General features: G+C 61.7%; 44 protein-coding genes and 3 tRNA genes. 28 read left to right on the top strand and 19 right to left on the bottom strand.

All coding sequences use genetic code 11. The features are described from left to right. A partial coding sequence (locus tag QYE47_RS22155; RefSeq protein ID WP_144180057.1) for an IS3 family transposase occupies positions 1 to 91 on the top strand: 91 nt, incomplete at its 5' end. 132 nt (positions 92 to 223) lie between these two features. Here the strand turns inward: QYE47_RS22155 and QYE47_RS22150 are convergent. Next, a complete protein-coding gene (locus QYE47_RS22150) occupies positions 224 to 697 on the bottom strand; it encodes a Dps family protein (protein WP_003254783.1) in 474 nt (157 codons plus the stop codon). Positions 698 to 978: 281 nt separating this feature from the next. On the opposite strand from QYE47_RS22150, the gene QYE47_RS22145 reads away from it, so the two are divergent. Continuing rightward, complete coding sequence (locus QYE47_RS22145) at positions 979 to 1,572, top strand: cold-shock protein (protein ID WP_014589994.1); 594 nt, start codon at positions 979 to 981, stop codon at positions 1,570 to 1,572. Between the two features lie 121 nt (positions 1,573 to 1,693). Here the strand turns inward: QYE47_RS22145 and QYE47_RS22140 are convergent, their stop codons facing one another. Next, positions 1,694 to 1,900, bottom strand: coding sequence for a SlyX family protein (locus QYE47_RS22140; protein ID WP_012051473.1), 207 nt, complete (start codon positions 1,898 to 1,900; stop codon positions 1,694 to 1,696). A 1-nt stretch (position 1,901) separates the two neighbouring features. Continuing rightward, the gene (locus QYE47_RS22135) at positions 1,902 to 2,321 is read right to left on the bottom strand and encodes an HIT domain-containing protein (protein WP_014589992.1); all 420 of its coding nucleotides are present in this window, start codon (positions 2,319 to 2,321) and stop codon (positions 1,902 to 1,904) included. A 691-nt stretch (positions 2,322 to 3,012) separates the two neighbouring features. On the opposite strand from QYE47_RS22135, the gene QYE47_RS22130 reads away from it, so the two are divergent. The 3 genes from QYE47_RS22130 to QYE47_RS22120 all read left to right on the top strand — a co-directional run bounded on the left by QYE47_RS22130 (position 3,013) and on the right by QYE47_RS22120 (position 7,146). Continuing rightward, positions 3,013 to 4,296 carry an OprD family porin gene (locus QYE47_RS22130; RefSeq protein WP_019438836.1) on the top strand — a complete coding sequence of 428 codons (1,284 nt, stop codon included), beginning with the start codon at positions 3,013 to 3,015 and terminating at the stop codon, positions 4,294 to 4,296. 160 nt (positions 4,297 to 4,456) lie between these two features. Then, on the top strand, positions 4,457 to 6,172 hold the full coding sequence (locus tag QYE47_RS22125) for a proline--tRNA ligase (protein WP_014589990.1): 1,716 nt from the start codon (positions 4,457 to 4,459) through the stop codon (positions 6,170 to 6,172). 20 nt (positions 6,173 to 6,192) lie between these two features. After that, positions 6,193 to 7,146, top strand: a complete 954-nt coding sequence (locus tag QYE47_RS22120) for a hypothetical protein (protein ID WP_014589989.1) — start codon at positions 6,193 to 6,195, stop codon at positions 7,144 to 7,146. A gap of 26 nt (positions 7,147 to 7,172) precedes the next feature. Here QYE47_RS22120 and dinB read toward each other — a convergent pair whose 3' ends face one another. Beyond that, positions 7,173 to 8,231, bottom strand: coding sequence for a DNA polymerase IV (gene dinB / locus QYE47_RS22115; RefSeq protein ID WP_162470265.1), 1,059 nt, complete (start codon positions 8,229 to 8,231; stop codon positions 7,173 to 7,175). Positions 8,232 to 8,452: 221 nt separating this feature from the next. Here dinB and QYE47_RS22110 point away from each other — a divergent pair. The 5 genes from QYE47_RS22110 (at position 8,453) to QYE47_RS22090 (ending at position 13,146) form a co-directional block, all read left to right on the top strand. Then, a tRNA-Met gene (locus QYE47_RS22110) sits at positions 8,453 to 8,529 on the top strand. A gap of 134 nt (positions 8,530 to 8,663) precedes the next feature. After that, a tRNA-Met gene (locus tag QYE47_RS22105) sits at positions 8,664 to 8,740 on the top strand. Between the two features lie 134 nt (positions 8,741 to 8,874). Then, positions 8,875 to 8,951 (top strand) — tRNA-Met (locus QYE47_RS22100). Between the two features lie 260 nt (positions 8,952 to 9,211). After that, positions 9,212 to 11,854 (top strand): bifunctional lysylphosphatidylglycerol flippase/synthetase MprF, encoded by a 2,643-nt coding sequence (gene mprF / locus QYE47_RS22095; protein ID WP_041166858.1) that lies wholly within the window; start codon positions 9,212 to 9,214, stop codon positions 11,852 to 11,854. Next, on the top strand, positions 11,854 to 13,146 hold the full coding sequence (locus QYE47_RS22090) for a virulence factor family protein (protein WP_014589986.1): 1,293 nt from the start codon (positions 11,854 to 11,856) through the stop codon (positions 13,144 to 13,146). The genes mprF and QYE47_RS22090 overlap by 1 nt, the downstream gene beginning before the upstream one ends. A gap of 48 nt (positions 13,147 to 13,194) precedes the next feature. On the opposite strand, the gene QYE47_RS22085 is transcribed toward QYE47_RS22090, so the two are convergent. After that, entirely contained in the window at positions 13,195 to 15,105 is a 1,911-nt protein-coding gene (locus QYE47_RS22085) for a potassium transporter Kup (protein WP_019438840.1), read from the bottom strand. Between the two features lie 235 nt (positions 15,106 to 15,340). Between QYE47_RS22085 and rimO the strand changes: the two genes are divergently transcribed. The 5 genes from rimO to tsaA all read left to right on the top strand — a co-directional run bounded on the left by rimO (position 15,341) and on the right by tsaA (position 19,325). Continuing rightward, positions 15,341 to 16,672 carry a 30S ribosomal protein S12 methylthiotransferase RimO gene (gene rimO / locus QYE47_RS22080; RefSeq protein WP_004576169.1) on the top strand — a complete coding sequence of 444 codons (1,332 nt, stop codon included), beginning with the start codon at positions 15,341 to 15,343 and terminating at the stop codon, positions 16,670 to 16,672. 157 nt (positions 16,673 to 16,829) lie between these two features. Beyond that, on the top strand, positions 16,830 to 17,285 hold the full coding sequence (locus tag QYE47_RS22075; protein ID WP_014589984.1) for a GNAT family N-acetyltransferase: 456 nt from the start codon (positions 16,830 to 16,832) through the stop codon (positions 17,283 to 17,285). Between the two features lie 119 nt (positions 17,286 to 17,404). Beyond that, entirely contained in the window at positions 17,405 to 18,115 is a 711-nt protein-coding gene (locus QYE47_RS22070) for an rRNA pseudouridine synthase (protein WP_010952344.1), read from the top strand. A gap of 49 nt (positions 18,116 to 18,164) precedes the next feature. Beyond that, positions 18,165 to 18,626: a DUF1456 family protein gene (locus QYE47_RS22065; protein ID WP_010952343.1), complete on the top strand. Its 462-nt coding sequence runs from the start codon at positions 18,165 to 18,167 to the stop codon at positions 18,624 to 18,626. A 6-nt stretch (positions 18,627 to 18,632) separates the two neighbouring features. After that, positions 18,633 to 19,325: a tRNA (N6-threonylcarbamoyladenosine(37)-N6)-methyltransferase TrmO gene (gene tsaA / locus QYE47_RS22060; RefSeq protein WP_070383548.1), complete on the top strand. Its 693-nt coding sequence runs from the start codon at positions 18,633 to 18,635 to the stop codon at positions 19,323 to 19,325. Between the two features lie 196 nt (positions 19,326 to 19,521). On the opposite strand, the gene QYE47_RS22055 is transcribed toward tsaA, so the two are convergent. The 4 genes from QYE47_RS22055 to QYE47_RS22040 all read right to left on the bottom strand — a co-directional run bounded on the left by QYE47_RS22055 (position 19,522) and on the right by QYE47_RS22040 (position 24,016). Next, entirely contained in the window at positions 19,522 to 20,844 is a 1,323-nt protein-coding gene (locus QYE47_RS22055) for a dicarboxylate/amino acid:cation symporter (RefSeq protein WP_010952341.1), read from the bottom strand. Positions 20,845 to 21,195: 351 nt separating this feature from the next. Continuing rightward, the gene (locus QYE47_RS22050) at positions 21,196 to 22,542 is read right to left on the bottom strand and encodes an ATP-binding protein (protein WP_014589982.1); all 1,347 of its coding nucleotides are present in this window, start codon (positions 22,540 to 22,542) and stop codon (positions 21,196 to 21,198) included. Further along, positions 22,539 to 23,216, bottom strand: a complete 678-nt coding sequence (locus tag QYE47_RS22045) for a response regulator (protein ID WP_004576835.1) — start codon at positions 23,214 to 23,216, stop codon at positions 22,539 to 22,541. Before QYE47_RS22045 ends, QYE47_RS22050 begins: the two co-directional genes overlap by 4 nt. Before the next feature lie 194 nt (positions 23,217 to 23,410). After that, positions 23,411 to 24,016: an outer membrane beta-barrel protein gene (locus QYE47_RS22040; protein WP_010952338.1), complete on the bottom strand. Its 606-nt coding sequence runs from the start codon at positions 24,014 to 24,016 to the stop codon at positions 23,411 to 23,413. A gap of 129 nt (positions 24,017 to 24,145) precedes the next feature. Between QYE47_RS22040 and QYE47_RS22035 the strand changes: the two genes are divergently transcribed. Then, a complete protein-coding gene (locus QYE47_RS22035; RefSeq protein ID WP_020189834.1) occupies positions 24,146 to 24,937 on the top strand; it encodes a dienelactone hydrolase family protein in 792 nt (263 codons plus the stop codon). Between the two features lie 245 nt (positions 24,938 to 25,182). After that, positions 25,183 to 25,884, top strand: a complete 702-nt coding sequence (locus tag QYE47_RS22030; RefSeq protein ID WP_070383547.1) for a 4'-phosphopantetheinyl transferase — start codon at positions 25,183 to 25,185, stop codon at positions 25,882 to 25,884. Between the two features lie 3 nt (positions 25,885 to 25,887). Here the strand turns inward: QYE47_RS22030 and QYE47_RS22025 are convergent, their stop codons facing one another. Together QYE47_RS22025 and QYE47_RS22020 are read right to left on the bottom strand one after the other, a co-directional pair. After that, positions 25,888 to 27,495 (bottom strand): ATP-binding protein, encoded by a 1,608-nt coding sequence (locus tag QYE47_RS22025; protein WP_070383546.1) that lies wholly within the window; start codon positions 27,493 to 27,495, stop codon positions 25,888 to 25,890. Further along, the gene (locus QYE47_RS22020; protein ID WP_019438844.1) at positions 27,492 to 28,190 is read right to left on the bottom strand and encodes a response regulator transcription factor; all 699 of its coding nucleotides are present in this window, start codon (positions 28,188 to 28,190) and stop codon (positions 27,492 to 27,494) included. Before QYE47_RS22020 ends, QYE47_RS22025 begins: the two co-directional genes overlap by 4 nt. Before the next feature lie 750 nt (positions 28,191 to 28,940). Between QYE47_RS22020 and QYE47_RS22015 the strand changes: the two genes are divergently transcribed. The 11 genes from QYE47_RS22015 to QYE47_RS21965 all read left to right on the top strand — a co-directional run bounded on the left by QYE47_RS22015 (position 28,941) and on the right by QYE47_RS21965 (position 42,533). Next, a complete protein-coding gene (locus tag QYE47_RS22015) occupies positions 28,941 to 31,820 on the top strand; it encodes a ribonucleoside-diphosphate reductase subunit alpha (protein WP_014589975.1) in 2,880 nt (959 codons plus the stop codon). A 139-nt stretch (positions 31,821 to 31,959) separates the two neighbouring features. Beyond that, positions 31,960 to 32,091: a hypothetical protein gene (locus QYE47_RS22010; protein ID WP_003254821.1), complete on the top strand. Its 132-nt coding sequence runs from the start codon at positions 31,960 to 31,962 to the stop codon at positions 32,089 to 32,091. A 441-nt stretch (positions 32,092 to 32,532) separates the two neighbouring features. Next, the gene (locus QYE47_RS22005) at positions 32,533 to 33,783 is read left to right on the top strand and encodes a ribonucleotide-diphosphate reductase subunit beta (RefSeq protein WP_003254823.1); all 1,251 of its coding nucleotides are present in this window, start codon (positions 32,533 to 32,535) and stop codon (positions 33,781 to 33,783) included. Between the two features lie 764 nt (positions 33,784 to 34,547). Further along, positions 34,548 to 35,786: an OprD family porin gene (locus QYE47_RS22000; protein ID WP_070383545.1), complete on the top strand. Its 1,239-nt coding sequence runs from the start codon at positions 34,548 to 34,550 to the stop codon at positions 35,784 to 35,786. A 253-nt stretch (positions 35,787 to 36,039) separates the two neighbouring features. Continuing rightward, a complete protein-coding gene (locus QYE47_RS21995) occupies positions 36,040 to 36,846 on the top strand; it encodes an NAD(P)-dependent oxidoreductase (protein ID WP_014589973.1) in 807 nt (268 codons plus the stop codon). A 22-nt stretch (positions 36,847 to 36,868) separates the two neighbouring features. Continuing rightward, positions 36,869 to 37,750 (top strand): SMP-30/gluconolactonase/LRE family protein, encoded by an 882-nt coding sequence (locus tag QYE47_RS21990; protein ID WP_014589972.1) that lies wholly within the window; start codon positions 36,869 to 36,871, stop codon positions 37,748 to 37,750. 64 nt (positions 37,751 to 37,814) lie between these two features. Continuing rightward, positions 37,815 to 38,786: a TRAP transporter substrate-binding protein gene (locus QYE47_RS21985; protein ID WP_014589971.1), complete on the top strand. Its 972-nt coding sequence runs from the start codon at positions 37,815 to 37,817 to the stop codon at positions 38,784 to 38,786. 66 nt (positions 38,787 to 38,852) lie between these two features. Next, positions 38,853 to 39,380 (top strand): TRAP transporter small permease, encoded by a 528-nt coding sequence (locus QYE47_RS21980; RefSeq protein ID WP_003254832.1) that lies wholly within the window; start codon positions 38,853 to 38,855, stop codon positions 39,378 to 39,380. Then, positions 39,381 to 40,661 carry a TRAP transporter large permease gene (locus QYE47_RS21975; protein WP_014589970.1) on the top strand — a complete coding sequence of 427 codons (1,281 nt, stop codon included), beginning with the start codon at positions 39,381 to 39,383 and terminating at the stop codon, positions 40,659 to 40,661. Positions 40,662 to 40,715: 54 nt separating this feature from the next. Further along, the gene (locus tag QYE47_RS21970) at positions 40,716 to 41,639 is read left to right on the top strand and encodes an EamA family transporter (RefSeq protein ID WP_070383544.1); all 924 of its coding nucleotides are present in this window, start codon (positions 40,716 to 40,718) and stop codon (positions 41,637 to 41,639) included. Between the two features lie 24 nt (positions 41,640 to 41,663). Continuing rightward, positions 41,664 to 42,533, top strand: a complete 870-nt coding sequence (locus tag QYE47_RS21965; RefSeq protein WP_019438847.1) for an aldose 1-epimerase — start codon at positions 41,664 to 41,666, stop codon at positions 42,531 to 42,533. A 72-nt stretch (positions 42,534 to 42,605) separates the two neighbouring features. On the opposite strand, the gene QYE47_RS21960 is transcribed toward QYE47_RS21965, so the two are convergent. From QYE47_RS21960 to QYE47_RS21925, 8 genes are all read right to left on the bottom strand, one after another. Next, positions 42,606 to 43,502, bottom strand: a complete 897-nt coding sequence (locus tag QYE47_RS21960) for a LysR family transcriptional regulator (protein WP_014589967.1) — start codon at positions 43,500 to 43,502, stop codon at positions 42,606 to 42,608. Positions 43,503 to 43,610: 108 nt separating this feature from the next. Further along, on the bottom strand, positions 43,611 to 45,647 hold the full coding sequence (locus tag QYE47_RS21955; protein WP_053868183.1) for a pyridoxamine 5'-phosphate oxidase family protein: 2,037 nt from the start codon (positions 45,645 to 45,647) through the stop codon (positions 43,611 to 43,613). Between the two features lie 27 nt (positions 45,648 to 45,674). Then, positions 45,675 to 46,304 (bottom strand): glutathione S-transferase family protein, encoded by a 630-nt coding sequence (locus QYE47_RS21950; RefSeq protein ID WP_014589965.1) that lies wholly within the window; start codon positions 46,302 to 46,304, stop codon positions 45,675 to 45,677. 173 nt (positions 46,305 to 46,477) lie between these two features. Then, positions 46,478 to 47,029 carry a UPF0149 family protein gene (locus QYE47_RS21945; RefSeq protein ID WP_070383543.1) on the bottom strand — a complete coding sequence of 184 codons (552 nt, stop codon included), beginning with the start codon at positions 47,027 to 47,029 and terminating at the stop codon, positions 46,478 to 46,480. 91 nt (positions 47,030 to 47,120) lie between these two features. Further along, on the bottom strand, positions 47,121 to 48,110 hold the full coding sequence (locus QYE47_RS21940) for an asparaginase (protein WP_070383542.1): 990 nt from the start codon (positions 48,108 to 48,110) through the stop codon (positions 47,121 to 47,123). Continuing rightward, positions 48,107 to 49,261, bottom strand: a complete 1,155-nt coding sequence (locus tag QYE47_RS21935) for a hypothetical protein (protein ID WP_070383541.1) — start codon at positions 49,259 to 49,261, stop codon at positions 48,107 to 48,109. Before QYE47_RS21935 ends, QYE47_RS21940 begins: the two co-directional genes overlap by 4 nt. A gap of 10 nt (positions 49,262 to 49,271) precedes the next feature. Further along, positions 49,272 to 50,168, bottom strand: a complete 897-nt coding sequence (locus tag QYE47_RS21930) for a nitrilase family protein (RefSeq protein ID WP_019438852.1) — start codon at positions 50,166 to 50,168, stop codon at positions 49,272 to 49,274. Between the two features lie 145 nt (positions 50,169 to 50,313). Then, positions 50,314 to 52,248 carry an FAD-dependent oxidoreductase gene (locus tag QYE47_RS21925; protein WP_014589960.1) on the bottom strand — a complete coding sequence of 645 codons (1,935 nt, stop codon included), beginning with the start codon at positions 52,246 to 52,248 and terminating at the stop codon, positions 50,314 to 50,316. Between the last annotated feature and the right edge of the window lie 212 nt (positions 52,249 to 52,460).

Here is a 52,460-nt window from a genome sequence, read left to right as displayed (position 1 = left end):
TGAGTACATTCACTACTACAACCATGATCGCATCAAGCTGAGACTCAATGGCCTGAGCCCTGTGGAATACAGGGCTCGGGCTGTAGCTTAGAACTGTCCAACTTTTGGGGGGCAGTCCAGCCTGTGGGAGCAGACAATGCGGTGAATGGCACCGGCTGCGCCGGTGTTCGCCGGCGTGCCCGCTCCCACAGGGGTTGCGCAAGCTTTCCGTCTTGAGCAACGGTTACTTGCCGTCGAGCAGTACCCGCAGCATCCAGGCGGTTTTCTCGTGTACCTGCATGCGCTGCGTCAGCAGGTCGGCGGTCGGCTCGTCACTGACCTTGTCCACCACAGGGAAAATGCTGCGCGCAGTGCGTACCACGGCCTCCTGCCCCTGAACCAACTGGCGGATCATCTCGTCTGCCGGGGGGACGCCTTCCTCCTCCTTGATCGACGAGTGCCGTGCATAGAATGCATACGAACCCGGTGCAGGGAAGCCCAAGGCACGGATGCGCTCGGCGATCGAATCGACTGCCAGCGCCAGTTCGTTGTACTGCTCTTCGAACATCAGGTGCAAGGTGCGGAACGACGGGCCGGTGACGTTCCAGTGAAAGTTATGGGTTTTCAGATACAGCACGTAGGTATCCGACAACAGGCGGGACAGCCCATCGACGATGGACTTGCGATCTTCTTCACTGATACCGATATCGATTGCCATGAAGCTCCCCTTTCCATAAGGCTTGAGACTCAAGCGGTCGCCGACCACTGTAGCAACACTTGTCGCATGCCGCATGTGACATGGCGCAATACATCGCCCACTGGGCGGCCTGCGGTTTGAGTAGGCTGCGGCTTTACTGTTAAATAGGCACTGTGCCACCCGTGCGGATTGTCATTGCCGGGTGCATAGGCTGGCCTGCCACGTGTTCGCGCCCTATATCTCATGCGCACCGTGCTGCCAGCTCTTCCTGTGATCGGCCTTATCAACAGTGAGCCAACCCCATGTTCAAGATCGTCCATCTGGTGACGGGCGTGGCAGCTTTGCTGCTATCGCTCATACCCAGCCTGAAAACCGATGCGACACCCTTCCTGCAACAACCCGACGCGGTCTACCTGGCCCTGCTCGGCCTGCTCAACCTTGTGCTGGCCCCGGTCGTGCCGCTGTATCATCGCGGCGCGCGACAACAACTGCAGCACCTGGCCTGCGCCCTGCTGGTAGTCGCCGTCGTGCTGCAGACCCTGACGCTACTGGCCCGCCCCGAAATGGGCAACCTGGCAGCCCTGGTGTGTGCGGCGCTGGCCGTGGCCGTGCATCTGGCCGTGGGCTTTGCCCGCAGCCCGCGCAAGGCACGCGGCACTCAACACGTGACACAAGATGCTGGCAACCGTGATACCGGCACCGTCAAATGGTTCAACACATCGAAAGGCTTTGGTTTCATCTCCCGAGACTCGGGCGATGACATCTTCGTGCACTTTCGGGCCATCCGCGGTGAGGGCCACCGCATTCTGGTCGAAGGCCAGCGCGTGGAGTTTTCGGTGATGCACCGCGACAAGGGCCTGCAGGCCGAAGACGTGGTTGCAGTAAACCGCCGTTGACCAACGGCTGACCGGCCGACGCTATCAACGGCAAACCAGCGTCCACAAGGGCCGTGCTGCCCCTGAAGGCAGCATCATACCTGTGGGGGCTGGCTTGCCGGCGATAGCAGCCTGGAACAACTCAATAATGAGGAGGCGGGGCCTCTTCCCCTTCGCTGCCATACTGGCCAACCATCTCTTCATGACGCTTGATCAGCTCGGCCATCTGCAATTGCAGCCGCTCGATCACCCGCGCTTGCTCCACCACCACGTCATTCAGCGCCTGGATAGCGTCATCCTGAAACGCCTGACGGGTTTCCAGTTCGACCATCCGCATTTCCAGTGTCATCTCAGGCCTCTTGGTATCCAGCAAGTTGTAGCCCGCGCAGGCGCTGGCGAACAGCTTGCAGTTGATCATCGGTGTAGCCCACAGGCGCACACTTGCCCCATACCGGTGCCGGCCATGCGGCGTCGTCGCGCTGGCGCACAATCACATGCATGTGCAACTGGCTGACCACGTTGCCCAACGTAGCCACGTTCATCTTGTCGGCCCCATAGCTGGCCTTCAACGCCTCTGCCAACAAGGTGGTTTCCTGCCACAACTGCTGTTGCTCTGCCACATCCAGCTCGAACAGCTCACTGATACCAGCGCGCTTGGGCACCAGAATGAACCATGGGTAATTGGCATCCTTGCTCAGCAGCAACTGGCACAGCGGAAACTCTCCCAACACCAGCGAATCCTGCTGCAAACGCGAATCGAGGACGAACACGGCATATCTCCTTCAGGCAATACCATCCCGCTTCAGGCGGAAAACAGGCCAGCAAGGATACCTTGCACACTCCCGGTAACACAGCGCTACTTTTCGCACCAAAATGAGGCCACCTGCCCGCCCTCCCCACACTGACCACCCCACAAACGATGCTGGATGAACAAGTTGCGGTAACACTTTGACTCTAAAGGCAAGTTTTTAATTTCTAATGATTCTCGATCGCATAAATCACACAAGCAGCCTTCGTCCCGCATTTACGGGACTTTCCGACCCTCGGTAGCAGGTTTTGTGAAAATTTCATGAACTGTTGCGAATTTTGAGCACGCTTGTTGCATTCCCTTCACGCCAAGTCGGCACGACATCTGCAGTAGCAGGTGTACGCGACAAATAACAACAGCGACATGGGTTACCAGGGAGTTTCCTCAACCGGAATCGGCGGTTACAGATTCGTTACGGTGCCAGGAACAGCGCTGAGGTTATACGGCCCCTGAACCGGGGCGTGATTTGCGACATGGAAATACTTAAAAGCGACACGGTGAAAAAGTTCCGCAAAGAGTGCTTATAGCCATATCGCCAACAACAGTCTGCGTGCTATACATTTTCGCCGACATAAAAAGAAAGAGCTGCCCCATATAACTAAAAGACTTGGACGCAGCGGTACTCTTCCTAAAAACCAAAGGAGCAAATCACGATGCGCGTGATGAAGTGGAGCATGATCGCCCTGGCCGTTTCGGCAGGGACCTCGCAGTTGGCAATGGCCTCGGCACAGGACGAGTCCAAAGGTTTCATCGAAGACAGCAAGCTGAGCGTCAAGACCCGCATGCTGTACTTTAGCCGTGACTTCCGTAACAACGCGCCTGGCTCCCAGAGCCGCGTTGAAGAAACCGGCCTTGGCTTCCTCGGCACCTTCGAATCGGGCTTCACCCAAGGCACCGTAGGCTTCGGTGTCGACGCCATCGGCATGCTGGGCCTCAAGCTGGACAGCGGCAAAGGCCGCGCCGGCACCGGCCTGTTCCCGACAGGTGCCGACGGTCGCTCGCAAGACGACTACTCCGAAGGCGGCGGCGCAGTGAAAATGCGCATTTCCAACACCGTGCTCAAGTTCGGCGACCAGTTCACCGCCCTGCCAGTACTGGCTACCGACGACAGCCGACTGCTGCCGGAAGTGGCTGAAGGCGGCCTGATCACCAGCAACGAAATCGATGGCCTGACCCTGCATGCCGGTCACTTCACCGCACTCAACGCCCAGGCTCAGACCTACCACGACAGCCTGAACCTGACTGAAGCCAACGTCTTTGGTGGCACCTACGCCATTACCGACAGCCTCAGCACCAGCGTCTACTACTCGCGTATCGAAGATCACTTCCGCAAGTGGTACGGCAACATCAACTGGGCGCTGCCGATCAGCGACAAGCAAGGCCTGGTGTTCGACTTCAACATCTATGACACCAAGTCGATTGGCAACAACCTGACCGGCGCCTACGTCAGCAAGTCCGACGGCACCAATGAGCTGGACAACATCGCAGCCAGCCTGTCGGCCGCTTACAACGTTGGCGCCCACACCTTCACCCTGGCCTACCAGAAAGTCAGCGGCGACGGTGATTACGCTTACGGCGTGGACGGTGGCGGCACCGTCTTCCTGGCCAACTCCGTTGCCCGTTCCGACTTCAACGCCGAAGACGAAAAATCCTGGCAAGCGCGCTACGACCTGAACTTCGCCGAGTTCGGTGTACCTGGCCTGACCTTCATGACCCGCTACGTTAGCGGTACCGGTGCCACCACCCGCACCACCGACAGCGGCAAGGAATGGGAACGCGACATCGACGTCAAGTACGTGATGCAGAGCGGCCCGGCCAAGGACCTGAGCTTCCGCGTACGTCAGGCCACCTACCGTTCGGGCGATGGCGTGTACTACGGTTCCCCATCGATCGACGAACTGCGCCTGATCGTGGAGTACCCGCTGAGCATCCTGTAAGCCTGGCTTGCAGTGCCCCGCACCTGAAAAAGCCCGGCAATCACGCCGGGCTTTTTCTTGGCTGACAAGTGTCACGCCCTGGGGCATCCTGTACGCCTTCGTTTCCCCCCCGTACAATACGGGGCTATTTCAACGTCTTAGGCAATCGACACGGCTAACCATGCGCACCAGTCAATATTTGCTCGCCACCCAGAAAGAAACCCCTGCCGACGCAGTGGTCATCAGCCATCAGCTCATGCTGCGTGCCGGCATGATCCGCAAACTGGCCTCCGGCCTGTACACCTGGCTGCCGATGGGCTTGCGGGTAATGCGCAAGGTCGAAGCCGTGGTGCGTGAGGAAATGAACGCCGCCGGCGCCCTGGAAGTGCTGATGCCGAGCATCCAGCCCGCCGAGCTGTGGCAGGAATCCGGTCGCTGGGAACAATACGGCCCTGAGCTGCTGCGCCTGAAAGACCGCCACCAGCGTGACTTCTGCGTCGGCCCTACCCACGAAGAAGTGATCACCGACCTGGCCCGTAACGAGCTGTCCAGCTATAAACAGCTGCCGCTCAACCTGTACCAGATCCAGACCAAGTTCCGTGACGAGATCCGCCCGCGCTTCGGCCTGATGCGTGGCCGCGAGTTCATCATGAAGGACGCCTACTCGTTCCATGCCGACCAGGCTTCCCTGCAGGAAACCTATGATCGCATGCACCAGGCGTACACCAATGTGTTCACCCGCCTGGGCCTGGACTTCCGCCCAGTGCAGGCCGATACCGGCTCGATCGGTGGCAGCTACTCGCACGAGTTCCACGTGCTGGCCGAGTCTGGCGAAGATGACGTGATCTTCAGCGACAGCTCCGACTACGCCGCCAACATCGAGAAGGCCGAAGCCATCCCGCGTGAAACCGTGCGCCCTGCCCCTACCGAGGAGCTGCGCCTGGTCGACACCCCGAATGCCAAGACCATCGCCCAGTTGGTGGAAAACCACGGCCTGCCGATCGAAAAGACCGTCAAGACCCTGATCGTACGCGGTGCCGAAGAGGGCAAGCTGATTGCCCTGATCGTCCGTGGCGACCACGAACTGAACGAAATCAAGGCTACCAAGCTGGAACAGGTTGCCGACCCGCTGGTCATGGCCACCGAAGCCGAACTGCGCGACGCCATTGGCGCCGGCGCCGGCTCGCTCGGCCCGCTCAACCTGCCACTGGAAATCATCATCGACCGCTCGGTTGCCCTGATGAGCGACTTCGGCATTGGCGCCAACATCGACGACAAGCACTACTTCGGTGTGAACTGGGAGCGCGACCTGCCGGTTCCACAAGTCGCCGACCTGCGTAACGTGGTCGAGGGCGACCCGAGCCCTGACGGCCAGGGCACCCTGGTTATCAAGCGCGGCATCGAAGTGGGCCACATCTTCCAGCTGGGTACCAAGTACAGCGAGGCGCTGAAGTGCCAGGTGCTGGGCGAGAACGGCAAGCCGGTCGTGCTGTCGATGGGTTGCTACGGCATTGGCGTGTCCCGTGTGGTTGCAGCTGCCATCGAGCAGAGCTATGACGACAAGGGCATCATCTGGAACGACGCCCTGGCGCCATTCCAGATTGCCCTTGTCCCACTGCGCTACGAAACCGACGTGGTCCGCGAAGCAACCGACAAGCTGTATGCCGAACTGACTGCCGCCGGCTATGAAGTGCTGCTGGACGACCGCGACAAGAAGACCAGCCCAGGCATCAAGTTTGCCGACATGGAGCTGATCGGTATCCCGCACCGCATCGTCGTCAGCGATCGCGGCCTGGCCGAAGGCAACCTGGAGTACAAGCACCGCACCGAGCAGGACGCCCAGGCGTTGCCGCTCAATGAAGTGCTGACCTTCCTGCAGGCCCGCGTTCGCCGCTGATAACCAATGCACGAGTGATCATGTACAAGCGAAGTACCTTTACCCTTGGGGGCGCCGCACTGTGCGGCGCCCTGCTCGTCAGCGGCTGCGCCAACCAGATGTCCCAGCGCAGCGACCATGAGGAGCGCGTCGAGCGCAAACTGCTCGAGCACACCCTGCAGATCGATGTCGGCGAGCCGAAGGTGATGGAGCTTCCGCAGCGACGTGTGCGCGTGCATGAGCAAAAGCGCTTCGAAGTCACCGAATTCGAAGTGACCCGTCGCTATGACCGCTACACGCCTTACCAACCCTGGCGGGAGATCTATGAGATCCCGCTGGGTGCAGTGGCCGTGGTGGCGGGAGTCGGCGCCAATGTGGTCAACGTCTTCGCCTTGGGTAACCTGCCGCAAAGTATCACCCACGACTGGCTCAGCTATGGCGTGGATGGGCTCAACCCGTTCATGAACGTGCCATCCAACGGCCGCGCCCAGCAGAACCTGGCCGGGATCAGCGAAGTGCAGAAAGGCAAGCGCGAGGAATCCATCAGCCTGCCCTGGAGCGAGCGCCTGGTCGAGGTCAAGGCCGGCAAGATGACCCACGAGCTGACCACCGACCGCAACGGCGTGCTGCGCCTGAACCTGCTCGACAGCCCGTTCTCCGAGCAGAACCTCAACCACGTCGGCACCCTGCACCTGCAAGTACTTGACGAGGACAATGCGGTACGAGGCGATGCCAGCCTGTTGGTCAGCGCCACCCTGCGCAATAAGCTGCTCGAAGCCCATGAGCTGATCTTCGATGACCTCGAAGATGATGATGTCGGCCAGTGGGTGCACCGGGTCAAGCGCCTGTCCGAACTGGGCCTTGAAGAGGAAGCCAGTGAAATGGAACAGAGCCTGATCGAGCTGACCCGCAACGATCCGGAGCTGCAGCAGGAATTCTTGCAGTCGCTGACCAAGGCCACTGGCCGGTTGGTGGCTGATCCAGGCGTGCATTGACAGAAAGGGCTGCATTGCAGCCCCTTTCATTTGGACGGGAACAGCTCCAGCTGTTCATGCGCGCCCCGCAAGTCACGCAACCTCACCCCTACCCCTAGCAAGCGTACCGGCTTGCCGCCACGGGCGAACGCCTGCCCCAGCAATTGCCGATAACTCTCCAGGTCCCGGCCCGCCCCGGCCTGCTCCATGGTGGTCTGGCTGAAGTCATGGAACTTGACCTTGACGAACGGTTTGTCTGGCCGGTAACTGCTGTCCATTCGGGCGATGCGTTCGTTCAGGCTAGCCAGCAGCTCTGGCAGCCGCGCCAGGCAACTGGCCAGGTCTGGCAGGTCGGTGTCGTAGGTGTTTTCCACACTCACCGACTGGCGTCGGCTGTCGTTATGCACCGCACGCTCATCGATCCCACGCGCCAACCCCCACAACCGCTCGCCAAAACTGCCGAACTCGCGCACCAATGCCAGCCGTGACCACTCACGCAAATGCAGGCAGGTTTCGATGCCCAGCCGCGTCAGTTTGTCGGCCGTCACCTTGCCCACCCCATGCAACCTGGCCACCGGCAAGGCTGCAACGAACGTTTCCACTTCATTTGGGGTAATCACGAACAGCCCATTGGGTTTGCGCCAGTCACTGGCGATCTTGGCCAGAAACTTGTTAGGCGCCACGCCAGCCGACACAGTGATATGCAGGGTGCGGGCAACACGCCGGCGAATATCTTCGGCAATGCGCGTGGCGCTGCCCGAATACCACTGGCTGTCGCTTACATCCAGATAGGCTTCGTCCAGGGACAAAGGCTCGATGAGCTCTGTGTAGTCGCGAAAGATCGTGTGGATTTCCCGCGAGGCCTCACGGTAGGCCTCGAAGCGCGGCTTGACGATCAACAGGTCGGGGCAAAGCTTCAGCGCATGCCGCGATGACATGGCCGAGCGCACGCCATAGGCACGCGCTTCATAGTTGCAGGTGGCGATTACCCCGCGATGGTCGGGCGAGCCCCCCACCGCCATGGGGCGACCGGCCAGGCGCGGGTCGTCACGCATCTCGATCGCAGCGTAGAAACAATCGCAGTCGACGTGGATGATCTTGCGCAAGGACATGGACGACCGTCAGCACTGTAAATTCATACAGATAGTATCGCATGCGCCCTGCTCTGAAACAGCTCACCTGCTTTGCTACACGATAATCGGCCTGAAAGCCCCGCCGTGACTGAGCTGTACACGGCCATGAAGCGCTAAGGGTTTGAACAAAAAAGGTTTTTCCAAAACAATTGCTTGACATCAGTGCGTAAATCCGTAGAATTCGATCTCACAGGCGCGGGATGGAGCAGCCTGGTAGCTCGTCGGGCTCATAACCCGAAGGTCGTCGGTTCAAATCCGGCTCCCGCAACCAGATTCGAGAAAAGGCCACTGTTAACGCAGTGGCCTTTTTCTTTGCCCGTTTAAAAGCTTTTTCGAAAAAACATCGACAAATCAAAGCCTAGCGCTTGACATATAAACTACACGCTGTAGAATCCGCCCCACTGACGCGGGATGGAGCAGCCTGGTAGCTCGTCGGGCTCATAACCCGAAGGTCGTCGGTTCAAATCCGGCTCCCGCAACCAGATTCGAGAAAAGGCCACTGTTAACGCAGTGGCCTTTTTCTTTGCCCGTTTAAAAGCTTTTTCGAAAAAACATCGACAAATCAAAGCCTAGCGCTTGACATATAAACTACACGCTGTAGAATCCGCCCCACTGACGCGGGATGGAGCAGCCTGGTAGCTCGTCGGGCTCATAACCCGAAGGTCGTCGGTTCAAATCCGGCTCCCGCAACCATATTCGTCAGAACAAACCCCGCCTGTGTAATGCAGCGCGGGGTTTGTTGCTTTATGCCTCCCTGATTTTTGTCGCCTCGACTTTCCCTACCCTCATGCCAACCCGCAGGCTTGAGGTGTCGTGCCCAGGATGAACTATCTTTAACCCTGCCAAGCCGCTGCAAACGCCTGAGGCCGGAGTAACATTGGATACGTTTTCCTAAGGGACTCTCACTTGGCCGCACCTTTCCTTCACCTCGCGCTGCATGCCCGGGGCAACTCATGACTTCGCACAATCCCGAACCTCCGGTGCCACTCGCTACGGCGCTACCCGGTGCTGTGCAGCGCCTGCCCTTACTCGAACGCCTGAGTCGCTACCGCCAGCCCATAGGCCTGATGGTGACCCTGTTACTGTTCACGATGGCCTTGATTGCCTGCCGCCACCTGCTGAGCGAGCTGGACATTTATGCCTTGCACGATGCCATGCTCAGCGTGCCAACCCAGTCACTGCTCGGCGCCTTGCTGGCAACGGTGATCGGCTTTGTGATCCTGTTGGGCTACGAGTGGTCGGCCAGCCGCTATGCGGGCGTGAAACTGCCAGCACGCAGCTTGGCACTGGGCGGCTTCAGCGCCTTTGCCATCGGCAACGCCATCGGCCTGTCGATGCTCTCTGGCGGCTCGGTTCGCTATCGCCTGTACGCACGGCAAGGGCTTGGTGCTGGCGAAGTCGCACGCATGACCGTGTTTGCCAGCCTGTCACTGGGCTGCGCGCTGCCGCCCCTGGCCGCCTTGGCGACATTGAGCAACCTGCCGGCGGCCTCGACAGCGCTCGGGTTGGCGCCCAGTCTGCTGGCAGCTGTTGCCAGCGCCGTGCTGGTGGTGTCTGCCTTACTGGCAATTGGCTTGTACCGCCGACGCCTGACCGAGCAACCGGCGGCCAATAACCTGCTCGTTCAACTGGGCCGGCGCACACTTCGCCTGCCGGATGCACGCCTGGCGGCCCTGCAATTGCTGATTACCGCGCTGGATGTGGCGGCGGCTGCCACCGTGCTCTACCTGTTGCTGCCCGAAGCCCCTCCTTTCGGCGCGTTCGTGCTGGTGTACCTGCTGGCCTTGGCTGCGGGCGTGCTCAGCCACGTACCAGGCGGCGTCGGGGTGTTCGAAGCGATCCTGCTGGCGGCCTTTGCCGACCAGCTAGGTGCCGCACCGCTGGCGGCGGCCCTGCTGCTGTACCGGCTGATCTATGTGGTACTGCCACTGCTGCTGGCCTGCGTGTTGCTGCTGGCCAATGAAGCCCGACGCCTGCTGTTTGCGCAACAGGCCATCAAGGCCGCTTCGGGTCTGGCCGCACCGATCCTGTCGATTCTGGTGTTCCTGTCCGGCGTAGTGCTGCTGTTTTCCGGTGCCACGCCCGAGATAGATACGCGTCTGGAACATATGGGCTTCCTGGTGCCACACCGGCTGATCGATGCCTCTCATTTCGGCGCCAGCCTGATCGGTGTGCTATGCCTGCTGCTGGCCCAAGGCCTGCGCCGGCGCCTGTCCGCCGCCTGGCTACTGACCACCGTGCTGTTGCTGGTCGGCGCCCTGCTGTCGCTATTGAAGGGCTTTGACTGGGAAGAGGCTTGCCTGCTGACCTTTACCGCCGCCCTGCTCGCGCTGTTCCGCCGCTCGTTCTATCGCCCCAGCCGTCTGCTGGAGCTACCTTTCTCGCCGGTGTTCCTGGTGGCCAGCGCCTGTACGGTGGGCGCATCAGTGTGGCTTCTGCTGTTCGCCTACCAGGATGTGCCTTACAGCCATCAGCTGTGGTGGCAGTTCACCCTCGATGCCGACGCGCCACGGGGCCTGCGCGCCGCCATGGGCAGTGCCTTGCTGCTGGCTGCCGTGGCACTGACGTGGCTGCTGCGCACAGCGCCGCCCGTGATCCACCTGCCTGACGAAGAAGAGTTGCAACGCGCCAACCGCATCCTGCAGGCCTCCGACCAACCCGACGGCGGCTTGGCGCTGACTGGCGACAAGGCGTTGCTGTTCCACCCGCGTGGTAACGCGTTCCTCATGTACGCCCGGCGCGGCCGCAGCCTGGTGGCGCTGTACGACCCGATAGGCCCGGCCCAGGAACGCGCCGAGATGATCTGGCAGTTCCGCGATCTGTGCGACCTGCACCACGCACGCCCCGTGTTCTACCAGGTACGCGCAGAGAACCTGCCGTTCTACATGGACATCGGCCTGACCGCATTGAAGCTCGGTGAAGAAGCCCGGGTCGACTTGCGCCGCTTCGACCTTGAAGCCAAAGGCAAGGAGATGAAAGACCTGCGCTACACCTGGAACCGCGGCGGACGCGATGGCCTGAGCCTGGAGATCCATGAGCCCGGCCACGCCCCGCTGGCTGAGCTGAAGGAAATTTCCGACGCCTGGCTCGGCGGCAAGAACGTGCGCGAGAAAGGCTTCTCGCTGGGGCGCTTCAGCCCAGACTACCTGCAGCACTTCCGCATAGCCCTGATTCGCTTCCAGGGCCGCCCGGTAGCGTTCGCCAACTTGCTGGAAACCCATGGAAACGAACTGGCCAGCCTCGACCTGATGCGTGCGCACCCCGATGCGCCAAAGCTGACCATGGAGTTCATGATGATCGGCTTGATCCTGCATTACAAAAGCCATGACTACGGGCGTTTCAGCCTGGGCATGGTACCGCTGTCCGGCCTGCAACCAAGGCGCGGCGCACCCTTGACCCAGCGCTTGGGTTCGCTGGTGTTCCGCCGTGGTGAACAGCTTTACAACTTCCAGGGGCTTCGACGCTTCAAGGACAAGTTTCAGCCGGACTGGGAACCCCGCTACATGGCTGTGCCAGCCGGGCTCGACCCGCTGGTGGCACTGGCCGACACCGCCGCTCTGATTGCAGGCGGCCTGACTGGATTGGTGAAACGCTGATGACCCGACGCTTTTGGTTGTATCTGCTGGCTCCCCTGCTGCTGGCCGCCCTGGGTGGTGCGCTGGCCTTCTGGCTGTGGACGCGCCCGGCCCCCGAGGCACGCCTGGAGCAAATGAGCATCAATGACACCAGCATCACCCGTGTTACCCCTGGCGTGCCCCCCAAGGCCCGGGTGGCCATCGGCGTGCCACAAGACCAGGCACTGACGGGCAAGCAACTGCTCGACCTGAGCCAGGCCGGTGAAGCCCAGCTGGTGCAGGTGATTCTGCCGCCTGGCGATTGCAGCAAGCAGCAACAGGCCATGGACCAGGCGCTGACCCAACTGCAGGAAAAACCGACCTTGGTCGCCGGTATCGGTCCCGGTGCCGCCCAGGCCTGGCGCTGGCTGGCCAGCCAGAACGATGACAAGGCGCGAGCCATTTCCGTGGGCTTCACCCTCGAACAGCCTGGCTGCCAGGCACCGCTGCCCAAATCGGCTGCCCATGGCCACTGGAACGTCGCCTGGAACGACAACCCGGATGACGCCAGCGCCGCCTTCGTGCGCGACCAGGCCAACGCCGAAACCAGCATCAGCGACTACGACATCCACTTGCCACAAGTGCTCAAGGCGCAACTGACCCAAGCCCTGGTCGGCCGCGACGGTAACGCACTGGCCATCCCGGTGGTCGAAGTGCCGGCCGGGCAAACCACAGACACGGTTACCTTGTTCCTCTCTGGTGATGGCGGCTGGCGCGATCTGGACCGCGACGTGGCCGGAGAAATGGCCAAGCTGGGTTACCCGGTGGTGGGCATCGACACGCTGCGCTACTACTGGCAGCACAAGACCCCGGAACAAAGCGCCGCCGACCTTTCCGAGCTGATGCATCACTACCGGCAGAAGTGGGGTACCAAGCGCTTCGTATTGACGGGCTATTCGTTCGGCGCCGACGTGCTGCCGGCGATCTACAACCGCCTGCCCGTCGAGGACCAGCAGCGTATCGATGCGGTGATGCTGCTAGCCTTTGCGCGCAGTGGCAGCTTCGAGATCGAGGTCGAGGGTTGGCTGGGCAAGGAAGGCCAGGAAGCGCCAACCGGGCCGGAAATGGCCAAGCTGCCAGCGTCCAAGGTCGTGTGCGTATATGGCGTCGAGGAAACCGACGAGAGCGGTTGCACGGAAAAGACAGCAGTAGGTGAGCGCCTGAAACTGCCTGGCGGGCACCACTTCGACGAGAACTACCCGGCACTCGCCAAGCGGTTGATTGGCGAGATCGAGACGCGCCAAGGCAAGTCCAGCGTAGCTGAGCAGAACTGACAAGGCTCAGGGCCGCTCTGCGGCCCCGACCCTGCTGCATAAACCCATTCAGATCTCGACCTGGGTCCCCAGCTCGATCACCCGGTTCAACGGCAGGTTGAAGAAGCGCAAGTTGCCGTTGGCATTCTTCAGCAAGAACGCGAACAGGTTGCCCCGCCAGCGCGACATCCCCTCCAGCCGTGACGCGATCACCGTCTCGCGGCTGAGGAAGTAAGTGGTGCGCATGGGCGTGAAGTCCAGGCCATCCAGATGACACAGCTTCAACGCGGCAGGCACGTCCGGCTCATCCATGAACCCAAAGTGCAGCAACACCCGGAAGAATCCGTCGCCATAGGCTTCCACCTCGAAACGCTCATGTTCCGGCACACGGGGCCGGTCCTCGCTGACCACAGTCAGCAGCACCACCTGGCTGTGCAGCACCTGGTTGTGCAACATGTTGTGCAACAGCGCATGCGGCACGGCATCGGAGCGTGCAGTCAGAAACACCGCCGTACCCTCGACCCGGTGCGGTGGCTGAATGCGGATGCTGCTGATGAACAATGGCAATGGCAGCGCCCCTTCATCGATGCGCTCGACCAGAATCTGCTTGCCGCGCTTCCAGGTGCTCATCAGCAGGTACAGCACACCACCGGCCAACACGGGGAAGGCACCACCCTGGACGATTTTCGGCACATTGGCGGCGAAGAACAGCCCGTCGACAAACAGAAAGCCGACCAGAATCGGCACTGCAAGCAGCGGCGGCCACTTCCACAGCAGCAGCATTACCGCGGACACCAGGATGGTGGTCATCAGCATGGTACCGGTGACTGCAACCCCGTAGGCTGCCGCCAGAGCGCCCGAGGACCCGAAGCCGATTACCAGCAGCACCACACCCACCATCAGCGTCCAGTTCACTGCACCAATGTAGATCTGCCCCTGCTCGTCGCTTGAGGTGTGCTGAATCTGCATACGTGGGATGTAGCCCAGCTGGATGGCCTGACGGGTCAGGGAGAAGGCCCCGGAAATCACCGCCTGCGAAGCGATAACCGTGGCCATGGTGGCCAGCCCGACCAAGGGCAGCAGCGCCCAGCCCGGCGCCAGCAGGTAGAACGGGTTGCGCGCAGCCTCCGGGTTTTGCAGCAGCAATGCACCCTGGCCAAAGTAATTGAGCACCAGCGCCGGGAGCACCAGGATGAACCAGGCCCGGGCAATCGGCTTGCGGCCAAAGTGCCCCATGTCGGCGTACAGCGCCTCGGCACCGGTCAGCGCCAGCACTACCGCACCCAGAATGGCCACGCCAATACCGGGGTGCACCACGAAGAAGTTGACTGCCCAGACCGGGTTGAAAGCCTTGAGTACTTCCGGGCTCTGCGAGATGCCATGTACACCCAGCGCGCCCAGCGCCACGAACCAGGTCACCATGATCGGACCAAACAGCTTGCCGATCTTCTCAGTGCCATGTTGCTGCACCAGGAACAGCGCCACCAGCACCACCAGCGAAATTGGCACCACCCAATGGTCGATGCCGTCGAAGGCCAGGCCCATGCCCTCCACCGCCGACAGCACCGACACCGCCGGGGTGATCATACTGTCGCCATAGAACAGCGAAGCGCCGATCAAGCCACAGATCACCATCAGTGTGCGCAGCCGCGGGTACGCCGCCGTAGCCCGCCGCGCCAGTGCGGTCAGCGCCATGGTGCCGCCCTCCCCCTGGTTATCGGCGCGCAAGATGAACATCACGTACTTGAACGACACCACCCACAGCAGCGACCACAGGATCAGCGACAGGATCCCCAGCACGCCATCATGGTTGACCGACACCCCGTAGCCGCCGGTAAAGACCTCCTTGAGGGTATACAACGGGCTGGTGCCGATATCGCCATAAACCACCCCGACCGCCGCCACCAGCAGGCCCACCGACCGCGACGCCCCCTGCTTCCCCTCGTGCCCGCTCTCAGCGTGACTGCTTGCCTGAACCATCGACCACTCCCGCAAACGGCCATCACGGCCCTTGGTAATCCCTCTGCCACCAGGCCCTGGAAAGTACCCCGGCGCAACGGCGCGAAGCATAGCGCAGCGTTCGTCGTATTTCTGCTGGTCAAGCGCCCTTGCGCTCGCTAGAATTGCGCACTTTTTGATCAGAGGCGCCAAAAGCGCCCGTCAAGTTCGCCCCCGATTCCGGCCGGGCGACCTGCATTCAATACCGAGGTTAGTCATGTCCACCACGCCCGCCACCCCCAAGGTAGGTTTCGTAAGCCTGGGTTGCCCAAAAGCCCTGGTCGACTCCGAGCGCATCCTGACCCAGCTGCGCATGGAAGGCTATGAAGTCGTACCCACCTATGAGGACGCCGACGTGGTGGTGGTCAACACCTGCGGCTTCATCGACAGCGCCAAGGCCGAATCGCTGGAAGTGATCGGCGAAGCCATCAAGGAAAACGGCAAGGTGATCGTCACCGGCTGCATGGGCGTCGAGGAAGGCAGCATCCGTGACGTGCACCCAAGCGTGCTGTCGGTCACTGGCCCGCAGCAGTACGAGCAGGTAGTCAACGCCGTTCACGAAGTGGTGCCGCCGCGTCAGGACCACAACCCGCTGATCGACCTGGTGCCGCCACAGGGCGTCAAGCTGACCCCGCGCCACTATGCCTACCTGAAGATCTCCGAAGGCTGCAACCACAGCTGCAGCTTCTGCATCATCCCGTCGATGCGCGGCAAGCTGGTCAGCCGCCCGGTGGGTGAAGTGCTGAGCGAGGCCGAGCGCCTGGTCAAGGCCGGTGTGAAGGAAATCCTGGTGATTTCCCAGGACACCAGCGCCTACGGCGTCGACGTCAAGTACAAGACCGACTTCTGGAACGGCCGCCCGGTGAAGACCCGCATGCTCGAGCTGTGCGAGGCACTGAGCAGCCTGGGCGCCTGGGTCCGCCTGCACTACGTGTACCCTTACCCGAACGTTGACGACGTGATCCCGCTGATGGCTGCCGGCAAGATCCTGCCGTACCTGGACATCCCGTTCCAGCACGCCAGCCCGAAAGTGCTCAAGTCGATGAAGCGCCCGGCCTTCGAAGACCGCACCCTGGCGCGCATCAAGAACTGGCGCGAGCAGTGCCCTGAGCTGGTGATCCGCTCCACCTTCATCGTCGGCTTCCCGGGCGAGACCGAGGAAGACTTCCAGTACCTGCTGGACTGGCTGACCGAAGCCCAGCTCGACCGCGTGGGCTGCTTCCAGTACTCGCCGGTGGAAGGCGCCCCGGCCAACGACCTGGGCCTGGCCGAAGTACCGGACGACGTCAAGCAAGAGCGCTGGGACCGCTTCATGGCCCACCAGCAGGCCATCAGTGCTGCCCGCCTGCAATTGCGCATCGGCAAGGAAATCGACGTGCTGATCGACGAAGTCGAGGAACAAGGTTCGGTTGGCCGCAGCTTCTTCGATGCACCGGAAATCGACGGCAGCGTGTTCATCGATGGCGACCATGGTTTCAAGCCAGGCGACAAAGTGCGTTGCCGTGTGGTAGATGCCGACGAGTACGACATGTGGGCTGAACCCATCTAAAACGGCTGAAGCCTGCAAAGCCCCTGCCCCGGCGTTCTCCATAGGGAATGACCGGCGCAGGGGCTTTTTTGTCAGAACGCGTGGAACAGCATCAGGACGCCCCTCGACGAGTGGTTGGCCTGCTATGTTTTCCCTATCGCCCCAGAGGAACACCGGCATGGCTGCGCTACTGACGCTACAAACTCCGCGCTTGAGCGACTACAGCGAGATGGTACAAGTGTGGGAGGACTCGGTACGCGCCACCCACGACTTTCTGCCAGAGGGCTATATCCTGCTACTGCGCGAACATGTGCTGCGCCGGTATCTCGACGCAGTTATGCTGATCTGCTGCAAGGACCGCCAGCGCATCTGTGGCTTCGCCGGTGTCGCCAACGGGCGGGTGGACATGCTGTTCGTCGCACCTGGCTACCGTGGCCAAGGGGTAGGCAAGCGCCTGCTGCGCTATGCCATCAGCGAACTCAATGCCGAGTACCTTGACGTCAACGAACAGAACCCGAAAGCGCTGGGCTTCTACCTGCATGAAGGTTTTGAGGTCATCGGCCGCTCGGAAACCGACGGCCTGGGCCAGCCCTTTCCTCTGCTGCACATGAGGCTGATGCGCACAGTGCCTTGAGGCGGCGCCTGAATGTGCCGCGCTATGTGTCCAAAATGGCGCATCTGACACAGATTCCCATCATCTACCGCTTGCAGGCAGGTACAATGGAGGTCTTTCCCTGCCTTGCGAATTGCCCCATGTCTGAACCCGTCCGCCTGTCCAAACGCCTCATCGAGCAGCTCGGCTGCTCCCGCCGCGAGGCCGAGCAGTACATTGAAGGAGGCTGGGTAACGGTCGATGGCGTGGTGGTCGAGCAGCCGCAGTTCAAGGTTGAGCAGCAGCGCGTCGAGCTGCTGCCGGGCGCCCGTGCCGAAACCCTGGAGCCGGTGACCCTGCTGCTGAACCAGCCAGCCGGTATGGACAGTGAAGACGCCCGCGCCAGCATGAACATGGGCAGCCTCAGCGAGGCCCATCGCGAAGGCGTGCGCGCCCTGCATGGGCATTTTGCCCGGCAGGCCTGCGTGGCACCGCTGGAGCGTGGCGCCAGCGGCCTGCAGGTGTTTACCCAGGACTGGCGGGTATCCCGCAAGATCGAGGCCGACCTGCGTCGCCTGGAGCAGGAGTTCATCATTGAAGTGCGCGGCGAAACCACCCCCCAGGCGCTGGAACGCCTGGCGCGTGGGGCCATGCGCAACGACCGCGAGTTGCCCAAGGCCAAGGCCAGCTGGCAGAACGAGACACACCTGCGCATGGTGTTGAAAAACCCACAACCAGGGCAGATTTCCGAGCTATGCGCCTACCTGCGCCTGGAGCTTTTAGGCATGCGACGCATTCGCCTGGGTGGTGTGTCGATGGGCAAGCTGCCCTTGGGCCAATGGCGCTACCTGGCTACCTCCGAACGTTTCTAAGCAATACGCCGCGCTGGAACGCGCGGCACCTGAACAGGATTCTGCTGCAATGAACCACAACGACGTCCTGCGCAGCCTGCGCTACATGCTCAAGGTGAACGACGCCAAGATGGCCGAAATCATCGGGCTCTCTGGCCTCGAAGTGCATCCTCTGGTGCTGGCCACCTACCTGAAAAAAGAAGAAGAGGAAGGCTTCGTGCGCTGCCCGGAACGGGTGATGGCGCACTTCCTTGACGGCCTGGTGATCTACCGCCGTGGCAAAGACGAGAGCCGCCCGCAGCAGCCGATCGAGCTGCCGGTAACCAACAACCTGATCCTCAAGAAGCTGCGTGTGGCCTTTGAGCTCAAGGAAGACGACCTGCACGCGATTCTCAAGTCGGTCAACTTCCCGGTCAGCAAACCTGAGCTCAGCGCGCTGTTCCGCAAGGCTGGCCACGACAACTACCGCCCGTGTGGCGACCAGTTGATGCGCAACTTCCTCAAGGGCCTGACCCTGCGCGTGCGCGGCTGAGTGGCCATGCAGCATACGGTTGTCCCGGTCGGCATCGTCCACTCCTGTTTCAAGGAAAAGTTCGCCATTCCGCGCCAGCCGCAGCTGGCGCCTGCCGCCCGTGGCGTACTCAAACTGTTGCCGCCGTTTGATCAAGGTGACGCGGTCGAGGGCCTGGAACAGGTCAGCCATGTGTGGCTGCTGTTCCTGTTCCACCAGGCCCTGGAAGAAAAGCCGCGCCTGAAAGTGCGGCCTCCGCGTCTGGGCGGCAACAAGAGCATGGGGGTGTTCGCCACCCGCGCCACCCACCGGCCCAACGGCATCGGCCAGTCGGTGGTACGCCTGGAGGGCGTGGAGCCCGGGCGCCTGCTGCTGTCCGGGATCGACCTGCTCGACGGCACGCCGGTGCTGGACATCAAGCCGTATGTGCCCTACGCCGACAGCATCGCTGGCGCCAGCAACCAGATGGCCAACGCAGCGCCGGTGGCAATTGCCGTACAGTGGACGGACAACGCTCTGCTCCAGGCTCGCGAGCATGCGCTGCGCCTGAGCGAGCCGCTGGTGGAGCTGATCGAGCAATGCCTGGCGCAGGACCCACGGCCGGCCTACCAGATACCACCGGCCGAGCGGGTGTACGGGGTGAAGTTCTGGGATGTGCAAGTAAGGTGGCATTACCCGCAGCCGGACGTCATCCGGGTGTTGGAGGTGGTACTGGGCTGAGGGCCACCGCATCGCCCTGTGTGGGAGCGGCCTTGCGTCGCGAATGGGCTGCGCAGCGGCCCCAAGATTTCAGCCATCCTGCAAGGGCGCCGGGGCTGCTGCGCAGCCCTTTCGCGACGCAAGGCCGCTCCCACAAGGGACCGCGCAGACACGAAAAAGGCGACCTTTTGGTCGCCTTTCTCATTTCAGCCAGCTATCAACGAGCCGGGCCTTCAGCCACGCCCAGGTCGTCCGTCGGGCGGGTATCGATCAGCGGCGCACCACCGGAGTCCAGTTCCGAAGCCAGCTTGTCGTTGTCCATTTCCTTGACCCACTTGGCCACTACCACGGTGGCAACGGCGTTGCCTACCAAGTTGGTCAGGGCGCGGGCTTCGGACATGAAGCGGTCGATGCCGAGGATCAGCGCCAGGCCGGCAACCGGCAGGTGGCCAACAGCCGACAGGGTCGCGGCCAGCACGATGAAGCCCGAACCGGTAACGCCGGCAGCACCCTTGGAAGCCACCAGCAGCACCAGCAGCAGGGTGATCTGGTGAGTGATGTCCATGGTGGTGTCAGTGGCCTGAGCGATGAACACCGCAGCCATGGTCAGGTAGATCGAGGTACCGTCCAGGTTGAACGAGTAGCCAGTCGGGATAACCAGGCCCACTACCGATTTCTTGGCACCCAGGCGCTCCATCTTGGCCAGCATGCGTGGCAGAGCCGACTCCGAGGACGAAGTACCCAGCACGATCAGCAGTTCTTCACGGATGTAGCGGATCAGCTTGATTACGCTGAAGCCGTGGGCGCGGCAGATACCGCCCAGCACCACCAGCACGAACAGCAGGCAGGTGATGTAGAAGCAGGCCATCAGGTAGCCCAGCTGCACCAGCGAGCCAACACCGTACTGGCCAATGGTGAAGGCCATGGCGCCGAAAGCGCCGATCGGGGCCAGCTTCATGATCATGTTGATGATGTTGAACATGACGTGGGCGAAGCGGTCGATCATGTCCAGTACCGGCTTGCCGTAGCTGCCCAGGCGGTGCAGGGCGAAGCCGAACAGCACCGAGAACATCAGCACTTGCAGGATGTCGCCGTTGGCGAAGGCGCCGACGACCGTATTGGGGATGACGTTAAGCAGGAAGCCGACGGTAGTCTGCTGCGCGCCGGCGGCGGCGTAGGCAGCCACGCTGCTGGCGTTCAGGGTGCTGACGTCGATGTGCATGCCAGCGCCTGGCTTGACCACGTTGACGACGACGAGGCCGATGATCAGGGCGATGGTGGAGACGATTTCAAAGTACAGCAACGCGTAGCCGCCGGTTTTGCCGACCGACTTCATGCTCTGCATGCCGGCAATGCCGCTGACCACGGTACAGAAGATGATCGGGGCGATGACCATCTTGATCAGTTTGACGAAGCCGTCACCCAGGGGTTTGAGGGCAACGCCCGTTTCCGGGTAGTAGTGGCCGAGCAGGATGCCGATGGTGATGGCGACCAACACCTGGACATACAGGGATTTGTACAGCGGCTGACGTGTCGTCATGGCTAATTTTCCTCAAGTGTGCCGGTTCACCCTTCCCAGGGTGATGGGGGCACCTGAATCGCTAACCCTCCTGCACTTGGAGGGATTTGTCGTTGTGTTCGAGCTGCCTGGGCAGGCCTCTGCGAGGATCAATAGCAAGGGTGGTGCCAAAATGCCCATGAAGGGTGCAAAGCCCGTATTTGCTAGGAGTAAATGCCCAACGACAGGGCGATATTCCCGGGACGGATTGGCGGATTTCCGCCCGATGGCGGAATTTGTACAAGGAGGAATGGCGGAAATCCGCCCTTTGTGGATTGCCTGTGCCGGCCCATTCGCGGATTGAACTGTGAACGGGCTGGCACAGGCTAGGAATCAATCCAGGTGGAAGGTGATCCTGAACGCAGCGCCCCCCAGCGGTGAATCGCCAAGGCTCAGCTCGGCGTCATAGCTGTCGACGATATCCTTGACCACTGCCAAGCCGATGCCCTGCCCCGGGTGCTGGCTGTCCAGCCGCTCCCCACGCTCCAGAATGCGTTCACGCTGGTCGACGGGCACGCCCGGCCCGTCGTCCTCGATGCACAAGGTCAGATACCCCGGCGCCTTCACCAGGCTCACCCGCACTTGGCCCAGGCTCAGCCGGTAGGCGTTCTCCAGCAGGTTGCCGAGCATTTCCAGCAACGCGCCCTGCTCCATCGGTATCTGCGCCGCGTCCGGCAACTCCAGCACCACGTCCACACGTTTTTCCCGGTAAACCTTGGCCAAGGTGCTGCACAGGCTGTCGAGCAACGGCCGCAGCAATACGCTGTGGCGTACCAGGCCACTCTTGCGCAGACTGGCGCGTTGCAGCTGGTAGTCGATCTGCTGGCTCATGCGCTCGATCTGGCTTTGCAGCACCCGCGCCTGCTCGCGCTCGCCGCTGCGCTGCTGCAAGCTTTCACCCACACCCTGCAACACCGCCAGCGGCGTCTTCAGGCTGTGCGCCAGGTCGTCCAGCGAATCACGGTAGCGCGTGCGCTGCTCACGCTCACTGCGCAACAGACGGTTAAGCGAGCGGGTCAGGCGCAGCAACTCGCGTGGGTGCTCGCCGCTCAGGCCGTCACGTGCACCGGATTCCACTTCATCCAGTTCGTGGCTGAGGCGTCGCAACGAGCGCAGCCCCCAGGTCAGGCCTGCCCACAACAACACCATGAGCGCCAGCAATGCAGCGCCGAACCCCAGGTAGAGCTTTTCGCGCAGGCCATTGAGGGTGGCCTTGTACTCGCTCACGGGCTGTAGAGCGACAATGCTGTAGGCGGCGCTCTGCCCGCCCAGCAGCTTTATCTCGACGTCGTACACGAAGAACTCTTCGCCATCGGACTGGTGAATGCGGTCGAACTCGTTGCCGCGCCCGTCATAGCGCGGCTGGTAGTTGATGTGCCGGTCGGCGGTGGCACGCGACTGCCAGACCAGTTTGCCGTCGCGGTCAAAGATATAGCCGAGCAGGCCTGTGTAGGGCAGGTTGTAACGCTCGTCCGGCAGCAGTGTCGGCATCTGCAGCTGGCCATGCTCGATACGCGCAGCGGAAATCAGCGTAGTCACATCCGAGGCCAGACGCTGCTCGATCGATTCCTGCAGGGCCAGGCTGAAGGCCTTCTGCAAGGCCGGCAGCAGCGCCAGCATGAACAGCAGCGCCAACACTGCGGCGGCCAGCATCAGGCGCACCCGCAGCGAGCGGATCATCGGCAGCGCTCGGTGAACAGGTAGCCCAGGCCGCGCACCGTGTCGATGGGTTTGAAGCCGCGCTCGCCTTCAAGCTTGCGGCGTAGGCGGCCAACCAGCACTTCGATGACATTGGGGTCGCGCTCTTCGTCACCTGGGTACAACTGTTCCATCAGGCGATCCTTGGCCACCACCTGCTGGTGATGGCGCATGAGGTATTCGAGGATGCGGTATTCGTAGGCAGTCAGGGCCAAGGCATGTTCGTCGAGGGTGGCCTGCTTGCGGTTGAGGTCAAGCACCAAGGGGCCAGCGGTGATGGTCGACTGGATGAAACCACTGGAGCGGCGTAACAGGGCATTGAGCCGTGCTTCAAGCTCCTCGAACTGGAACGGCTTGACCAGGTAGTCATCGGCACCGGCGGCCAGGCCCTCGACCTTGTCTTGCCAGTTGCCACGGGCTGTGAGGATGAGAATGGGGAAGGTCTTGTCCTGGCTGCGCAGGCGCGTGATCAGCTCCAGGCCGCTGATACCGGGCAGGCCCAGGTCGATGATGGCAAGGTCGAAATGGTACTGCTCGGCCTGGTACAGCGCCTCTTCGGCATCAGCGACCGCCTCGACCACATGGCCGCTTTCGCCCAGGCGGGTGTAGAGGTGATGGCGAAGCAGGGCTTCGTCCTCGACCACCAGCAGTTTCATGTGCAGCTCCTTATGTGTATTGCCTGTACCGGCCTATTCGCGGGCATGCCCGCTCCCACAGCAATCGCACAGTCTCTGAAACTTGTGCAGCACCTGCAGAAGCCAAAGGTACCGCACAGTTTCAGCGGTTTGTGCAGTACCCGTGGGAGCGGGCGTGCCCGCGAAGGCCGGTACAGGATAACGCGGCTCGTTCGTCAGAACTTGTAACTTGCTGCCAGGTAGGTCTGCGCGCTGCTGGTCAGGCGCAGGGTGCCATCCTTCGGCCCGCCGTGCGCGCCCACCTCGGTCGCGGCATTGGTGCGCAGGTAACGGTAGCCCAGTTCGACCGAGGCCTTGTCGGTGATGTCCTGGATCACACCGGCCTGCAAGCCGTAGGCATAACCGTAGTCAGTGTCCCGGCTGGCGCCTGGCGAGTCCTGGGTCAGCTTGGTCACACCCAGGCTGCCACCACCGAACAGCTTGGTGGTATCGCCCACCGGCAGGAACAAGTCGTAGCTGCCAAGCAGGTTTTCCTGGCGCAACTTCAGGCCACTGTGGTCGCCAGAGACATTGTCATAGGTCATGTAGTAGCGGCCCTGGTCGTTGATCTTGCCCAAACGCACACCCCAGGTATCGTCCTTGCCGATGATACCGTCGGCGTTGAGGTGGTCGGTGTTGCGTTGCAGCAGGCCGGACTTGCGAACTTTGTCGCTGGTCTGGCCGTAGGTGAGGCTGGCGAAGTTGTCGTCCGCGGCCTGGGCGGTGGTGATGCCAGCGGCACAGACGGCCATGGCGGCAAGCAGGGTATTGAAGGTTTTCATGGCTGGGTACTCCAGTTGGGTGCGCTGTTTCGGTCTGGAAGCTAGAGTAATCAGGGCACCCTGAACCGCGACTGAACCCTGGCTGAACCCCGGCTGAACGAACCGATAGCAAAACAAGGAGTTGTGAACATGCGAGCCCTGCTGGCCCTGACCCTGATGTGCAGCGCCGCCCTCGCCCAAGCGGCGGTAGTGACCCGTGAAATTCCTTATCAGGACGACGATGGCAACCGCCTCGTCGGCTACTACGCCTACGATGACGCGCTGGACGGCAAACGCCCAGGCATCGTTGTGGTGCATGAATGGTGGGGCCTGAACGACTATGCCAAACGTCGTGCGAGAGATCTCGCCGCCCTGGGCTATAAAGCGCTGGCCATCGACATGTACGGCGATGGCAAGCACACCGAGCATCCGCAGGATGCCCAGGCATTCATGGCCGCAGCGATGAAGGACCCGGCCGCAGCAGCAGCGCGCTTCGACGCGGGCCTGGAGTTGTTGAAAAAGCAGCCGAATGTGAACAAGCATCAACTGGGCGCTGTCGGCTACTGTTTTGGCGGCAAGGTGGTGCTCGATGCCGCACGCCGGGGAGAAAAGCTCGATGGCGTGGTGAGCTTCCATGGCGCACTGGCCACCCAGACCCCTGCAAAACCTGGCGTGGTGCGGGCCGATATCCTGGTCGAGCATGGTGCGGCGGACAGCATGGTCACCCCACAGCAGGTAGAGGCCTTCAAGGCCGAGATGGATGCGGCCAAGGTCAACTACCAGTTCGTCAGTATTGAAGGGGCCAAGCACGGGTTCACCAACCCCGATGCCGATCGGCTGAGCCACGGCGAACATGGGGGGCCGGACATTGGCTATAACAAGGCAGCGGACGAGCGTTCCTGGGCGGATATGCAGGCGTTCTTCAAGAAGGTGTTCAATTAAAAGATTGCGCAAATCGTTGTGGGAGCAACTGTCTTGCTCAATTTCTAAAAGCTGGCGCGATCCCTGGACTGCCCCCCAGAAGTTGGATTGGTGTCCAACTTCTTGGGGGCAGTCCACCCTGTGGGAGCGGGCTTTCCCGCGAACACGGGCGAAGCCCGTGCCATCCACCACGGTGTTGGCTTCGCGGGCAAGCCCGCTTCCACGCCACCTCCCTTAGCGCCTGCACAGCTGGCACAATAGCCCCCATGAACACACTTCCCGCCTGCTGCGCCCCGCTCCAGCACCACTGGCCCCTGCCCCGCCCACTCCCCGGCGCGGTGCTGGTCAGTTGCGCCTTCGACCCTGCCCACCTGGCAACCGACGACTTCCAGCGCGCCGGTATCATGCCCAGCGCCAGCCTGCAGCGCTCGGTCGCCAAGCGCCAGGCCGAGTACCTGGCCGGTCGCGTATGTGCCCGCGCCGCGCTGCAGCGCCTGGACGGCCGCGACTACGTGCCCGGCACCCACGAAGACCGCTCGCCCATCTGGCCCGCCGGTATTCATGGCTCGATCACACACGGCAAGGGCTGGGCCGCCGCGGTGGTCGCCGGCGAAAACAGCTGCCAAGGCCTGGGCCTGGATCAGGAAGCCTTGCTGGATGACGAACGCGCCGAGAGGCTTATGGGTGAAATCCTTATCCCGGCAGAGCTCGAACGCCTGGACCGCCGCCAGCTTGGGCTAACGGTCACCCTGACGTTCTCGCTGAAGGAAAGCTTGTTCAAGACCCTGTACCCACTGACCCGCCAACGCTTCTACTTCGAACACGCAGAAGTGCTCGACTGGTCCGCGGAAGGGCTGGCGCGCTTGCGCCTGCTCACCGACCTGTCACCGCAGTGGCAGCAAGGCGCAGAGCTGCAAGGCCAGTTCTGCCTGCAGGACGGCCACCTACTGAGCCTGGTCAGCGTCTGACCTTTACAGCGGCGCCTGCTGCCGTGGCCAGTTCAGGCTGAAGCAGGCACCGCCCAACGCCTCGCTGCGGCCCACCGTGGCCCGGCCCGCGTGCCAGTAGATGATCCGCCGTACGATCGACAAGCCCAGGCCATGCCCGCCCGAAGCGCGGGTACGGCTGTCGTCAAGGCGGGTGAAGGGCGTGAAGATGCGGTCCCAGAAGCCCTCGGGGATCCCCGGGCCGTCATCCTCCACATCGATGCGGCAACGTTGCTGGCCCAGCTGATAGCTCAGGCGCACTTCGCTCTCGGCATGGCGCATGGCATTGCCGACAAGGTTCTGCAGGGCCCGGTGCAAGTAGCGCGGCTCGGCCTCGACCCAGGCGCCTTCGGCATCCGCGCCCTGACACTCGCCGCGCACCACCCGCACCTCGGCACGCAAAGGTGCCAGCTCTTCGATCACCCGATCGAGCAAGGCATCCAGATCGACCCGCTGGAACTTCAAGGCGGGTGCGCCCTGCTCCAGGCGGGCGTAGGTCAGCATCTCGTCGACCAGCTTGTCGAGGTCCTGGATATCCCCGTCCATGCCCGCCAGGTGCTTTGCCCGCACCTGTTCAGTCGTGGCGCTTTCGATCATCTCCAGACCAAAGCGCAGGCGCGCCACCGGCGTGCGAAGCTCGTGGGACACCGCTCGCACCAGCTCGCGCTGCATGGTCAGCGAGCGCTGCAGGTGCTCGGCCATGCCATTGAAGGCAGCAGCCAGGCGCCCTACCGAGTCGGCGTCGCCGGCCGGCACGCGGGTATCCAGGCTGCCCTGGGCGATGCGCGAGGCAGCAATCTCCAGGCCGGACACACGACGTTCCAGCTGACGCACCAGCAGGTAGACCACCAGGCCAATCAGGCACAGACCCAGGAAGGCAATCAGGATCAGCAACTGCGGCGGGTAAGGGTTGAGCTGGTACAGCGGGCCGATTTCCAGTACCCATGGCGAGCCCGTCAGCCCGGCGAACACCCGGATCGAATCACCATCCTTGCCCAGCGCCATCACCGTGTCGCCCTCCTCCACGCGGCGCCGCTGGTCATCGTCCAGGCTGACCCGCTCGATACGTTGCAAGGCAACGCCAAAGCCGAAGCCTTTTTCCTGCTTGATCTGTGCCAGACGCTGCTGCTGTTCGGCTACCGGGTAGCGCACCAATTCGTCGGCCAATAGATAGAGGGTGGCCCGCGCCAACTGCTCGCTGATCTGTTTGATCTGCGCGACCAGCATCAGGTCTTCCTGGCCCACCTTGCGTAGCACTTGCGCCGCATGCGGGCCAATCTTCTCGACCACCACCAGGCCACGGTACAGGCGCGCCCGCTGGCCACCGTCAAGGCTGCGTGCGCTCATCGGCTGCAGCGCCAACTGCACGCCAAGCAGGCGTTCCCAGATCAGCAGCGAACGCTTGCGTTGGGTTTCATTCTGCATTGCCAGGTTGTCGGCCATCAGGCTGAAGGTGCCCTGGGCCAGGCCCTCGCGGTGCTGGGCAGCGCGCACTTCGTTGACCAGGTGCAGGCTGAGCACGCCAAGCAGGGCCACCAGCACCAGCACGGCCAGCATGCCGCCGTAGATGCGCAGGAAGATCGAGTTGTTCATGGTGCCTCGCCCACGAACAGGTAGCCTTTGCTGCGCAGGGTCTTGATCAACCGCGGCTGAAGCGGGTCATCGCCGATCTTGGGACGGATTTTCGAGATGCGGATATCGATGGAGCGGTCCTGGCCGTCGTAGCCCACGCCACGCAGTGCGGTGAAGATCTGTTCACGGGTCAGCACCCGGCCAGCGTTGCTGGCCAACAGCCAGAGCAGATCGAATTCGGCGCCGGTCAGCTCGATCAACTGCTCGCCCAGGTGCGCCTCACGCAGTCGGTTGTCGATACGCAGCGCACCGAAGGCCAGGTCCTGGCGCTTGCTGTCCACGGTTTCGCTGCGTCGCAGCAGGGCCTGGATACGTGCCAGCAGCAAGCGTGGGCGCACGGGTTTGCAGACGTAGTCGTCGGCGCCCAGGTCCAGGCCCTGAACCTGGTCGAGTTCATCGCTGCGCGCGGTGAGCATGAGGATCGGCCCCTGGTACTGGCTGCGCACCCGGCGACAGATGCTCAGGCCGTCCTCGCCGGGCAGCATCAGGTCGAGGATGACCAGGTCGGGCTGGCTGTCGATGATGCGCCGGGCGGCGCGGGCACCATCCCCCTCCACGCTGACCTCGAAGCCGTTGGCCTGCAGGTACTCGGCGGTCAGCTCGGCCAGGCGCTGGTCGTCTTCGACAATGAGGATGCGGGGTAGGGTTTGGTCCATGACTTTGGCCTTGTTTGTTCTTGGGATCGTGTCAGGGCAGCTGAGAGTATGAATGTAGATGGGTGGGGTCTGCGAGACCGAGCGCCGCGCGGGCGGCGCTCGATCTCCCAGGCACCCCAGATCTTCAGACATGCCCTACCGCCCCCTCGACTGAACCGTTTTTTGTGACAGGGTTCGCGCCCGAAAAAAACTGCCCAAGGGCGTCACGGTGCAGAAAAATACTGCAAACCACTTGGCACAAGGCCTACAGCGAATACCCACCATTCACTCACAAAGTACACACAACTTATCCACAGGCGCTCGCCTTGCAAAGCCCCCCATACCGCATTATCTTGTATCCCGATCGCAGCGAACCACTAGATATAGGGGTTCGTGCAAAATCACACACAAAAGTCAACCCGCAAGATCAAGCGATTTTCCGGGCGGAACTTGAAGTGATTTCAGCAGCCAAACCGCTCCTGCGGAGGCGACCGAGGCAAGCCCTTCCAGGGCCTTGTTCGGGCATGGGTGTTGCAGGCCAGGCCTGGCATCCATCAGCAACAGATTTTGGGCTCCGCCCAGAACCTTTGACTTCGGCCAGGGAGCGGCAAGCCATTGCCCCTTATTCCTGAGTCTGTCCCGAAGTCGGTACGCCCGCGCGGGCGGATGCGCATGCATTTCGCATCCCCGCGAGGCCATCGAGCAAGTGGACGGAACGGTGGGCGCCCCCAGGGCGCCTGAACAATATAGAAATTGTGGAGACACCCACCCATGCAAACCGACACAACTCGCGAGAACCCGCAGGCCCAGGTGCCGCAGGCCGCCGATTCCAACCCGGATCTGGCTGCCACCGCCCCCGGCCAACTGCGCGTGATCAAGCGCAACGGCACTGTCGTCCCTTACACCGACGACAAGATCACCGTGGCCATCACCAAGGCGTTCCTCGCAGTTGAAGGCGGTACCGCCGCCGCTTCGTCGCGCATCCACGACACCGTCGCGCGCCTGACCGAGCAGGTTACCGCCACGTTCAAGCGTCGCATGCCATCGGGTGGCACCATCCACATCGAAGAAATCCAGGACCAGGTCGAACTGGCCCTGATGCGCGCCGGCGAGCAGAAAGTTGCCCGCGACTACGTGATCTACCGTGACCAGCGCGCCAAGGAGCGTGCCACCCGCGCCAACACCGACGCAGTGGTCGAACCGCACCCGAGCATCCGCATCACCCTGGCTGACGGCAGCCTGGCGCCGCTCGACATGGCCCGCCTGAACACCATCATCAGCGAAGCCTGCGAAGGCCTGGCCGAAGTCGATGGCGACCTGATCCAGCGCGAAACCCTGAAGAACCTGTACGACGGCGTGGCCATCAAGGACGTCAACACCGCCCTGGTAATGACCGCCCGTACCCTGGTGGAGCGCGAGCCGAACTACTCGTTCGTTACCGCCCGCCTGCTGATGGACACCCTGCGCGCCGAAGGCCTGGGCTTCCTGAATGTAGCCGACAGCGCCACCCACCACGAGATGGCTGACCTTTACGCCAAGGCCCTGCCGGCCTACGTCGCCAAAGGTATCGAGTTCGAGCTGCTGAACCCGGCCCTGGCCGACTTCGACCTGGAAAAACTGGGCAAGGCGATCAACCACGAGCGCGACCAGCAGTTCACCTACCTGGGCCTGCAGACCCTGTACGACCGCTACTTCATCCACAAGGATGGCGTGCGCTTCGAGCTGCCGCAGGTGTTCTTCATGCGTGTGGCCATGGGCCTGGCGCTGGAAGAAAAAGACAAGGAAGCCCGTGCGATCGAGTTCTACAACCTGTTGTCGTCGTTCGACTACATGGCCTCGACCCCGACCCTGTTCAACGCCGGCACCCTGCGCCCGCAGCTGTCCAGCTGCTACCTGACCACCGTGCCGGACGACCTGTCGGGCATCTACCACGCGATCCACGACAACGCCATGCTGTCGAAATTCGCCGGTGGCCTGGGCAACGACTGGACCCCGGTCCGTGCACTGGGCTCGTACATCAAGGGCACCAACGGTAAATCCCAGGGCGTCGTCCCGTTCCTGAAAGTGGTCAACGACACCGCCGTTGCCGTGAACCAGGGTGGCAAGCGCAAAGGCGCTGTATGTGCCTACCTGGAAACCTGGCACCTGGACATCGAAGAATTCATCGAGCTGCGCAAGAACACCGGTGATGACCGCCGTCGTACCCACGACATGAACACCGCCAACTGGATTCCTGACCTGTTCATGAAGCGTGTCTTCGATGACGGCAAGTGGACCCTGTTCTCGCCTTCGGAAGTGCCAGACCTGCACGACCTGACCGGCAAGGCCTTCGAAGAGCGCTACGAGTACTACGAAGCCCTGACCGAGTACAACAAGATCAAGGTGTTCAAGACCGTCCAGGCCAAAGACCTGTGGCGCAAGATGCTGTCGATGCTGTTCGAGACCGGCCACCCATGGCTGACCTTCAAGGACCCGTGCAACCTGCGTTCGCCGCAGCAGCACGTGGGCGTGGTCCACAGCTCGAACCTGTGCACCGAAATCACCTTGAACACCAACAAGGACGAGATCGCGGTCTGCAACCTGGGCTCGATCAACCTGCCGAACCACATCGTCGACGGCAAGCTGGACACCACCAAGCTGCAACGCACCGTGAACACCGCCGTGCGCATGCTCGACAACGTGATCGACATCAACTACTACTCGGTGCCGCAAGCGCGTAACTCGAACTTCAAGCACCGTCCGGTCGGCCTGGGCATCATGGGCTTCCAGGATGCGCTGTACCTGCAGCACATTCCTTACGGCTCCGATGCTGCCGTCGAGTTTGCCGACAAGTCGATGGAAGCGGTCAGCTACTACGCCATCCAGGCTTCGTGCGACCTGGCCGATGAACGCGGCGCCTACGAGACCTTCCAGGGTTCGCTATGGTCCAAGGGCATTCTGCCGCTAGATTCGCAACAGATCCTGATCGAGGCCCGTGGCCAGAAGTACATCGACGTCAACCTGGAAGAAACCCTGGACTGGGCGCCGGTACGTGCCCGCGTACAGAAAGGTATTCGTAACTCGAACATCATGGCCATCGCGCCAACCGCGACCATCGCCAACATCACCGGCGTGTCGCAGTCGATCGAGCCTACCTACCAGAACCTGTACGTGAAATCGAACCTGTCGGGCGAATTCACCGTGATCAACCCGTACCTGGTTCGCGACCTCAAGGCCCGCGACCTGTGGGACTCGGTCATGATCAACGACCTGAAGTACTACGACGGTTCGGTACAGCAGATCGAGCGTATCCCGCAAGAGCTGAAGGACCTGTACGCCACTGCGTTCGAAGTCGAGACCAAGTGGATTGTCGACGCGGCTTCCCGTCGCCAGAAGTGGATCGACCAGGCGCAATCGCTGAACCTGTACATCGCTGGTGCATCGGGCAAGAAGCTCGACGTGACCTACCGCATGGCCTGGTACCGTGGCCTGAAAACCACCTACTACCTCCGTGCCCTGGCCGCCACCAGCACCGAGAAGTCGACCATCAACACCGGCAAGCTCAACGCCGTTTCCAGCGGTGGCGACAGCGCCCCGGTCCAGGCAGCCGGCCCAGCGCCAGTGCCGAAGGCCTGCGCGATCGACGAGCCTGACTGCGAAGCCTGCCAGTAAGGCCTGAATGCCGTGCGGGGTGCCTACGGGTGCCCCGCGCGGCATTTTTGTATCCGCGCCTCAGAGAAACCTTGCCCTTTGCCCACTGTTCACGCAGCTCGGTAAAAGAACAGGACCTCTCAAAAAAGGATGTAAGCCCATGGCGCGGAAAAAACTGGCATCTCGCAAGATTGGTCGCAACGCAGAAACCGGCCGTTTCACCTCGGTGGAACAGGCACGCAAGCACCCCAAGACACACATTGTCGAAACGCTGTACACCCACCGGAGCTAGTGGTGGCTGGCCTCATCGCCGGCAAGCCCGCGGTGAGGCCGACTCCGCCAGCACGCCCTCAAGAAACACCATATGATGTGCCCTCAAATTTAAACTGGCACAACATATAGGTTGGCGCTACACTCTCCCCCCGTAGAAGAAGCCACCCGTTTCGTGAACGGACGCACGCCAAACCGGTCAAAAAAGTTACCCCCGCCGGCAACACACGAGCCCCGATCGAAGGTGAATTCCGGTATACTTTGCGCCCTCTGAAAAGAGCACCTATTCAATTGTCCTGGCCCCTCCCAGAGGCCTGGCCAGGTACAAGCCAGAACACATTCAGATGTAAACGAGAGTCAGCCTCTCGAGCTGTCCATTCGCCGTTACGGCCTTGCGTCAGGCATCACATTCTTAAAATCCAACCGGTTGCCCCAGGGGCGACCCTCAAGCAGGAGCCAAACCATGCTGAGCTGGGACGAATTCGACAAAGAAGACGGCGAAGTAGCCGCCAAAGGCAACACCCCTGCGCAGGCCGCTGCCGCCGCCACCCTCGACAAGCTCGACAGCGCCGGTGGTGCCGCCGCCCTGGAGGCCCGTGCGGCCACCGCTTCTGACTCCGAAGCCGTCAAACGTGCAAAGGCTGCCCTCGACGCCCTCGACGTTGCCGAAGGCCTGGCCGAGCTGGAAGGCTCCTCGGCCCGCGTTGCAGTGGATGAAAAGCGCATGATCAACTGCCGCGCCGACCTCAACCAGCTGGTCCCGTTCAAGTACGACTGGGCCTGGCAGAAGTACCTGGACGGCTGCGCCAACCACTGGATGCCGCAAGAGGTCAACATGACCGCCGACATCGCCCTGTGGAAGAGCCAGGACGGCCTGACCGAAGACGAACGCCGCATCGTCATGCGCAACCTCGGCTTCTTCTCCACCGCCGACTCGCTGGTTGCCAACAACCTGGCCCTGGCCGTGTACCGCCTGATCACCAACCCGGAGTGCCGCCAGTACATCCTGCGCCAGGCCTTCGAAGAGGCGATCCACACCCACGCCTACCAGTACTGCATCGAGTCGCTGGGCATGGATGAAGGCGAGATCTTCAACATGTACCACGAGATCCCGTCGGTCGCCAAGAAAGCCGCCTGGGGCCTGAAGTACACCCGCGCCATCTCCGACCCGGAATTCAACACCGGCACCGTCGAAACCGACAAAGAGCTGCTGCGCAACCTGATCGCCTACTACTGCGTACTGGAAGGCATCTTCTTCTACTGCGGCTTCACCCAGATCCTGTCCATGGGCCGCCGCAACAAGATGACCGGCGTTGCCGAGCAGTTCCAGTACATCCTGCGTGACGAGTCGATGCACCTGAACTTCGGTATCGACGTGATCAACCAGATCAAGATCGAAAACCCGCACCTGTGGGATGCGGCGATGAAGGAAGAAGCGACCCAGATGATCCTGCAAGGGACCCAGCTGGAGATCGAATACGCCCGAGACACCATGCCACGCGGCGTATTGGGCATGAACGCAGCGATGATGGAGGATTACCTCAAGTTCATCGCCAACCGTCGTTTGACCCAGATCGGCCTGAAGGAAGAGTATCCAGGGACTACCAACCCGTTCCCATGGATGAGCGAGATCATGGACTTGAAGAAAGAGAAGAACTTCTTTGAGACGCGTGTGATTGAGTATCAGACGGGTGGTGCGCTGAGCTGGGACTGATTGTCCGGGCTGATTATCGAGAAGGCTGCCGATTGGCAGCCTTTTTTTATGATTTTCCCCAAGGGTCCTGACGTCAGTTACGAAAAGTGACCACAGCAACATTCCCTTCAAATGAAGAGGCCTCGCCCCTGCCGACAGGAGGGGTACGGCACCAGCAAGGATGCCGGGACTGGACATGCCAGTCTACGTGGTCAAGGGCGAGGCCAGATCTGAAGATAGCGCAGGCTCGGGGATAGGGCCCCCGCTGTTCCGATTTGATTTGTAACCCTGTCCCCGGTTTGCGGCGCGAGGCAGCCAATGGGGTGGATGGCACGGGCTTTACCCGTGTTCGCGGGCAAGCCCGCTCCTACCAGTAGATCCCGTACGTGCGTGGCATGGTGCAAGGCAGTTGTAGTATGTCTGCAGCGCGTTCAGGGTAGAGCCTCTGCCGCTCAGTTTTTGGCGTCTAGTACCCTATTTGCTCTGCGATCAGCCGTTGACAGCCCTCCTCCCCCTTGCTAATAATCGCCCACAGTTGTACGACAACACATAACAAAAACAACAATCCGTGGACGAACCCATGTCGACACCCATCCCGCTGCACCCGCACCTGTTGCACACCCCTCTTCCCCCGGCCAGCTCGCGTACACCAGCCAGTACGTAGCGCCCGGTTACCGCGCATTCACCCCTGGCCCTGACCGGCCCGATATCTACCCGCCCCTGCCGCAGGCCGCTTGCGCGTGCCCGGTGGACGGGCTGCCACACCCTTAGGGAGCACAACAATAATGAAAATCTGCCACACCCTACCCTTCGCCCTGCTTGGCGCCGGGGTTATCGCCGGCCTGCCGGGCACCAGCCTGGCAGCGGGATTTGTCGAGGACAGCAAGGCCACCCTCGGGCTGCGCAACTTCTACATCAACCGCAACTTCACCAACCCCAGCAACCCACAGAGCAAGGCCGAGGAGTGGACGCAAAGCTTCATTCTCGATGCCCGCTCGGGGTTCACCGAAGGGCCAATCGGCTTCGGCGTGGATGTGCTGGGGCTGTGGTCGGTCAAACTCGACGGCGGTGGCGGTACCTATGGCACGGCGTTGCTGCCACGCCATGACGATGGCAAGCCGGCAGACGACTACGGGCGCCTGGCAGTGGCGGGCAAGGCGCGTATTTCCAAGACCGAACTGAAGATCGGTGAATGGATGCCGGTGCTGCCGATTCTGCGTTCGGACGACGGGCGTTCGTTGCCGCAAACATTCCGTGGCGGGCAGGTTACCTCCAACGAAATCGCAGGGCTGACCCTGTACGGCGGCCAGTTCCGCGGCAACAGCCCGCGTAACGACGCGAGCATGGAAGACATGAGCTACGGCGGCGGTGTGTCGGACCGTTTCAACTTCGTCGGCGGCGAGTACAAGTTCAACCAGGACCGCACGCTGGTGGGGCTTTGGAATGCGGTGCTGAAGGACGTGTACCAGCAGCAATACCTGCAACTGAGCCACAGCCAGCCGATGGGTGACTGGACCCTGGGGGCCAACCTGGGCTACTTCCATGGCGACGAGGACGGCTCCGAACGCGCTGGGCAGCTGGACAACAAGACCTACTCGGGGATGTTCTCGGCCAAGTACGGCGGCAGCACCTTCTGGGTGGGGCTGCAGAAAGTCGATGGTGATACCTGGATGCGGGTGAACGGCACCAGTGGCGGGACCTTGGCCAACGACAGCTACAACTCCAGCTTCGACAATGCCAACGAGCGTTCGTGGCAGGTGCGCCATGACTTCAACTTCGTCACCGTCGGGGTACCGGGGCTGACCCTGATGAACCGCTACATCAGCGGGCGCGATGTGCACAGCGGGGGGGTGACCGATGGCAAGGAGTGGGTGCGTGAAACGGAGCTTGCGTATGTGATCCAGAGCGGGGCGTTCAAGGATTTGAGCGTGAAATGGCGTAACTCGTCGATTCGCCGGGATTACAGCAATAACGAGTTTGATGAGAACCGGTTGATCTTCAACTATCCATTGTCGTTGCTCTGATCATGACCTGCGGATTTACCCGCGAATACGGTGGCGGCGGAGACGGTGAGCGGCGGGTGGAGATTGGCCAGCAGGGCCGGCCTCTTCGCGGGTAAACCCGCTCCTACGGGCGACCGCGCAGGCCTTTCGCCCTTTCTTACCCGCGAAAAGGCCGGCAAAAGCCGCCCAAGCCTCATTGACAACACACAGAACCACCGCCAATAATCACCCAAGTCATACGACAACCTACAACAACTAACAACAAGAGCCGGCCATGACCACTACCCCCTTCAATCGCCTGCTGCTCACCGGAGCCGCAGGCGGCCTGGGCAAGGTACTTCGCGAACGCCTGAAAGGCTACGCCGAGGTCCTGCGCCTTTCCGACATCAGCCCCATGGCGCCTGCTGCTGGCCCGCATGAGGAAGTCATCACCTGTGACCTGGCCGACAAGGCTGCGGTGCATGCCCTGGTCGAGGGCGTCGACGCCATCATCCACTTTGGCGGGGTTTCTACCGAACACGCCTTCGAAGAGATTCTCGGCCCCAATATCTGCGGCGTGTTCCACGTGTACGAGGCGGCGCGCAAGCACGGGGTCAAGCGCATCATCTTCGCCAGCTCCAACCACACCATCGGTTTCTATCGCCAGGATGAGCGCATCGACGCTCACGCGCCGCGCCGTCCCGACAGCTATTACGGGCTGTCCAAGTGCTACGGCGAAGATGTGGCCAGCTTCTACTTTGACCGCTACAGCATCGAGACCGTCAGCATTCGCATCGGCTCGTCGTTCCCCCAGCCACAGAACCTGCGCATGCTCTGCACCTGGCTCAGTTACGACGACCTGGTGCAGTTGATCGAACGCGGGCTGTTCACCCCCGGGGTTGGCCACACCATCGTCTACGGCGCCTCCGACAATCGCACCGTGTGGTGGGACAACCGCCATGCCGCGCACCTGGGCTATGTACCCAAGGACAGCTCCGAAACCTTCCGCGCTGCCGTGGAGGCCCAACCGGCACCCGCCGCCGATGACCCGAGCATGGTCTACCAGGGCGGCGCTTTCGCCGTGGCCGGCCCGTTCAACTGACCCCTCGCCAGGAGGCACGGCCATGAACTGCGAACTGATCGTCGACGCCCGCAACGGTACCGGCGAAAGCCCTGTGTGGCACCCCAGTGAACAGGCCCTGTACTGGGTAGACATTCCCGCTCGCCAATTGCATCGCTGGCAAGCAGCCGATGGCAAACACCAGTGCTGGCAGGGCGACGAGATGCTGGCCTGCATCGCCCGCAGCGGTCAGGGCTGGGTTGCGGGTATGGAAAGCGGCATCTTCCAGCTCCAGGCCAAGGCGGACGGCAGCCTGGACAGTCGGCTGCTCAGCAACGTGCAGCACGCCCAGGCCGGCATGCGCTTCAACGATGGCCGCTGCGACCGTCAGGGCCGCTTCTGGGCCGGGACCATGCTGCTGGACATGCAGCAAGGTGCCCACGTGGGCGCGCTGTACCGGCATGACGGCGAAGGCCAGCTGTATCTGCAACAGGACGGCATGATCGTGCCCAACGGCCTGGCGTTCAGCCCCGACGGCAAGCGCATGTACCTGTCCGACTCGCACCCCAACGTGCAGAAGGTATGGGCTTTCGACTACGACATCGACAGCGGTACACCGCACGGCAAGCAGCTGTTCGTCGACATGCGCAATTACCCCGGCCGGCCGGATGGCGCCGCCATCGACCAGGACGGCTGCTACTGGATCTGCGGCAACGACGCCGGGCAGATCCACCGTTTTACCCCCGACGGTCGCCTCGACCGATCACTCAGCGTGCCGGTGAAAAAGCCGGCAATGTGCGCCTTTGGCGGCGCCAGCCTGGACATTCTGTACGTCACCTCGATCCGCCCCACGGGCATCGACCTCAGCGACCAGCCCCTGGCTGGCGGGGTATTTGCCCTCGATCCTGGCACCAAGGGCCTGGAGGAACCTGCCTACCGGGGCTGACGCCCCTTGCCACACCCACACTTGCACCCACGAAACCAGATAATAAAAACCACGGAGTTTCATCATGACGTTCAAACGCAAGCTGCTTCTTGCCGTACTCCCGTTCGCCTTCAGCGTGGCCATGCCCGCCTCGGCACTGGATATCAAGTTCGCCGAGATTCACCCGGCCGGGTATCCGACCGTGGTCGCCGAACAGAACATGGGTAAAAAGCTGGAAGATGCCAGCAATGGCGAAATCACCTTCAAGATGTTCGCCGGCGGCGTTCTGGGCTCTGAGAAGGAAGTGATCGAACAGGCACAGATCGGTGCCGTGCAAATGACCCGTGTCAGCTTAGGGATCGTCGGCCCGGTAGTACCGGATGTGAACGTATTCAACATGCCGTTCGTGTTCCGCGACCATGATCACATGCGCAAGATCATCGACGGCGAGATCGGCCAGGAAATCCTCGACAAGATCACCAATTCCGATTTCAACCTGGTGGCCCTGGCCTGGATGGATGGCGGCTCGCGCAGCATCTACACCAAAAAGCCGGTGCGCAGCCTGGAAGACCTCAAGGGCATGAAGATTCGCGTACAAGGCAACCCGCTGTTCATCGACATGATGAATGCCATGGGCGGCAACGGCATCGCCATGGACACTGGGGAAATCTTCAGTGCCCTGCAAACCGGCGTGATCGACGGCGCCGAGAACAACCCGCCGACCTTGCTTGAGCACAACCATTTCCAGAGCGCCAAGTACTACACCCTGACCGGCCACCTGATCCTGCCGGAGCCGGTGGTGATGTCCAAGACCACCTGGAACAAGCTCAGCCCGGAGCAGCAGGCGTTGGTGAAGAAGGTTGCGCGTGAGGCGCAGATGGAAGAACGCGCGCTGTGGGACGCCAAGTCTGCCGCCAGCGAAGAGAAGCTCAAGGCCGCCGGTGTCGAGTTCATCACTGTCGACAAGAAGCCGTTCTTCGAAGCCACCGCTTCGGTACGCGAGAAGTACGGCGCGCCGTACGCCGACCTGATGAAGCGAATCGACGCCGTCCAGTAATACCAGCCCCTTCCAAGACGACCTCGGCAGTGCGGCCGCCGCCGTCCTGCCGCTTTGGTGATGCCTATGAAATCGCTTTTCCTGAGCGTGAACGACACGCTGTACCGCAGTTGCATCTGGATCGCGGGCCTGTCGATCCTGGCCATGACGCTGATCATCCCGTGGGGCATCTTCGCCCGCTACGTGCTGGGCACCGGCTCCAGCTGGCCAGAACCAGTCTCGATCCTGCTGATGGTGGTGTTCACCTTCGTTGGTGCCGCCGCCAGCTATCGCGCCGGGGCGCATATGGCGGTGGGGATGATTACCGACCGGTTGCCGCCGCTGCAGCGCCAGCTGGTCGCCCTGCTGGTACAACTGCTGATGATCGTGGTGTGCGTGTTCATGACCTATTACGGCACCCGGCTGTGCATCACCACCTGGAACCAGTCGCTGGCCTCGCTGCCCGGGGTGCGGGTCGGCATGACTTACGCGCCGATCCCGGTCGGCGGCGTGCTGACGCTGGTGTTCGTCCTGGAAAAACTCCTGCTGGGCGATCAGAGCAACCGCAAGGTCGTGCGCTTTGATCTGGTCGAAGAAAACGAAGGAGCTGCGTAAATGGAAGCGTTCATTCTGTTGGGCAGTTTCATCGTGCTGATTCTGATCGGCATGCCGGTAGCCTACGCTCTGGGCCTGTCGGCACTTATCGGCGCCTGGTGGATCGACATCCCGCTGCAGGCGATGATGATCCAGGTGGCCAGTGGGGTTAACAAGTTCTCGCTGCTGGCAATTCCATTCTTCGTGCTGGCCGGCGCGATCATGGCCGAAGGCGGCATGTCGCGTCGGCTGGTGGCCTTTGCCGGGGTGCTGGTGGGCTTCGTGCGTGGCGGGCTGTCGCTGGTCAACATCATGGCCTCGACCTTCTTTGGCGCGATTTCCGGCTCGTCGGTAGCCGATACCGCCTCGGTGGGCTCGGTGCTGATCCCGGAGATGGAACGCAAGGGTTACCCGCGCGAGTTCTCCACCGCCGTAACCGTCAGCGGTTCGGTGCAGGCGTTGCTGACCCCGCCTAGCCACAACTCGGTGCTGTACTCGCTGGCGGCGGGCGGTACGGTGTCGATCGCCTCGCTGTTCATGGCGGGGGTGATGCCCGGCCTGCTGCTGAGCGCGGTGATGATGGGCCTGTGCCTGTTGTTCGCCAAGAAGCGCAACTACCCCAAGGGCGAAGTGATCCCGCTGCGCCAGGCGCTGAAAATTGCCGGTGAGGCGCTGTGGGGCCTGATGGCCATGGTCATCATACTCGGCGGTATCCTGTCGGGGGTGTTCACCGCCACCGAATCGGCAGCCGTGGCGGTGGTGTGGTCGTTCTTCGTGACCATGTTCATCTACCGCGACTACAAGTGGCGCGACCTGCCCAAGCTGATGCACCGCACAGTACGGACCATCTCCATCGTGATGATCCTGATCGGCTTTGCCGCCAGCTTCGGCTACGTAATGACGCTGATGCAGATCCCGTCGAAGATCACCACGGCGTTCCTGACCCTGTCGGACAACCGCTACGTGATCCTGATGTGCATCAACTTCATGCTGATGCTGCTGGGCACGGTGATGGACATGGCGCCGCTGATCCTGATCCTTACGCCGATCCTGCTGCCGGTGATTACCGGTATCGGCGTGGACCCGGTGCACTTTGGCATGATCATGTTGGTGAACCTGGGTATCGGGCTGATCACCCCGCCGGTGGGAGCGGTGTTGTTTGTCGGCTCGGCCATCGGCAAGGTGAGTATCGAGTCGACGGTGAAGGCGCTGATGCCGTTCTACCTGGCGCTGTTCCTGGTGCTCATGGCAGTGACTTACATTCCAGCGATCTCGCTGTGGCTGCCTAGCGTGGTGCTGTAATTATGACCGGGGGCCGCTTGGCGGCCCCTGGGCTCTTGCAAATGGATCCTGCACATGGCTGTCCCCTCCTCGGCTGTACCGCTTTTCCCCCGCAAACTGGCCATCGCCTTGCTCGCCCTGCTGGCCTGTTCATTCGCCGGCAACCACATCGCCGCGCGCATCGCCTTCGATGACGGCACCGGCGTGCTGCTGGCCATCCTCTGCCGCTCTGGCATCACCTTCCTGGTACTGGCCGGGCTGCTGCTGTGGCAACGCCAGGCCCTGGCCCTGCCCGCTGGTGCGCGCCGGTGGCAGCTGCTGCTCGGCCTGCTGATTGCCACCCAGAGCCTGTGCCTGTACTCGGCGGTGGCGCGTATTCCAGTGGCTTTGGCGCTGCTGGTGGGCAACACCTTCCCGATGCTGCTGGCGCTGCTCACCTGGGCGCTGGGCGGCGCACGCCCCACGGGCCGCACCGTGCTGTTCATGGGCCTGATCCTGTGCGGCCTGGTGCTGGCGCTGGATGTGCCGGCACGCCTGGCCGACAGCGCTGCGGCCAACCCGCACTGGGTGCCAGGGGTCAGCCTGGCCTTCGGCGCCGCCTGTGCCTTTGCCTGCGCCTTGTGGATCACCGACCATAAACTGGCCAGCGTGCGCGGCCCCGTGCGCAGCCTGCTGACTTTACTGATCGTGTTCTCCAGCATGTTGGTTGCAGGCGCAAGCGACGTGATGCCGTCCGGTTTGTCACTGCCAGGCAGCAGCAGTGGCTGGGCGGCCTTGGCCAGCCTGGTAGTGCTGTATGGCTTGGCCTTCACCTTGCTGTTCGTTTGTGTGCCAAGGCTGAACATGGCGCAGAACGCACCCGTGATGAACGTCGAACCCATCGCCACGCTACTGCTGGGCTGGGCCTTGCTCGACCAGCAACTCGGCACCCTGCAATTACTCGGCGGCGCGGTGGTGGTGTGCGGCATCGTGCTGCTCACCTACCGTCGGGCCAATTGATCATTCATTTAAATGGAGCCTTGAATGTCTTTGACCGAACTGCGCCTGCAGGACCGCCTGACCCGCCTGAGCCTGGCTCCGGAGTTGGGCGCCAGCCTGGTCAACTGGGAAGTGAAAGCGACCGGGCAAGCGCTGCTGCGCCATTCCGACCTGGCCGCACTGGAAAGTGGTACGCCACGACGCCTCGCCTGCTACCCACTGGCGCCTTGGTCCAACCGCATTGGCGAGGGTGGCTTTGCCCGACCCGAGGGGTGGCAGGCACTGGCACCCAATACCGGGCATGACCCTTACCCGATCCATGGCAGTGCCTGGCAGCAGGCCTGGCAGGTGGAGCATCACAGTGAACGGCGAGCACGGCTGACGCTAGACAGTGCTGTGCCGTTTGCTTACCGGGCCACGCTGGATGTGCATCTGCATGAGGGGTGCCTGAACCTGGACCTGCATGTAACCCATCTGGATGAGTCGGCCAACTGGTACGGGTTGGGGCTGCACCCTTACTTTCCGCGGTATCCCGATACCAAGTTGTACGCATCGGCGCGCAAGGTGTGGCTGGCCGAGAATGGGCGGTTGCCTTCGTACCAGGCCGAGGTGCCGGAGCAATGGCGTTTCAATGCCATGGAGCGTTTGCCTGAGACGGTGGTTGATCACGCCTTCAGTGGCTGGCCAGGGGAGTGTGTGATCGAACAGCCCAGCGCGGGTTATCGATTGGCGTGCAGTGCCAATGGGGCCGAACACTTCTTGCTGTATTGCCCGCAGGGGCAAGGTTTTTTCTGCTTTGAGCCTGTTAGCCACCCCATCAATGCGCACCACCTGCCAGGGCGACCAGGGTTGCGGTTGCTGCACCGGGGGGAGGCAATGAACCTGGGGTTCAGGATGCAGTATCGGGCGTTGTGAGCGGGTTGCCTGAAAAAGGGCCGGCACGATATCGAACATTGTCTGGCATCCTTTTCGACCCGCTGTACGACGTTAATCCAGCTGCTGATCGCGCAATCCTTGCGCCAGCATGTCGATAAAGGCCCTGACCTTGGCCGACCCGTACTTGCTTTCGCGGTGCAGCACATGAATGGGCCAGGGCGCCTCTTCGTACTCGGCCAGCAGCACCTGTAACTGCCCGCTGGCCAGTTCGTCTGCCACCTGGTACGACAGCAGCCGGGCAATCCCCAGCCCACCGCTGGCAGCCGCGATTGCCCCGTCATTGCTGGTGACCGTCAGCCGTGGCTTCATGCGCACCAAGGTCGGCTCGTCGGTCACTCCGAAGCGCCAACCAGCCCGCGGCGACAGGTTGGTGGTGCCGATTATCGCATGCCCGGCCAGGTCCGACGGGTGCTTCGGCACACCATGGCGCGCCAGGTAGTCGGGCGAGGCACACAACATGCGCCGCACCCTGCCCACCCGCAGCGCCTTCAACCCGGAGTCAGGCAACGGCCCGATGCGCACGGCCACGTCCATGCCCTCCTCGACCATGTTCACCACGCGGTCGAGAAAGAACGCGGAAACGTCGACTTCCGGGTACTGCTGCAGGTAACGGACGATGCACGGCATTACGAACTTCTTGCCGAACAGGATCGGCGCGGTCACTGCCAGGTCGCCCCTGGGAGTCGCATTGATGCCGGCAGCGGCTTCGTTGGCCTCGTGGATACTGGCGAGGATGTGCCGGGTGTCTTCCAGATAGCGGCCGCCGGCCTCGGTCAGACGCACGCTGCGAGTCGTGCGCAGCAACAGCTTGACCCCGAGCTGCTCTTCCAGGGCGCTGACGGCGCGGGTGACGGCGGCCGCAGAAATGTCCAGACGGCGGGCAGCCGCGGCGAAGCTTTCCAGCTCGCCGACAGCGACGAATACCTTCATCAGGTGGATCTGGTCCATGCGGGCTCCTGAAAGTTAAGAGGCGTGGGGATTATCTTTCATCTGGATGCGTGGTGTTAGCTGTGCCGGCCTCTTCGCGGGCAAGCCCGCTCCTACGACTGGCTTGAATCAGACATCCAGCACCAACGCCCTCATCCCCTCCTCCACTTTCGCCGGCACAGCACAACAGATCAGCACCGATCCTGCTTCCGGCAACTCTGCCGGCGGATTTGGATAATGCACCTGGCCGCTCACCAGCCGGGTCTTGCAGGTACCACACGAACCACCCCGGCAACTGAACTCCGGGGCCAGCCCACGCGCCTCGGCCAGTTCCAGCAAGGTGCCGCTACCGGGTACCCAGCGAGCCTCCTTGGCCGACGCAGCAAAATACACCGGCACTGGTTCGTCGGCGGCAGGCGGCTGTTGCAAGATTGGCTGGTCTGCGTCGGTGTGCCGCCGCAACGTCGACGGGCCAAACGCTTCGGCGTGAATCCGCGCATCCGGCACATGCACCCCACGCAGCCCTTCGTAGAGCTGCTGGGTGAAGCTGCCCGGGCCACACAGGTAGAAATCGTAGTCGTCCAACGCCAGCGTTGCCTTGACCTGTTCGATACCCAACCGGCCGGCGAACTCGTAATCACGACCGATCTGCGCGTGCCCTTCAGGCTGGCTTAGGGCGCGGTGTACATGCAGTAGATCGCCAGCCTGTTGCCGCAAGGTCGCCAGTTCCTGCTGGAACGGCAAGTCGGCCAGGCTGCGTGCGCCATGGAACAGATGAATGCGCCGGGCCTGCCCTGTCCTCAACTGCTGACGCAGCATGGCCAGCAACGGCGTGATGCCCACGCCCGCGCCGATCAGCACCAACGGGCGCGTGCTTTGCTGGTCAAGCGTGAAGCTGCCCATCGGCGGCCGCACATTCAACACATCGCCGGCCACAACGCGCTCATGCAAATACCGCGAAGCCGGGCCCTGGGCTTTGACGCTGATGCGCAAGAATCCATCGTCGGGGGCACTTGAAAGGCTGTAGGTGCGGATCAGCGCCGACTCGCCATCACGCGGCACTTGCACAGGCAGATGCTGGCCAGGGGCAAAGGCCACACGGCAGCCTGCCGGTGGTTCGAGATAGAACGAGCGGATGTCGCGGCTTTCCTGCTCCACCCGCAGCACCCGCCAGGCCAGCCATTGGCGCTGTTGTTGCCGCTGCTCCAGGCGCGCATCGGCCTCGGCCCAGGTACCGGTCATCAGACTGGTCGGCGCGTATTCCTTGAAAGCCCAGCGCAGGGCAACGGCTGCCGGACGCCACACCACCTGCTCGACCTGCAGTGTCCACAACCGCTCAGCGCCTTCAAAGGCCTGGATGGCCGGGCTGTCCAGCAGCACCTCGGCACGCCCGTACAGTTGCAACACATTGCCATTTTTGAAGTCGATGAACAGCAAGCCGGCCCGCGGGTTGACCACCAGGTTGCCCAAGGTGTTGAAATGCAGATTGCCTGCATAGTCGGGAATTGTCAGCCGATTGCCTTCGACCTTGATGAACCCTGGCCGGCCACCACGGTGAGAGACATCTACCGAGCGCTGGCCATCAGCATGCTCGACATAGCTGGCGACGAAGAAGGTATCGGCCGCCTGGATCATGCTGACGGTTGAGGTATCCAGTGTTGTCGCATCGATGCGCCCCAGGGCGGGTTCGGTGACGCGGGTGTAGTCACGCAACTGAATGTACTGCGGGCAGTTGCCAAACGCCTGCTCTACGGCCACTTGCAGTTGCCCTTGGGCAGCGTGGCGGATCTGCCCGTTGATGCGATTGCGCCGACGGGTGTGCAGTTCGATCCCCAGCAGGCCGACCGCCTGCCCGGCTGCCAACCCGGGGGTGGCGGGGTCATCTGCTGGCAACGTGGTATGGATCGTCAGCATACGAGGGTCAGGCGAGCTTACGAACCCTTCTGGCCCTTCCAGCAGCGTGGCCCAAGGCCGACCCTGGGCATCCACACTGGCGGCGACCATGAACGGTAACTGGTGATAGAACGTCCGATGCTGGTCGGGCATGTGGTCGCGAATGACCTTTTGCCCGAACGCCTCCATGCGTTCTGCTACACCGACCTTTTCCTGCAGGGTCTTTTCACCCGCATGCCAGGGCGAGGGGCGGTGATCAGGAGATTGTTGCATGGCGGCGTTCCTCGCGATGGCGGGGTTTCAGGCGTGGGTTTGCAGCCCGATCACGGTGCGCGGCATGGGGACGAAACGCGGCAGCGCCTCGATCCGCGCCAGCCAGTTGCGCACATTGGCATAGGGCTCCAGCGACACGTTGCCTTCGGGGGCGTGAGCGATGTACGAGTAGTTGGCAATGTCCGCGATAGTAGGTGTGCTACCCGCCAGGAATGGCGTCTTGGCCAACTCGGCATCGATCACCTTGAGCAAGGTGTGGGCACGGGCAATCACTTCGTCGGTATTGAATGAAGCGCCGAACACCGTAACCAGGCGGGCGGCTGCCGGGCCAAAGGCCAGCGGGCCGGCAGCGACCGATAACCAGCGTTGCACACGGGCGGCGGCGGCAGGTTCTTCGGGCAGCCACGCGCCGTTGTCATACTTTTTGGCCAGGTAGACGAGGATGGCGTTGGAGTCGGCAATCACTGTGCCGTTGTCATCGATGACCGGAACTTGGCCGAACGGGTTGAGGGCGAGGAAGTCCGGCTGCTTGTGCGCACCTTTGGCCAGGTCGACGAAGACCAGCTCGGTTGGCAGGTTCAGTAGCGAGAGCATCAACTCGATGCGATGGGCATGGCCAGACTTGGGGAAGTTGTAGAGCTTGATCGGGTTCGACATGGGCTTGGCTCCTGGTCAGCGCCGGGATGGGGCTGATGGAGCACATGCTGCACTGAATCGGCTGGCAGCAGAATCAGTGTGCAGGGGAAACCATAATTTCGACGGGCGGAATAATGGTTTCCAAACACTTGCGCTGCGCCTGCAGGCGAGCGCTAGCCAATGCAAATGTCAGATCAGTGCAGCTTGTTAAAATGTCGGAACAGCCCACGCGCAGCCTCGACCACCTGCGGCACACAGGCCTGGATATCCTCTTCGCTCATCTGGTCCAGCAGCTCGAAATTATCTTCCAGCCCATGTAGCGAAATGGCCTTGAGCAGCAGGGCCTGCTCCGGTGGCAACTCGCCCCAACCGGCCACCTGGGTACCGCGCATGTAGCCGAAACACCACTCCTCCATCACGATCACAGTGCCCTGTTCGCCCTCGCTTTCCTCGAACAACGGCTCGAACTGGTCGACACCATTGCTCAGCTCTTCTGCCACCTGGCTGGCATAACGCAGCATCAATGCCGTGTAGGCCTCCTCATGCGCGGGCTTCTTGAACTTCGGTACTTTGCCACCCGCTACCGCCGGCAGCCATTGCTCGGGGAGGACAGTGATCGGTGAACTGGCGAGTGCGACGAAAAAGCCATTGAGCTCGGCCAGGTTCAGCACCGAGTAGTCATTGCCATAGGTGATCAGCAGGTCTTCGAGGCGGTCGAGTTCTTTTTCGCTGAGTACGGGGAGCATGGGTAAGAATCCTGGGAAGCAAAAGTGTGTGCACCCTAGCACAGCAACGCCGGAAGGGCTGCCCGCGCGAACGACCGCGCGGGCAGATGGTTCAGGGCTGCAACCAGGCCTGCAGCTCATTTTGCCGGTCGGTGCCTATCAGCAGCCACAGCAAGATGCGGCATTTGCGCGGGCAGAGTTGCCCAGCCATGTAGACGCCTTTTTTCTGCAGGTCGATCTCTGCACCAGCAAACCCGTAGATTGCCCGGGCTGTAGGCCCTCTACCTGTGCGCGTAGCAACCATTACCGGCAAGGTGGGCGCCAGGTGTTCCAGCACTTCGGACCAACTGGCGGAAACATGCCCAGCACCGAAACCGGCGATGACCAACCCCTCATAACCCAATGTGGCCACAGCCCGCAGCAGCGCCGTGTCTGCGTCCAGGCAGGCTTCCAGCAGGGCAACGCGCTGTTCAGTGCGATACGGTAACGGCAACACTTTCCGTCGCCCGGGCGGATGGCGATACAACACAACACCCTCCACAACGTCGCCCAACGGGCCACATCCGGGCGACTCGAATGCCGCCATCGCCAGGCTGGCCGTCTTGCGCACCCTTGCCGCGCAGTGGACCTGATCATTCATGACCACAAGCACACCTCGCCCACGGCTGTCTTGTGCCAATGCAACCTGAGCCGCAGCCAACAAGTTGGCCGGCCCATCATTGCCCGGCTGACTCGCCGAGCGCATGGCTCCGGTCATCACCAATGGCGCATCGAATGGCCAGAGCAGATCCAGGAAATAGGCCGTTTCCTCAAGGCTGTCGGTCCCTTGGCTCAATACCAAGGCCTGAGCTCCGCGCTCCACCTCGCCCCGGGCCCATGCCAGCACCTCCAGCAACGTCTCGAAGCCCAGCGATGCACTGGGGAGCAGGCACAATGAAGCAACGTTCAACTGCGCCATCTCGCGCAATTGTGGAACCTGAAGCAGTTGCCGCTCACAATCCAGGCTTGGCGTCACACCATCCCCGACAGCACCCAGCCGCATACTGACCGTGCCGCCCAGAGTGGCGATCGACAGCCTGGGCAGGCTCGAATGTTCGCTCATGCTTCTCCCCCCACAATCAACCCGACTATCGGCACAATGCCAAGCGTGCAGATGGCCATCGACACCACATTGCCGATGTAGCCATGCACATAGGCCGGCAACCGCTGAGTGATCGCCACTGCCAGCGGCGGAGCCACCAGGGCACCCAGCACTGCACTGGCCACCACCACTTGCCAGCTGCCGCCATGTGTCAACACCGCGGCCGGGACGATCGACACAATCGGAATGTAGGTAGGGTACCACCCACGGGCTTTCCACTGTCCACGCCAGAGTACAACCCCGACCAGGGAAGCCAGGGCCTGCCCGGCCACCATCTGCATCACCAGCATAGAACCGTAGGACAGTGCAGCCGGGCTCAACAGGTAAGCCAGCAACACACCCAGCAGTAGCCCGAGGCTGGCCAGCTCATTACCAAAGAATGGGGCTTCGCTGAAGTCGGCCAGAACGCGCCGCAAAGTCCAGACCACACCGTAGTCAGGCTGATTGACAACCGGCTCCACGACGGTGGGTTCACGGCATTGGCGTACCCATGAAGGAAAGCGCTTGCACAGGATGAAGGCCACGACGCTTGCCACAGCCATGCCACTCACATTGCCCACTACCACTGGCAACTGCAGGGGATAACACAGGTAATTGACCATCAGCAGGCTGGCCGGTGTTACCAGTAGAGCCCCCAGTAGCGCCCCCGTGATCGTCACCCGCCAGCCCGCACCAAAAAGCAAGACCATGGCTGCCGGCAATGACACGAAGGCAACGAACGTTGGTTGCCAGATGCCACTGGCCAAGGTCCATCCCCACAACGCATGGCTGAGCAGCAAGCCCAAGAGCGAGCTGGTAAACACCCATGGCCATAATCCGCTGCCATAGCAAATGGCAAAGCCCTGCCAGCGGTACCCTCGCACCTGCGCCCAGTGCGCCAGGCACGCGCCCAGCAGCAAGCCCAGCGCGGGTAGTTCGTGCTTGTAGAATGCCACTTCACTGATATCACCAATAATCCAGCGCAAGCGGCTGAGCGGCTCATCGAGCGTCGCCACCCTCTGTGCATAATCCAGCCATTGGCCATGGGCAAGGCTTGCAGCGAAAAACACCAGCAGGCAGCCGAACATGAACACAAGCCAATGCTGCTGTCGTGAGAAGAAGAGCGTGTTCATTCGCAACTCCTCAACGTGGCATAGGTGCATGCAAGCGATAGCCAAGGGTGGCATCGTAGAGGTCGGTTCGCCGGTCTCTTGGCAGGTCGTTGAGGCTGTTCCAGATCGGTGCCGAGCGTGCACTGCTCAAATCGACATCGGCATAGATAATCTCCTCGGCTTCTGCACTGCCCACCTCGCCGATCGGCCAGCCATGGGTACCGGCGATCAGCGAGCAGCCCAGGAAGCGCCCGCCCCGCTCACTGCCAACACGGTTCGCGGCGGCGATATAAACGTTGTTGACATGCGCTGCCGTCATGGTCAGGTACGAGGCCATGCAGCGCCCTGCATCATCGAACAACGGCGGCGGGGTCCATACCCAGTTGTTGAGGCTGCAGATTATGTCGGCACCCTGCGCAGCCATAACCCGTGGTACTTCCGGGAACCAGATGTCCCAGCAGATCAGCAGGCCGATACGACCGATAGGCGTCTCGAATACCGGGAACCCCAGGTCACCGGGGGTGAACCAGAGCTTTTCCTGGTTCCACAGATGCGCTTTGCGGTAATGCCCAAGCAGGCCTTCGGGGCCAAACAGGACAGCACTGTCATAGAGCTTCAGCCCGTCGCGTTCGGCAAACCCCGCAGCCAGGTATACCTGGTATTGCCTGGCGAAGTCGGCCCAGGTTTTCAGGCAAGGGCCGTCCTGCAGCACCTGCGCATGGGAATAGGCTTCGGCACGGGAGTTGAAGGTGTAGCCCGTGTTGGCCAGTTCAGGCAGTACGATCAGGTTGGCGCCTTCGCGTGCTGCGCGCCGGGCCAATGCCAGGCCTCTGCTCACGTTGCTCTCACAGTGCTCAAGACCGACCTGAGGGTCGTACTGGATGACAGCGATACGTACGGGGCTGACGGGGGAACAGGATTCAGACATGGCGGCTTCCTTTTTGTGGTTGTTTTGGAAGGACGCCAGTAAAGCGATGTTGGGTCGGGGAGCGACAGTCAGGAGAGTCCTATGGGACCAAAGGAAAATCACACAATGGCAGTAGGACTCCCCCTACAAAATGGCCCGTACGCCGTTATTTCCCAACCTGATAGTGGGGGTAGTACTCGAGGGTAAAGCCACCATTGAACTCGGCTGACGTGTTGTTGCAGAGGTTTATGACCGTATCGATTGCCGTGCGCAAACACGGCTCGGTCCATCCAGCGTCAACTGAGAAGGACTCGCCAGCCAGATACAGCCCTGAGCGCGCACTCAGGTCTCGGTTGTATTTCATCAGGTTTACAGCATCAAAGTAGGTACCTGCCCTATACAACTTCGCGCACCCAAGCGCATTTCGGTCTGTGATCCAACGCTGTATGCAAATATTTCGAGTATCGACGTAAGGCGAAATTGCCTCCCCCACATTGGTGCAGCGTAGAAGGATCCGATCGAGCTCCTTCAGGCATTTGCTCGCCAACTCCGCATCAGAGAAGGCTGCCAATTTGGTCGCGTCATCCTCCCAGGTATAACTGAGAAGAATGCAGTCATCTGGATAGCTATCGTTGTACCGATAGGCATAGACATCGTGCACAAAGCTATCGGTAATCAGAATTTGCGGCATCGGCTTCTGGTCGAGGAAACTTTTCTTCAGCGGCGCATAGACCTTGCAGCTGGTCTCCCAATGGGCATGTTTCCAGGCATCGATAATCGACTGCGGCAACATCTGGCGGGTGAAGCCACTGAGGTTGATGTTGGTTTCGATCAGCCATGACGGAGTGGTCATGATCACGCTGTCGAAGTCTTCATACTCGGTGCTCTCGTGTAACGGATCACTGCATCGCCAACGATATCCGACCCGAACACGGCCATCTTCCAGCTTCTGCACCGCACACACGGACGTATCTGTCAGTAGCCCATCCTTTGTTTTCAGAAGATGTTCATATAGCGAAATCCCACCCATGCCGACGTCCAGGTGCAAAAGGCTTTCGTCGAGGGCCGCAAGTCCGAGATAGGCTGGCCCTTGAAACGGCAATCCCCTGCTATCAGGGACATTGTTTGCTTCAAGATGCGGCGCAGTGTAAGGCACCCCTCTTGAATCCACACGGCCATGCACCAACTGCAAATGACTGCTAAAGCCAAAGATTGCCGTACGTAGCGGGTACAGGCAGCAAACATCATAAAATGCTCCCCAGCTGCCATCGCCAATACCGATTGCATAGAAAATGGCTGACTCGTCACTGCTCATGCCCAAACCGCCAAAGTCACCGGGGTTTTCAGGGTTCCAGGCAGCAAGGGCAGGCAAATGCACCAAATCCCTGAACGACAGTCGATGATAGCGTTCGACGATGTCCCGCCATAGCGACTCCCAGCTTGACGTGCCATAAACCGCGGCAACATGTTCAGCAAATTGCTGAGCAAAACTGCGCCATTTCTCGTAGACCTGCTGCAAGACAGCCGAAGGAGGTGGGGTTTCGCCTGACGGATTACGCCAGATCAAAAGACCCGGGTCACCTTCCCCTTCTAATTGACCTTCGCGAAGATAAATCCCCGTGGCATTCACCCAAGGTGTACCTGGGTTAGGGAAGTCAGAAATCCGCAGCTCGAACAGCTTTGCGTAATGGGCCATAAGCGAGCGCCCCTCTTTAGGCGACTCTCCAGTCCTATTGAAGAACGGCATGCGCATCGCCCCCATTTCAAAAGGGGTTGCAGGTTGCTTGTGGCTTGCTGAGCTGTTCACGACCGTCAGGTGTCGCCCGCCTACACGCCGGGACTGCTCAATCAAGGTGATACGGTTGAAACCACAGCGCAATAACTCGCGGGCAGCAGTCAACCCGGTAACTCCGGCACCGACGATGCAAATGCGGTGATTGGGTTGTGTGGCACGTGCGACGCCGCCCTCTTGTTCGAGAAGCCGGCGGTAGTCGAAGCAGAGATCCGGGGGGTTAGGGAAACGCGCGGCCCACGGCTGCGTGGGCAGTAACGGGTCGATGGCCAGATCGGCAGGATGGTTGTGTGTTGAACCAATAGTCATGTTCTCGTGTTCTCCATGAGTAGAGAACCTGAGAATGATCAATTGCAAGAGGCGTAAAGTGGTTGCTATGCACCACCCGACGGCACCTACAGGATCGTGAGATACCTGTGGGTGCCGCCTTACAGCGATCAGGGCGTCAGGGCTTACACCGCCAGGGCGCGCTCACGCAGCTCGCTGTTGAGGATGCGGTCGTTCTCGCTGTAATCGACTGG

Source organism: Pseudomonas sp. 2,4-D, assembly GCF_030418155.1.
Classification (GTDB): Bacteria; Pseudomonadota; Gammaproteobacteria; order Pseudomonadales; family Pseudomonadaceae; genus Aquipseudomonas; species Aquipseudomonas alloputida.
Note: the sequence above shows the minus strand (reverse complement) of the source record. Positions and strands in the feature narration are given on the sequence as shown.

What these genes read in the sequence shown, in the direction of transcription:
- QYE47_RS22000 (WP_070383545.1), top strand. Translation starts at nt 34,548, where the DNA reads ATGAAAATCTGCCACACCCTACCCTTCGCCCTGCTTGGCGCCGGGGTT.
- QYE47_RS22015 (WP_014589975.1), top strand. Translation starts at nt 28,941, where the DNA reads ATGCAAACCGACACAACTCGCGAGAACCCGCAGGCCCAGGTGCCGCAG.
- QYE47_RS22020 (WP_019438844.1), bottom strand. Translation starts at nt 28,190, where the DNA reads ATGGACCAAACCCTACCCCGCATCCTCATTGTCGAAGACGACCAGCGC.
- tsaA (WP_070383548.1), top strand. Translation starts at nt 18,633, where the DNA reads ATGCAGCATACGGTTGTCCCGGTCGGCATCGTCCACTCCTGTTTCAAG.
- QYE47_RS22140 (WP_012051473.1), bottom strand. Translation starts at nt 1,900, where the DNA reads ATGACACTGGAAATGCGGATGGTCGAACTGGAAACCCGTCAGGCGTTT.
- QYE47_RS21950 (WP_014589965.1), bottom strand. Translation starts at nt 46,304, where the DNA reads ATGTCGAACCCGATCAAGCTCTACAACTTCCCCAAGTCTGGCCATGCC.
- QYE47_RS22120 (WP_014589989.1), top strand. Translation starts at nt 6,193, where the DNA reads ATGTACAAGCGAAGTACCTTTACCCTTGGGGGCGCCGCACTGTGCGGC.
- QYE47_RS21955 (WP_053868183.1), bottom strand. Translation starts at nt 45,647, where the DNA reads ATGCAACAATCTCCTGATCACCGCCCCTCGCCCTGGCATGCGGGTGAA.
- QYE47_RS22055 (WP_010952341.1), bottom strand. Translation starts at nt 20,844, where the DNA reads ATGACGACACGTCAGCCGCTGTACAAATCCCTGTATGTCCAGGTGTTG.
- QYE47_RS22035 (WP_020189834.1), top strand. Translation starts at nt 24,146, where the DNA reads ATGCGAGCCCTGCTGGCCCTGACCCTGATGTGCAGCGCCGCCCTCGCC.
- rimO (WP_004576169.1), top strand. Translation starts at nt 15,341, where the DNA reads ATGTCCACCACGCCCGCCACCCCCAAGGTAGGTTTCGTAAGCCTGGGT.
- QYE47_RS22090 (WP_014589986.1), top strand. Translation starts at nt 11,854, where the DNA reads ATGACCCGACGCTTTTGGTTGTATCTGCTGGCTCCCCTGCTGCTGGCC.
- QYE47_RS22045 (WP_004576835.1), bottom strand. Translation starts at nt 23,216, where the DNA reads ATGAAACTGCTGGTGGTCGAGGACGAAGCCCTGCTTCGCCATCACCTC.
- QYE47_RS22130 (WP_019438836.1), top strand. Translation starts at nt 3,013, where the DNA reads ATGCGCGTGATGAAGTGGAGCATGATCGCCCTGGCCGTTTCGGCAGGG.
- QYE47_RS22010 (WP_003254821.1), top strand. Translation starts at nt 31,960, where the DNA reads ATGGCGCGGAAAAAACTGGCATCTCGCAAGATTGGTCGCAACGCAGAA.
- QYE47_RS21990 (WP_014589972.1), top strand. Translation starts at nt 36,869, where the DNA reads ATGAACTGCGAACTGATCGTCGACGCCCGCAACGGTACCGGCGAAAGC.
- mprF (WP_041166858.1), top strand. Translation starts at nt 9,212, where the DNA reads ATGACTTCGCACAATCCCGAACCTCCGGTGCCACTCGCTACGGCGCTA.
- QYE47_RS21925 (WP_014589960.1), bottom strand. Translation starts at nt 52,248, where the DNA reads ATGACTATTGGTTCAACACACAACCATCCTGCCGATCTGGCCATCGAC.
- QYE47_RS21980 (WP_003254832.1), top strand. Translation starts at nt 38,853, where the DNA reads ATGAAATCGCTTTTCCTGAGCGTGAACGACACGCTGTACCGCAGTTGC.
- QYE47_RS21995 (WP_014589973.1), top strand. Translation starts at nt 36,040, where the DNA reads ATGACCACTACCCCCTTCAATCGCCTGCTGCTCACCGGAGCCGCAGGC.
- QYE47_RS22040 (WP_010952338.1), bottom strand. Translation starts at nt 24,016, where the DNA reads ATGAAAACCTTCAATACCCTGCTTGCCGCCATGGCCGTCTGTGCCGCT.
- QYE47_RS21985 (WP_014589971.1), top strand. Translation starts at nt 37,815, where the DNA reads ATGACGTTCAAACGCAAGCTGCTTCTTGCCGTACTCCCGTTCGCCTTC.
- QYE47_RS21975 (WP_014589970.1), top strand. Translation starts at nt 39,381, where the DNA reads ATGGAAGCGTTCATTCTGTTGGGCAGTTTCATCGTGCTGATTCTGATC.
- QYE47_RS21970 (WP_070383544.1), top strand. Translation starts at nt 40,716, where the DNA reads ATGGCTGTCCCCTCCTCGGCTGTACCGCTTTTCCCCCGCAAACTGGCC.
- QYE47_RS21930 (WP_019438852.1), bottom strand. Translation starts at nt 50,168, where the DNA reads ATGTCTGAATCCTGTTCCCCCGTCAGCCCCGTACGTATCGCTGTCATC.
- QYE47_RS22025 (WP_070383546.1), bottom strand. Translation starts at nt 27,495, where the DNA reads ATGAACAACTCGATCTTCCTGCGCATCTACGGCGGCATGCTGGCCGTG.
- QYE47_RS22070 (WP_010952344.1), top strand. Translation starts at nt 17,405, where the DNA reads ATGTCTGAACCCGTCCGCCTGTCCAAACGCCTCATCGAGCAGCTCGGC.
- QYE47_RS21965 (WP_019438847.1), top strand. Translation starts at nt 41,664, where the DNA reads ATGTCTTTGACCGAACTGCGCCTGCAGGACCGCCTGACCCGCCTGAGC.
- QYE47_RS21940 (WP_070383542.1), bottom strand. Translation starts at nt 48,110, where the DNA reads ATGAGCGAACATTCGAGCCTGCCCAGGCTGTCGATCGCCACTCTGGGC.
- QYE47_RS22150 (WP_003254783.1), bottom strand. Translation starts at nt 697, where the DNA reads ATGGCAATCGATATCGGTATCAGTGAAGAAGATCGCAAGTCCATCGTC.
- QYE47_RS22075 (WP_014589984.1), top strand. Translation starts at nt 16,830, where the DNA reads ATGGCTGCGCTACTGACGCTACAAACTCCGCGCTTGAGCGACTACAGC.
- QYE47_RS22050 (WP_014589982.1), bottom strand. Translation starts at nt 22,542, where the DNA reads ATGATCCGCTCGCTGCGGGTGCGCCTGATGCTGGCCGCCGCAGTGTTG.
- QYE47_RS22125 (WP_014589990.1), top strand. Translation starts at nt 4,457, where the DNA reads ATGCGCACCAGTCAATATTTGCTCGCCACCCAGAAAGAAACCCCTGCC.
- QYE47_RS22005 (WP_003254823.1), top strand. Translation starts at nt 32,533, where the DNA reads ATGCTGAGCTGGGACGAATTCGACAAAGAAGACGGCGAAGTAGCCGCC.
- QYE47_RS21935 (WP_070383541.1), bottom strand. Translation starts at nt 49,261, where the DNA reads ATGAACACGCTCTTCTTCTCACGACAGCAGCATTGGCTTGTGTTCATG.
- QYE47_RS22145 (WP_014589994.1), top strand. Translation starts at nt 979, where the DNA reads ATGTTCAAGATCGTCCATCTGGTGACGGGCGTGGCAGCTTTGCTGCTA.
- QYE47_RS22030 (WP_070383547.1), top strand. Translation starts at nt 25,183, where the DNA reads ATGAACACACTTCCCGCCTGCTGCGCCCCGCTCCAGCACCACTGGCCC.
- QYE47_RS21960 (WP_014589967.1), bottom strand. Translation starts at nt 43,502, where the DNA reads ATGGACCAGATCCACCTGATGAAGGTATTCGTCGCTGTCGGCGAGCTG.
- QYE47_RS22085 (WP_019438840.1), bottom strand. Translation starts at nt 15,105, where the DNA reads ATGGTTCAGGCAAGCAGTCACGCTGAGAGCGGGCACGAGGGGAAGCAG.
- QYE47_RS22065 (WP_010952343.1), top strand. Translation starts at nt 18,165, where the DNA reads ATGAACCACAACGACGTCCTGCGCAGCCTGCGCTACATGCTCAAGGTG.
- QYE47_RS21945 (WP_070383543.1), bottom strand. Translation starts at nt 47,029, where the DNA reads ATGCTCCCCGTACTCAGCGAAAAAGAACTCGACCGCCTCGAAGACCTG.